This window comes from Pseudomonas sp. BYT-1 (assembly GCF_023611805.1).
GTDB classification, from domain to species: Bacteria; Pseudomonadota; Gammaproteobacteria; order Pseudomonadales; family Pseudomonadaceae; genus Aquipseudomonas; species Aquipseudomonas guariconensis.
This window is the reverse complement of the sequence record NZ_CP072559.1, coordinates 1,261,407-1,317,693: the sequence shown is the minus strand read 5'-3', so window position 1 is coordinate 1,317,693 and position 56,287 is coordinate 1,261,407. Positions and strand designations below refer to the sequence as shown.

Here is a 56,287-nt window from a genome sequence, read left to right as displayed (position 1 = left end):
CAGCGTGTGCCGCAACAATGGCTATCGTCAGCTGATGTCCAAGGGCGCGGTCCTGGTCTATCGGTTTTCGGTCTACAAGACCAACCAGCCGATCATGGACCAAGCCTTCGACGCCTCCAGCTGCGTGGCGGGTAACAAGAAGAAGTAACTCAGGCAACCCTGTCGTTGTTACTGGCGCGCCGCTGTTCTTCATCGGCGCGCAACTCCGCCAGCAGAGCCTGGAGATAACGCGAGTGCCGCTCTGCGACTTCCAACCTGCGCAAGCACTCGGCTTCCAGGCTCACGTGATGGGCCTGGGCAGCCCGCTCCAGCAGCAGATATAGCTGCCTGTCCACCTCGATGATCAACCGATGCATACCGCGACCTCCTGCATCGAGACGTTGCGTTTCCAGTTAACCAGAGCTGCGTTACAGCTGGCCCCCTCCCGACGAGCGGGAAAACTGCTCTGTTATCGGACATCGCACTGTCTTGAATCGGCACGATCTAACGCTTGGGTCTAGATTGATAGCAAATACCCGCGCATTTCCGGTACCCGAGGAGACTGCCCAGGCGCGGCGCTCTTGCACTGCGATAACAACAATGTGATGGACATTTGTCACTGCATCATGGCCTTGAAGGCCCACTGCAATGCTCGGGTTGCATACTCAAGCAACGGCAGCCAGCGACACACGCAGTGTCGCGGCCGGGATACCCCATCGTCCCGGTCAGAGGTTCTGCTGCAGAAGGAGACGTTGAATGCCTTACCAACCGAACGAACTCTTGTTCAATCATTTCAGGGACAACGGCATCGACCTGAGCAAGATTGATGAACAGTTGCAACTGGTCGCGCCCAACAGCCCCAACCTGCCGCTGTACCGCGACATGATGCTGACCATCCTGCGCATGGCCCACGACGACACCAACCGCTGGAACGCCAAGATCACGCTGCAGGCCCTGCGCGAACTCGACCATTCCTTCCGCACCCTGGAACGCTACAAGGGACGGCGGAAGGTCACCGTTTTCGGCTCGGCGCGTACGCCATTGGAACACCCCATGTATGCGCTTGCCCGTGAATTGGGCGCCACCCTGGCACGCTCCGACCTGATGGTCATTACCGGTGCCGGCGGAGGTATCATGGCCGCAGCCCATGAAGGCGCCGGCACCGGGCACAGCCTGGGATTCAACATCACCCTGCCTTTCGAGCAACATGCCAATGCCACAGTGGATGGCACTGACCAGTTACTGCCCTTCCATTTCTTCTTCATTCGCAAACTGTTCTTCGTCAAGGAAGCCGATGCCCTGGTGCTCTGCCCAGGTGGGTTCGGCACTCTGGATGAAGCTCTCGAGGTACTCACCTTGATCCAGACAGGCAAAAGCCCTCTGGTGCCAGTGGTACTGCTGGACTCACCAGGCGGAACCTTCTGGCGCGACGCGCTGGCGTTCATCAGCAAGCAACTGGAGGAAAACCGCTACATTCTGCCCAGCGACATGAAGCTGGTGCGCCTGGTCCACAGCGCCGACGAAGCGGTGGAGGAGATCAACCAGTTCTACAGCAACTACCACTCCAGCCGCTGGTTGAAGAACCAGTTCGTGATTCGCATGCATCATCCCTTGAGCGATGCAGCGCTCTACGACATCCAGGAAGGATTCGCCGATCTACGCCTGAGCGGCAAGTACCATCAACAACCAGACAGCGGCCTCGAGCACGAGATAGGCAACTTCAACCACCTGACCCGATTGACCTTTGCCTTCAATGGCCGTGATCAGGGCCGCCTACGCGAACTGGTGGACTTCATCAATCTGCCGGAAAACTGGGCCAAGCCCCAGCCCATGCACACCACACAGCGAGCAAGGGAAGCCTTGAAGGTCGATTGAGAAAGGGGACAGCTGGAAACTGAAGAATCAGTCGTCAGGATTGCGGCCGCTGAGCAGGCGGCCGATCAGTTCCATGGGGAATCCACGGTAGGCAAGAAATCGGGTCTGCTGGGCACGACTTCGGGGATCATGGGGACGTTGCCCGGCGAACTTGCGTTGCCAGACTTCCTGCAGCCGGGCCGCCCAGTCCACTCCGCTTTCACGCAGAGCCTGGTCGATGTCACCACGGTTCAGGCCGCGTTGCCCTAACTCTTCGCGAATACGCGCTGGGCCGTAGCCGGCATTGGAACGATAGGAAATGAAGCTTTCGAGGTAGCGTGCCTCACTGAGGAGCCCCTCTTCGGCAAGCCGATCGAGCGCAGGCTCGATCAACTCATCCGGTGCGCCGCGCTGACGCAGCTTACGTGTCAGCTCGACACGACCATGCTCGCGGCGTGCGAGCAGGTCCATGGCTGTCCGCCGAACGGCGACGGGGTTGTCGAGTACGACGGACATGGGCCAATCAATAACCGGCGTCGGCGTCAGCCATGTCGTCGGCATCGGCTTCAGCAGCGGCGGCCTTGCCAGCAGCGGCGACGGCACCTGCGTTGAGCAGTTTTTCGCGGATTTGTTTCTCGATCTCCGCCCCTACAGCTGGGTTGTCTTGCAGGAACTTGGCAGCGTTGGCCTTGCCCTGACCGATCTTGTTGCCTTGGTAGCTGTACCAGGCACCGGATTTTTCCACCAGGCCTTGGGATACACCCAGGTCGATGATCTCACCGTTGCGGTAGATACCCTTGCCATAGAGGATCTGGAACTCGGCCTGGCGGAACGGCGGCGAGACCTTGTTCTTGACGATCTTGACGCGGGTCTCGCTACCCACCACCTCGTCGCCTTCCTTGACAGCGCCGGTACGACGGATGTCCAGACGCACGGAGGCGTAGAACTTCAATGCGTTACCACCGGTGGTGGTTTCCGGGCTACCGAACATCACACCGATCTTCATACGGATCTGGTTGATGAAGATGACCAGGCAGTTGGCGTTCTTGATGTTACCGGTGATCTTGCGCAGCGCTTGGGACATCAGGCGAGCCTGCAGGCCCACGTGCATGTCACCCATTTCGCCTTCGATTTCGGCCTTCGGGACCAGCGCGGCCACGGAGTCGACAATGATTACGTCAACGGCGTTGGAACGCACCAGCATGTCGGTGATTTCCAGGGCTTGCTCGCCGGTGTCTGGCTGGGAGACCAACAGGTCATCGACATTGACGCCCAGCTTGCCGGCGTACTCGGGATCAAGGGCGTGCTCGGCATCGACGAAGGCGCAGGTGGCGCCGTTTTTCTGGGCTTCGGCGATAACCGACAGGGTCAGTGTGGTCTTACCCGAGGATTCCGGACCGTAGATTTCAACGATACGGCCTTTAGGCAAGCCGCCGATGCCAAGGGCGATGTCCAGACCCAGGGAGCCAGTGGAAATGGCCGGGATGGCCTGACGCTCGTGGTCGCCCATGCGCATGACCGCGCCCTTGCCGAATTGGCGTTCGATCTGACCCAGGGCAGCAGCCAAGGCGCGCTTCTTGTTGTCGTCCATTGAAATCCTCACGTGTTCGACGGGCGGCCCTGCGGCCGGGAATAACTGTATAAGTAGCCAGTATTATTCCACAGGGATTCGCTTTGGCAAACCCCCGTCGGGTGATTTACTCCGCACCAAGCTGTAACAAGCCGTCTAACGCGGTGATCACCGTCTGTCGGCGCACCGCTTCGCGGTCGCCGTCGAAGTGCCGGCGCTCGCTGATCACATGGTTGCCATCGGCCCATGCCAGCCACACGGTACCCACCGGTTTGGCAGGTGAACCGCCATCGGGCCCGGCCACACCACTGACCGCCACGGCAAAACGCGCCCCGCTGGCAGCTTGAGCGCCACGGACCATGGCCTCGACCACTTCCTGGCTCACCGCGCCCACCTGGCCGAACAACACTTCAGGGACACCCAGCTGGCGGGTCTTCTGGGTATTGGAATAAGTCACGTAACCGGCCTCGAACCACGCCGAGCTGCCGGGAATGCGGGTGATGGCCTCGGCGATGCCGCCACCGGTGCAGGACTCGGCAGTGCTCACCTGCGCATTGAGGCGCCGCAAGTGCTCACCAAGACGGGTAGAAAGAACGGTGATCGGGTCCATGGCTGGGCTCCTTGAAAACTGCGCTCTACCCTACCACCCTCGCTTGGCCAGGCAAGCGCTCAGCGCGCCAATGCCCGAATGTAATCCTGGCAGGCGCGCAGGGCGATCAGTCCCCGGTCTCCGGTGTCGGTGATGGCGATAATGCGTCGAGCATCCGCTGGGTCAAGTCGGGCGCGTACGGGGCCATGATCCACGCCGCTGGCGCTGGAGGGGGCAGGCACTGCGGGGCAGTTGGCGCCCTGTTCGACCAAGACTGACAACCGCAGGTCAGCAGTAGCCAGGCGGTCACGCAGGCGAGCTTGAGTCTGTTGGGCATGGGCGAGCTCCTGGAAATGTCGTGTTTCACTGCCTTGCAGGCGTTGTTCGAGTTGCTGGCGTCCCTCGCGCTCGGCGAGCAGCGCTCGCGCTGCTTCCTCTGCACGCGCCTGGGCCTCATGGGCTTGAGCCTCGGCCTGCTGCGCGAACAGCCGGCCGTAGCGCCAGGCCTGGACCTGCCAGGTCAATGCCGAAGACAACAGCACGAGCACCAGACACAGCCCCAGCCATAGGCGGCTCAACACAGCACCTCCCGCGCCCGTGCCCACAAGGCCAGACGATCTTCCAGCCCATTGAGCCCACCATTGATGTGACGGGTGATGCGATTGAACTCACCCCGGTCCGCCAGCGCATTGAGCCCGCGTGAATGCCAGAACCATGCCGCCGATTCACAGGCCCAGCGGGGTTGTTCAAGCATCTGCGGCTGCGCCAGCAGGCGTTCGTCACCAAACAGCGCCCGACTGCAGGCCTGATAGTTATTGCGACCGGTCACCTGGATCAGGCCACGGCCGCGATAGAGCTGACCATCACCATCAGCCTCGGGGGTATTGCCTAGCCGCTGGGCCAGGCTGCCCGTGTCATAACGCGAGAGGTAACGATCATTGCCCAGCTCCTTGAGGTAGCGCAGTTGGCCAGATTCATGGCCGACCTGGGCGAGAAACGCTGCGACGCGTTTGGGATTGTCGATTTCCCAGCGCGGCAGGGTGGTGTTCAGGGCTGGCAAAAACACGTCCGCGACAGGGCGGGCATTGGGGAAGATCGCGAGTAGTTGGTCTTCCGTAAGCATGGATATCTCCTTGATCACGCAGGATTCGGACACAAAAAAGCCCGGTGCGAATCCGGGCTTTATCGAGCCGATCGACATTATTGAAAAAGTGTCCGACGATGTTTCCAGGCGACTCTAAGTGCCGCGAAAAATGGCGCAAAAGATACAAGCGCCAAAAGCACGACATTTCGCCAGATCGACTCATTGTTCCACTCGATTATTTGTCGATTGAAATCATCATCGAAAACAACCAGCCCTTCTTGAGTCGCCAGTTCACGCAGTACAATATCTGGCTCGCCGACTTCCACGGTCAGAAGTACCTTAGAACCAATCCGTAAGCCTGTCTGCTGGTAGATCGCCTGGTTGACATACACTGCCTTGACGTGTTTTGCCCCGTTCAACCTGAAAGTGATCCCCAGTGTTACGATAGCCGGATCATGCTCCCAAGATGAGGCATGGCCGTTAACACGCCCCTCTAAGTTCACAAGCCTAGTTACATCAACCGGTGCATACACTCGCAGCTGCGAGTAGTAGAGCGCAGCAAAAACCCAAAGCCCGACCGCAACAATCAACAGATTGAAAATTTGCTGCCTTGGAGGCAGTGTTTTTAGCATTCGAGCGAACGAGCTTATGGAAAACATATTAAGACCCTTGACTGACCTCTTAACCGATAACTTTATACTCAGTGGTACCGATCGATACCAATGAAGTTGTTCTGAGGGCTTACGATTTCAATAGGACCAATGTCAACTCGCCAACCGAGAGACTGTGAAACTGGGAAAATCAGCGGCCTCGAAAATCCATTCTCGATATATCCTCCGCCCGACCCGGCGGAATTTTCATAAAGGTGATAGTCTTTCCCGGTAATTGTAACGACGCCCCGCTTTGGATCCCATTGAATCACGGCAATACGATTTGTATACGCGGCTCTGATCTGTGCAAGCGTTACTAGCTTCAAATCAGGCGCAACCCAATAATTTTGATATGAAGCGTTAGGCCTAGAGCGAAAATTCCTTTCCCAGATTGGCTTCACATAGGATGAGTATATTTTCTTCGCAACATCCGAGGTCACCACTCCGGCCAAGCTCGTAAGCACACCCACAGCGACAAACCCTCCCGCCCCTACTGCACCCCCTAATAACATTAAACTACCGACCACCCCCACTAAATTACCAACCAAACTAATGACATCCCCTGTATCAAAGCCTTTATCCTCACGATATTTGGCTGTGATCTTCAACAAAACGGTAGTGGCGGCAAACGTATTGGTTTGAAGATTCAAGAATGGTGTGAGCCCAGCTGTCAACTTTACAATCGACGTTACATTGGCCACAGCCGCTCCCGTCTGCGCGCTCTGGTTCACCAAGGCGAAGCCCTGCTTATCACTGTTGTATTGATCGATTAATGAAGTTCCTGCCGCCGTCGCACCGGCAGTTGTGTCGACATACCCCAGGATTATTTCAACGGTCCTAGCCATACGACACTACCCCTTAATCAGCGTCTTGAATGCAACGCTCATGCGCAACCGGTTGCAGCTAGTGGCAGGAGCCCTGGCACCATGGTGTATCTGGCCATTGAACACGACGACCCGTCGTGCCTTGGGCTGAACGGCTGTGAGGATTGTTTCCTTGTCGTCTGCATAGAACATCAATTCACCGCCCCAGCAGGTCGCCCAGTGTTCACTACAGAACAACATCACGGTGCGCCCCGGTTCGTCAGGTGTATTGTCCCGGTGTATGGGGCCGTCCTGAGCGCTGGTTTGTCCATTTGCGTATACGCCGAGTAAGATCGCTTCAGGCATATGAACGGCCTTTATGCGCGCCCAGCAGTCCGCGAGAAATGCCCATTCCGATCGCTCACGCAGTTCTTGTTCACAGTCCTCTAGTTCGCCTCTACGCGTCCCTGCAATAAAGCTGTGCCAACAAGGACGCTCCAATGGTGAGTACGGATAGGGCCAGCCATATCGCCATACAGCGCCACTCAATAACTCCAGCAGTTTCGAGTGCTCTTAGGCAGTGATTCCATTGTCTATGACACATATATCTCGGCAGGTGATTGCTCCAGACATCGCTCGACACTCCTCTGTCGTCCTCAGGGTTGAAGGACGACTTTAGGGAGCGCTGAGCGCCACAGGCACCCGGAAATCTGCACAGCTACCCTCTCCATTACTGCTTCATCAGGCCGCTACGCTTGGGGCATTCCCTTTTGCTTTTGCCTTCCCCCCATTACCGCCATTGCATTGCACGGTGGTACGCCAGCCCGACAGGGTGAACACCTGCTCGACCGATTCGACCAGATAGTCCCCGTCCAGGCCATGAAGAAACCCTTGCAGATTGATACGTCGCTCGGCGAAGAGGTCGGTACGCCCTGGCATGTCCAGGCGCACGCTGGCGGTGTCGCGATTGAAGCTGGCCAGGCGGGCCCTGGCCGCTTGTTCAGCGGCAGCGCGGTTGGGGTAGAGATGGCGATCGGTGTACACAGGTTGCAGGCCGTCCGGCGCATCGCCATTGGCGAGCTCGACCGTCTTGAGTTCACCGCTGGCAGGATCTTGGTGGCGGGCGCGTACCGCTTTGTGCGTGGTTTTATCGCCCAGGCGAAACTGCCACTGGCTGACATCGGCGCGGGCAATGCTTACCACACCGAGGGCCTTGCCGCTGGCGCTCTGCCCTCCCTGGCGCGGCAGTACCAACAGCTGGCCATTGGCAAGCTTTGCAGTGCAGTCGTGCAGCCGTGCCAGGCGGGTGATGAAATTAAAATCGGACTCGCTGTACTGATCGACCCGCGGCACGTGCAGCGTCACGGGGCACACCGCCTGCCAGCCATTGCGGGCAGCGATGTCGGCAACGATGCGCTGCAGCGTGACCTGCTCCCAACTGCCGCTGCGTATGGTCTTGCCGCTGCCACGCAGGTCGCTGGCCTTGCCTCGGATCACCAGGGTATCCGGCGGGCCGGTCAGCTCGATCTCATCGACGGTGTAGCGCCCCAGCAGGTTCAATGTCTGTCCGGCATAGCCCAGGTGCACCTCGAGCACGGCGCCCCGGGACGGCAGTGCGACAGCGCCGTCACGGGCATCGATGCGCAACTCGAACTCGTCCGACTCAAGGGCAGGCTTGTCCGTGGTGCGCAGTGAGAGCAGGCGGTCGTTGATCAGCAGGGTAACGTCGTGTCCGTCGGCGGTAATGCGAAATTGCGGTTGCATGTCAGGCTCCTTGGAAGGAACCGTTGCCCGGCCCGGTCGAAACCGGCCACGCATCAGTCCCACAGTTGCAGGGTGTCGCTCGCCACCGCGGGCAGCTCCGGCAGTCGAATCCTCACGCCTGCGCGAAACGGCTGAGGCTCATCCGCCAGTCCTTGGTTGGCATCCAGCACCGCCTCGACGGAGCCCACAAGGTGCCCATAGTAGTGCTGGCAGAGCGTGTCGAGCAGATCGCCCTCAGAGGTTGCGCAGGTCTTGGCCATAGCTCACGAACTCCAGTGAAAACCCTTGTTTGCGCGGAATGCCGCCAGCCAACAGTTGGCTCTGCTCCTCTTCGATGCTGGTCAGGCACCAAGTGCCGAGCACCTCGCCGTAGCCCGTGGTCAAGGACAGGGGCAACAGTTGACGGCCGATGCTGCGCAGCGCCTGCAACTGGCCGATACCGCCCTTGAAGCCGGGGTAGATGGCCCCGCGGATGTAGATGTGCTCCTCGCCCAGGCTGACAGCCTGTTGCGCGTTGTCGCGGCTCAGGCGCTCTTGCCCGACCCAGCGATAGCGCGTCTGGCGACGCAACTGATCGAAGGCAGCGGTATCGAGGTTGAAGTAATAGGGCGCAGCGCCTGGCTTCAACGGTTGCAGAACCAACAGGTGGGGGAACGGCTTGACCGCTTCGGCGGCGGGCGTTACCTCGGGCGCGAAGCCCAGAGTCGACAGCACGCCCTCCACCGTCGAACTCACCGCCCCGACGACACGACGGATTGCCGCGCCAGCTTTGGCCGCATGGCCGGCAAAACTGTCGATGCGCTCCCGTACCTGCCGCACCACTGCCACCGCCTGGTCATATTTGGCCACGACCTTTGCCACCTGATCCTGGGCCCGGTTGATCGCGCCCAGGGTGCGCTGGAGTTTGGCCCCAATGATCGGGCCGACCACCGGCAACGCCTCCAGGTCGGAGACGGCGCCCTGGATATGATCGATCGCCTCGGCCATCGGATCGAGCATGGCATCGGCACGCCGACGCCCTGCCTCTCCCGCCTTGACCAGGGCGTGCAGCGTGGCTTGCAGCTGCTCCAGATAGGTCATGGATAGTCCTCAAAGTGCGATATGTGGGGTATCTGCCAATTGCGCCGAGCGGGCTTGGCGCATCAGCTCTTCCAGCTGACGCCGGGCGATCATCTCCAGTTGCTGGAGGACCGAAGGATCATCCAGGCTGTTGTTGAAAGTGACCGGCATGTTGGATGTGAAGGTGAATTGCTGGTTGATGGTGGTAGGAGGAGTCGGTTGCGTCGGCGACGCAGCGGGTGATGCGGGCAACGTTGGCGGCGCAGAGGCAGTATCCAGTACTCGCGCCGCCTCGCTCACGGCAGGTTTGCCAGCCGCTTCGTCCTTGTTCGAGGCCAGCGTCCTGCCCAGCCAGCCACCGATACCCTCTCCACCCATGCTGCCCAACACACCTCCGATCAAGCCGCCGATCGCGGTCCCGATCACCGGTACTACCGAACCGATAGCCGCACCGGCGGCTGCACCGGCAAGGCCACCACCCAGACCACCGACAGCGCTGCCATAGCCTTCGAGCTTTTGCTCCTGGGTGGCGTCGCTGTTAAAGGTTTCGGCAAGTTGCAGGCCGGTGTCGAGCAACGCAACGCCTGGCACTCGCCTGAACGCCCGTCGGGCCAAGGAAGCGCCGGCACTGCCAGGCCTGGCCTTGCCTGCAAGGCCGGTGACCGCGGTGCTGCCTAGGGTGAAAGCGGGCTTCTGGGCAGCCCTTTGCACGAGCGCGGCAGAAGCAGGCTCCTGCGCTTCGGAAAACGCAGGCTCGGGCGCTGCTTCATCCACCTCCTCTTCTTCCTCTTCCTCCTCCACTTGCTCACCGCTTTCATCCGACGCCCATTCATCAACGACTTGGTGTGCATGGCCCGAGGCTGAACGGCTTATGGCACTACCGGGGGCTGTTATGGCGGACGGATCGTTGGCAGCCGGCGTGCCGGAGAACACCCCATGGACCGTCTTGCCGAGGAAGCCGCCGATGCCTTCGCCGATCAATTCGCCGATCTCACCGCCGTACTGCTGGATCCGCTTGTTCTTGGTCAGGCCTCCCAACAGCTGCGTGCCGAGGTTCCCCATCGCACCGCCAAGCGCGGATCCGACTGCTTCAGCTTGGTCTTCGCCGCTGTCCTCAAGCAGGGCCAAGCCCAAGTTACCGATCAGCTTGGCGCCAGCTTTGCCAGCGCTCTCCCGCAGACCACCAGCGGGTCTATTGCGCCGCTTACGTGGCAGACGCGAGTAAGCTTTATGGGCTTTGCGTCCGGCCATCGCGACCGCTGCGGTACCAACAAGGGCACCGCCTATGACCAATCCCCTGTTGATGCCTTCCCGGCTGCTTGTCTGCGGCCCCTGAGAAAACGCCCCTTGTTCCGCGGGTTGCTGCGATAAGGCCGCTGACGCCTGCACTGCGCTGTCGTCAGGCACCTCGTTGGCGCCCGCCGTGTCAGAAAACCAGCCATGGAATGTCTTGCCGATAAAGCCGCCGACACCCTCGCCTATCAGCTCACCGATCTCACCGCCATGCATTTGGATCTGCTTGTTCTTGGTCAGGCCACCCAGTAGTTGCGCGCCCATGTTTCCGAGCGCACCGCCGAGGGCTGCACCCACCGCCTCGGCCTGGTCCTGGCCACTGTCCTCCAACGTCGCCAACCCCAGTTTGCTGACCAGCTTGGCGCCCGCCTTGCCAGCGCTCTGCCGAACGCCACGGGTGATCTCACGGCGCCTTTTAAGTGATTGGCGCTTATACATCCTGTGCGCAGCACGCCCAAGCGCAGCAGCGGCAACGCCTGCGCCGACGGTGGCCGTGCCGATCATGCCGGCCTTGACTACCGTCAGACCACTGTTCGCCGACTCCAGAGGGATGAATCCCTGTTCCGAGCTACGCGGCTCAGGCGGATCGCTGCCCATAGGCCCCTGTACAGGACTCATCACGACGCTCTGGCGCGGCGCCTGCGAGGAGCCAATCTCGCTTGCAGACAGGCAAAGCTTGCGCAGGCGCTCGATCTCATCGGTAAGGCGCCGCACCTGGTCGACCTGCGCCTTCAAGGCCCATGTCTGATCGCTGGCCAGCCGTCTTTGGGTCTGTGCCGTCTTGTCGACCTCCAACCCCAGACGGCTGATCTCGCTGATGTACGGCTCGACTTGCATGGCCTCAAGCGGCATGCGCAAGCGTTCGAATTGAGCGCGCAACGTATTGAAGGTACTGCCCAGTGCCCGATCGCTGGTGACGCCGACGGTGAGCACCGATGTGTTCTCCATAGGTTCCTCCTGATCACTCCGCCAGCCACCAGACCATGTCGCTGTACGACATGGTCATGATTTCGCTCGCGGAAAAGTTCAGCTCCTTGGCCAGCCGCCGGGCGGCGGCCTTCTGTCGGGCAGGGTCAAAGCTCGTCGTCCTGCACCAGGCGAAAGTAGCCGCTCTGCAGGCGGCTGTAGTCCTTCAGGGCCAGGCCTTCCAGATCCTTGACACCGACTTCGGCGAGGGAGGCGAACAAGTTCAGTTCGCGCTGCTCGTCGTCATGGGCGCCGCCTGCCTGGGCGTTACGGATGTCGCGCACCGTCGGGGCGCGCAACGACAGGCTGTCGACCTGCACGCCATTGGCCTCACTGGGGCGCGAAAGCCGCACGGTCACGCGGTCGGCACTGAGGGTCAGCCATTGCGGAAGCTTTTTCGCTTGAGCCATCGTCAGGCCTCCTTACAAGCCAAGGGCCGCGCGCTGGGCGGCCAGTTGATCGACACCGTTGATCACGCGCTTCATGCCCAGGGCGTCGATCTCGTAGACCGGGCGGCCATCGACTTCGAGCTTGTAGAAGGTCACGGCGACGCTGTGCTTGATCTCGGCTTTTTCAGCGGACTTCCAATCGCCCATCTCGACCTCCTTGAGCGCACCACGCAGAGTGACGACCACTGGGGTGATCTTGCCCTTCAGGCCCTTGAAGGCCCCGCGGAAAGTACCGTTGAAGGCGCTGGCATCGGCCAGGCCGAAGAACTTCAGCGCCTCGCGACGCACGCCGGTGGTGCTGAAGGCCGCTTCGAGTTTTTCCATGCCCAGGTCCATCTCGACCGGCATGTCCATGCCGCCTGGGCGGTGCTCCTCCATTTTCAGGGTGAGCTTGGGCAAGGTCAGGCTGGGGACATCGCCCTGGAAGCTGACGCCATCGACGAACAGGTTCAGGTTGGCCAGGGTTTCGGGAATCATTGCCATGTAATGCGCTCCTTAAGCAGCGGAATCGAGAACTTCGGTCAGCCACTGGTTGGTGACTTCGACGCGGAAGTTGGGGTTTTCGGCGGGCGGGACGTCGGTGAAGCGGATGTTCCAATACACCTTGCCCTGCTCCAGCTGGCTGGCGGTGTTCAGCTCGGGGTCGGCATAGACCTCGAAGTTGATGATCGCACCTTGGTTCTTCAGGTCGCGCATGAAGGCCTGCAGGCCTTCGGTGACGTCCTTGACGTAGGTGGCGGTGATGGCACGATCGACGGCCCATTTGTGGCCGTACAGAATCGCGTCCATGACGATGTCCAGGGTCCGCACGCGGGTGACGAAGGCCCATTTCGGGTCGCTCGACAGCGTACGGTTGCCCCACAGACGGAAGCCGTCGTCGCGGATGATGGTGGCGACGTTGGCGTTGTTCAGCAGGTTGGCGCGGCAGCTGTCGTCGCCATCGAGGAACTCCACCGGGCGACCGGTGCCGGTGATGCCGACGAATTCCTTGTTCGAAGGCGAGGCCCAGAAGCCGTATTCGTTGTCGGTCCAGGCGAACAGGCCGGCGACCCAGGCCGAGCCCGGCGCGTCGACGGTGGCTTCGCTGTCGTTGTCCCAGTAACGCACGCCTGGGTCGACCATGAAGGCCCGCTTGGCGCCAAAGTTGCCGGCGTAGGCGATGGCCGCCTCGTCAGTGGTATTGGGGCCGTCGATGATGGCGATGCCGCGCAGCTTGTCGGCCAATGCCACCAGGGCCGTGCCGACTGCATCGGTGGCGCTGTGCTTGGGCGCCACCAGCAGGCGTGGCTGGGCATTGAAGCGGCTCTTGCCATCGAGCAATGCCTGAAGGCCGGTACGCTTGCCGTCGTTCTGGACAGTGCCGATGATGGCGGCGGTCTGCTCGGCAGCGTCTTCGACCTTGGCCACGCCGCAGGCGACGATCACCGCCTTGGCGCGGGTATAGACGGCGCGGCAGGCCTTGGTGATCGCCGCGTCCTTGCCGAATGCCGCGACCGCTTCGCGCTCGCTGGTGATCAGTACCAAGTCGTTGGCCTTGGCGGTGACACCCGGGCCTTCAGTGAAGGTGTCGACCAAGCCGATGATCGAAGACGACGGCAGCGCGATGCTGCGTGCGCCGGTGTCGACGTTGGTCACGGTGACGCCGTGGAAGAATCCAGTCATTTAGTTCTCCAGATATGCAAAGGCCCCGCGATGCGGGGCCAAGAGGGTTACAGCAGAAAAGAAAACGCCCCGTCGGTGCGGGGCGTCATTGGGTTTGTTCGGCGATCCAGGGTGGTGCCGTGGGGCGCTGGGTACTGTCGGGGAAGGCCTCAGCCGCTGGCCAGTCGCGGAGCGCCTGCAGGTACTGCAAGAGCTCGGTGTACTGCTCGGCGGTCAACGTGGTGTCGCGCTGCAGCTCGATCTCGGCGCGATGCCGCGACACCAGCCACTCATGTGCGGCGATTTCACCATCACGCCAGGCGCGCTCGGCCTCGGCCGGATCGTCGGCCGGTGGCGGCCCGAAAGCGCCTTCGTCGTAACGATCACCGGGAGACACGTCGGCACCACACCCCACCCATATCAGCGACGGATGGAAGCGCCCAGCCGGGTCAATCTCGGTCACTTCGCGCACGGCGCCATCAACAATCAATGCCCACATATCACGCCACCTCGATCAAAACTTCACCCGGAGCACCCTTACCGCCACCACGCGTACCCGAAGTACCCGCGCCGCCGGCACCGCCTCCGCCTGGGGCTAAGCCGTCATCCCCCTTATTCCAGTTGAGCGCCTTACTGCCACCACCGAAACCGCCACCATTCCCAAGACAGTTAGCTGTACCGCTGCCCGCTGCGGATACCGGATGTACGATATCGCCTGTCGTAGTGCCAGCAATTCCCCCGCTCGGCGTTGATCCATTCACCCCACCTGTGGAACTGATAAAGGCTCCAAATGAGGAAGCACCACCCGACGTTCCCGCAGCTGACGCCCCTGCGGGTGCACCTGGCCCGCCCACTCCAACTGTTACTGTCACAGTGTTGATACCGTACAAATCAACGTTGGAAGTGCCTCGACCGCCGCCACCGCCACCACCAGCCGCAATAGCGGTTGACTCAGTATGCCCGCCACCACCGCCACCGCCCGTGACCGTCACCAGTGCCCGGCGACGGCCCGAGCGAAACACTGCCGGCACGGTATAGGTGTACACGCCCGCCACGGCGAACTTGGTTATTACGGACGTTACGCTTGCCGGCAATTGCGCCTGGGCGACACACCACCACTTACCAGCGCCATCGGCGCGTAGGGTCAGGTAGTCGCCAGGGAAAAGCAGCTCCGTGGCAGCGATGCCATTGGCGTCTCCAGGCAGGACGATCTTGTCAGCGCCTGCCGCCACGATGCTCAGCACGTTGGTTGTGACGTCTTTGCGGCGTAACGTGACCTCGACCCCGCGCAGGGCAGCGACGGCACTCGGCAGAGTGACTGCAACAGCGCCTGCCGTGGCATCGACCACGACATGCCCGAGCTGGTCAGCCGTCAGCGCGGTGGACGCCACAATCGGATCGGCGCCGATGCGCCAGGAGCGCAACAGGACGGTATCCAGCAGCGCCATGATGCTTGCTCGATTCATTGCATGCCCTCCAGGGCGGACAGGAAGGCCGGTGCAACGGGGCGCTGCTCGGTATCAGGGAAGGCCTGGGACTGTGGCCAGTCGCGCAGGGCCTGGCGGTACACCAGCAGCTCCGCGAACTGCTCGGCGGTCAGTGTGGTGGCCAGCTGCATGTCCTGCTCGTCGCGATGGCGATTCACAAGCCACTCGGTACGCTGCACCTCGGCATCACGCCATGCGCGCTCAGCCTTGGCCATCTGCTCGAAGGTCAACCCTGGCAAGTCAACCCAAACCGGCCGACCATCCACAGAGCCAAGCTGCTTACCCTCCGGCGGCGACTGCCTCCAATACATGGCTTGCTCTGCTTCATTGAGCAACACCGCGTCTGCCGGCCACGCATCCTCGGTGTATGTACCGTCTGTTTTCCAAGCGACTGGGATGAACGATTTTGTTAATGGGTCAAAGAAAACCATGTCAGTACCCCCAGGCTAGCCAGTTGAACGCCAGTGTTCGGGCGGTGTTTGTCGAATCCCAAGTGAACCCCGTTCTAGATCCCTTGAAGCCGTTAGTAGTGACAGCCGCATTCCTTACCGTGAACGAAGCGGAATCGGAGGTGGTGTAATGATTTTGAAGGACTCCACCCAGCGCCTCGACGGGAAAAGCCACGGGGTACGTTACTGTGCCGCTCGCAGCGGACCCATTCGCGAAACCCCATTGCAGGATGAGCCCGCCCGGAACATCAGGAATGCGAATGTAGTCGTTGTCTGTGAAGACTCTTTTCGGGAACCACGCAGCAAGTAGCGCCATTACCCCAGCTGGGTTGGACATGACGGTTTTCAGAATGCCCGCGAGCTGTTCGGCAGGTGTGCCAAATCTGGCCGTACCCAACTTGATTTCAGTGGCCTGAGCCGCCAGCGGCGCGAGCGCAGCGACATCGACCTGCCCCTGATTCACGGGCGCGTTCCAGGCCTTGATGCACCACATCACCGCCAGGTTGCGGGGGCGGGTGACACCCCAGGAAATTTCTGCACTGTCCAGCAAAGAAGTTACAGTGCCCCCGGCAAGTGTGATGCTTTGGTTCGTCGGGTAATCACCCGCGATCCCGGCGTCATACCCTGCAGAACTACGGGCATCTGCTGCGGTAGTTACGCCAACACGATCACCCACCATCGCCGACGTCGATCCAATATCGAAATTATGCGCAGATCCTTTCTGCCAGGACCCAAGCACTCGCCCTGTATCGATTCCCCGCCCATGGTCCCAGCCACGCAGGAACTCGCCACGGTAGTCCGGCAACCGGAAGTAACCCTCAGGTTCTCCGCCCGTGTTGTAGGTAGTACCCAGGTACGCTGCCAGGTCAGGGTACGCAGCAGCGCTCTGCACGCTCCCGTCCAGCTCCAAGTAACCCGCTGGCACTTGGGCTTTCGGGAACGGCAGGATGGCGCCCACAGGCGTGGACGAACGCAGGGCCGTCAATTCCTCAACCAGCGCGCCAATATCGATCTGGCCTTGGTTTACGGGCGCGCTCCAGGCCTTGATGCACCACATCACTGCCAAGTTACGCGGACGCGTTTCCTCCGCCGTTCGCGCAACACGCGACGCGTCGAACCGTACAACGTCATTCGACAGACCCGTGCTGCCAAGCCCAATATTGATGACGGTGCCTTGAGTGCCAGCACCTGGATCGACGCTCAGCGCACCATTCGTTCCTGAGCTCATAAGCGACGCGCCGCCAGAAAGACGACGAAAATCCATTGCAGCGGTTACGTTCTGAAGTGCATCCAGCTGCTCGCTGCCCAACGTGCGACCAGCGTCAACCCCGCGCCCATGGTCCCAGCCACGCAGGAACTCGCCGCGACCATCAGGCAGACGGAAGTAGCCGGCAGGCTCATCACCCTTGTTGAAAGCCCCCGCCAGATAGGCAGCCAGATCGGGGAACGTGGCGATCTTCTGCACACTGCCATCAAGTTCGAGGTAGCCAGCCGGCACCACGCCCCGTGGGAACGGAAGAATGCCGCCCACAGGCAAGGCGCTGGCCGTGAGCAAAAGGGCTTGTAGCTCGGCCTTGGTGTAGGTGTCGGCGGTCTTGAACGAGCCGAAGGCCAGGATCTGCACCGAGTCGCCCATTTCACATGGCGTCGTGAGCGTCACTGTTTCGCCGTCGGACACGTAGTCAGTGACTTCACGCCCATTGCGCAGCACGATGATGCTGCCGACAGTGTGGCGAGCCGGGAACACGGTCTGAGCCACCGAGGCCTCGAACGAGAAGCGCTCGAACGCCTTGCCGGCACCGACACCGCCGCCCAGCTGGAAATAGGTCCCGTCGTAGTTCAGGTCGTACAGCGCCCCTGCGCGAATGTCACCGCCTACCAAATCCACCAGGCCGCCGCCTTCGGATTTCTTCACCGCCACCGCAGCCAGGCCGCCAATCTTGGCCGTGACCGGGCCAGTGTTGCTGGCCGTCGCCTTGAACTGGAAGCGCTGCCCCGCCGCGTAGGCCGTCAGCGTGGCCTCGGCATGCTTGAGGGTCAGGGCCAAAGCGTTGGCCGTGCCGGCCGCATCGCCCAACCAGGCCAACGGTCCCGAGTCCTTGGCCACCGCCGAGCGCAACAGGTATTGCGGGTGCGGGTTCGCCGCGTCGGTGTGGGCCTTGAGCTGGTTACGGGTATACAGCTCGGCCGCTTCCCGGGCTTTGTCCACGTACTCGCGGGTGGCTAGCACGATGCTGGGGTCGATTTTGAGGTTGATGTTCGCGACATTGCCGAACACCACATGCATGCGGATCGTCTGCGTGCGGCCCGAGCCTTGGGCGAGCAGCGGCTTGTAGCTGGGCGCAGGCTTGGCTACCGCGACGAAGTTGCCGTTCGCGTCCTCCAGGGCCAGCTCTCGAATCCACCAACCGCCGACTTCCGGTGGAAGTACCAGTTCGGCGACCAGCACGGCCGGGTCGGCTGGCGAGGGGTACAAGGCATTGAGTTGCGCCCGCAGTACCTGGCGTACCAGGGCTGTCTGTGTCGGTTTCGGCGTAGGCTCTGGTGATTCGGAGGGGTCGCCACCTGCGTCCCCGATGAGCATGTGGGTAATGTTCCACGGTACGCCCAGCGCAGCGCTGTTGGCCTGCTGGGCAATCCCGATGTTGGTCAGGAACCCACCAAATTGCGTGGTTGAGTTAGCCATTGAGATAAACATCCAGTGTGTCTGTGATGTGCTCGTTCACAAGGTGGAAGCTGCCTAGGTACACGTCGATATCAGACGCCTCCCACGGGTACACCTCCATCACCTCGCCATCGAACACGGAAACGGCCTGATAGGCCGGAATGAGGGTTTCAAGGCTGATATCCAGGGCGAGTAGGTGCCGGCTGACGGGTTTGGCGTCGTCGATCAGATGCGTCAGCTCCTGATAGGTCTGCTCGCTTATACCTTCGTCAGCGACCCCGACCTTAAGCGCGAAGGTGCCCGGCGCACCGGGCGGCTGCAGCTCGAACCATTCGTTGATTTCGATCAGATAGCCAAACGGCTCGACCACCCGACGGAGCGCACCGACAGTGCCTTTATGGGCATGTACGGAAAACGCTGCGCGGATCACCGAGCGCTTGACCGCCTCGCTCCAGTTGTCGTCCCAGCGGTCGACCGACCAGGCCCAGGCCAGTTGGTACAGCAGGTGCGGCGGGCAGGTGTCGGGGTTGTAGAGCGTGCGCAGGGCAGGCTTGAGGTCCTCGGCGCTGGTGCCATCGAGCGCGCGCTCCAACGCCGTGCTGTTGATCGGTAAAAGGCCAGTCATGTCAGCCCCCTCGCACCACGGTGAACCCTTCGCACCAGGCGGCCTGGGCTTTGCTCGGGCGAATGTCGACCCAGTTCGCCAGCTCCACGCGGCTCACCCCGTTGATATGCAACTGGGCATCGACGCCTGAACGGGAAACCTCCATCCCCAGCCTGCGCCGTGGGTTGATCCAGGCAGCCAGGCGTCGCTCGCACTCGACCAGCAGCGCCTCGTTCTCAGGCCCGGTCCCGGCCATGTGCACCACCGCATCGATGCGGTACGGCAGGATCTGCGCGGACTGCACCGTCAACCGGTCCGCCACGGGGCGTACGTCGTCATCGTTGAGGTACTGGCGCACGACCTCCAGCAGCGCCGGTGGGGCCTCGCCATTGCCATCCAGTGCCAGCACCGTCACCACCACCTCTGCCGGCGCCGGACTTTCAGCGGTCGCGTCAGCGACCAGCCCCGAAGCGTTGCGGGCATGCAGGATGTAGCTGTTGCGCGGGCCGGCGGTGGTCAGACCTTCGTAGACCAGTTGCACCCGCTCGCGCAGGGCGTCGTCGGCTTCCAACACCTGCGCCAGCGGCGGCACCGCCTGCAAGTCCTCGGCCTGGACCACCAAGCGCTGGAGATTGACGTTGGCCGCCAGTTGGTCGAGGTCGCTCCCTTGGGCGTAGGCCAGCAGCAGCGCCTTGGCCGCGTCGTTGATACGGGCGCGGTTGAGCAGCTTGCGGTAGGCCCCGACCTCCAGCAGCTTGGTTACCGGATCGCTTTCCAACTGGGCGGTCCAGCCGTCGCCCATCTGGGCGCGGAAGGCCTCCAGGTCGGCTTGGTACAGCGCCTCGTAGTCAAGGTCTTCGAGCAACTGAGGCGCAGGGAGTTTCGACAAGTCCACCTGGCTCATATGCTGACCTCCACCAGGGCGTCATCGCCCAGGTAACGGCCGCTGAGGGCGAGGTTGACCTGGCCGTCGAGCACCGACAGCACACGCACCCGCTCAAGCTTCAGGCGCGGCTCCCAACGCCCCAAGGCGCGGGCGACTTCCGCTTGCACGGCGCTCTTCCAGCCGTCGTTGACGGGCAAGTCGACGTAGCGACGCAACTGGCTACCGTACTCGGGGCGCATGCGACGGCTGCCTAGCGGGGTGGACAGGATGTCCTCGATGGACTGACGAAGGTGGGCGATGCCGGCCAAAGGTTGGCCGGTGCGGCGGTCCATGCCGATCATGGTGCGCCTCCTGTTGCAAGGTGCGAGGTCCGTTGGTGGAATCGCATTTAAGAGTCTCTCCTGGTTAAGGCCTGCACCTGTTCGCGGCTAAACCCGCGATACAGACGCCACGGAGCAGGAAACCTGCTTGTCAGCGCCGGCATTTCCGATGCAGGGGGCCTCGATCAATGCTTGTGGTTAGCGGTGTTGCCAGCAGTGTCGATGATCCTGCCGCCGCCGTTGATGTCGCCGCTGACGGTCAGCGGCCCGTTGATGGCGACCTGGCCGGTCAGGGTGATAGCCGTGGCGTCGAGCTCGATGGCACCCTCGCTGACGCGTAGGGTGCTGGCGCCTACCTTGATGCTGGCGTTGCCGGCAGGCAGGTGGATGTCGTAGCGCTTGGCCTGCCAGTCATAGGCGAGCGAGCCGCCGTCCTCGAACCGCCACACCTCCACATGGTCGCGGTTGTCCGGCGCGCTGCCGGCATTGCCGTAAAGACCCGGCACGAAAGTGCCCTGGGCCGGCTCACCGCTGGGGCTGATCAACACGCCCTGCTCGCCCAGGCTCGGTGCCCGCCAGTGGCGTGCCTTACCGGCGGCCAGGCAATGCCAGCGCAACCAGGCACTGGTCCAGGCTCCATCGGATACCCGCACCCGAGCTGCGGCCAGGTCTACCGCAACAACGCGGCAAGGGATGACCAGGCTGGCCAGCATCCGATCATGCATCGCGCTGGCGTACCTCATGGGATGTCCTCTGCAGCGATATAACGGTGCTCGTTGCCCGACCCGGTGTCCGGGTCGATGCCCAACATCAGCATGCCGGGCGGCTGATCAGGCCAGTGCCACTGGGGCTCGCCCAACAGCACCGGCTGCTCCCAACGGACAATCCAGTGGCCACCCTCGAACTGCGCCAGCGCATTGCGGCTGGCCTCGACAAAATCCAGGCCCCAATACTGCTGGCGCAGCAGGTCCATCAGTTGTGCGGCCAGCAGGCTTCCCTGCAGGCGTGCATCGGGGTCGCCGAGGTCGGGGGTGATATCCGCCTCGAAGGTGGTGACCAGCACCGAGCGCCCATCCCGTGGCGCGGCGTCCGCGGTCATGCGCACGATGCCATGGCGCAGCGACGGCAGGACGGTGCTGCTCTCGACATCAGAAGCGATATCGACTGACGCAAGTTCAGGAATCGCCTCACGAATCGTTGCGGTCAGGGCCGCATGCAAAGTGGCCAGTTCGCTCATTGCAATGCCTCCTATCGCTCATCGGCCTGGGGCACATCACGCAACCCCAGGCGTTTGGCCGCCCAGCGCTCGTAGAGCCCGATAGCTACGTCGGCGCCTGCCATGGCAGTCATGCAGCCAAAGGCGCTGGCGCTCCAGATCGACATGCCGCTGGCGTACAGCAGCATCACCGTCGAGACCCCGCAGACCATGCAAGCCCCGGATCGCAACGCCAGCCGGCGCACCAGCGCCCATCCTCGCGCGCCAGCCTTGTCGGCACGCCACATCTCACCGCTCAGGCCGCCCAGCAATGCCAGGACGATCACCAGCCAGAGCGGTATCTCCAGCAACGTCTGTTGCTCGTTCGTCACTGTCCTGCCTCCTGTATGAATGCCCGCCGGTGCTACCGGCGGGACGGTTGTGTATGAACTCGGCATTCCAAAAAGCCCGGGCTGCCAGGCTTTTCAGTAATGCGTTGTCGAACCGCCGGCCACATCTGGTGACGCCTGGCGGTTCCGCTTCGAATTGGTGTCTCCGACCGCGGCCACCTGCCCGCCGGATAACTGTTCGTGGTGCTTTACGCTGCACACCCGGGCCAGTTGCCAACCCTCTGAACAGTCGAGGCCTGTTCATCGCTGCCTGTGTAACAACCGGTGTCGACCGGCTTGAGACACAGATTATGCACTGATGCATATTCAGTCAATGCATAAATTCATATTTCTAACGAATAAAATTTGCTGAAATGCATGAAGGCTATGCACGACGTGGCTTGTAGGGATTTTCTGCGGACGAAAAAAAACCCGCCGAAGCGGGTTTTCTTGAAAAGGAGATGCCTCAGCGAGCGTACATGCCCCACCAGAACACATGGCCCAACAGGCTGATCTGCTCTTCCTGCATCTGCTGGAAGCTGTAGTCCTCGTCAGGGTGTTCATCGCGATTGAAGCTGCGCAAACGAATACCGGTGGGCAGACGGTAGACCTGTTTCACACGTAACTGGCCATTGTGGTTGATGGCGTAGAGGTCACCATCGATGATGTCGCCGATCGCGCATTTGCCGGTGTTGACTCCGACCGTCGCGCCATCACGCAGTACCGGCAACATACTGTTGCCGCGCACGGTCACACACTTGGCCTGGTCGAACTGGACGCCATTGTGGCGCAGGCTGCGCTTGCCGAAGCGCAGGCGGGCCTTCTCGCTTTCCTCGATGACGAATCTTCCTGATCCTGCTGCCAATTCAACCTCTCGAAGAAAAGGAACGGACACCTCGTCATCCTCGACGGGGGTTTCGTCGTCCCACAGGCTGATGTCGCTCAGGTCCGCATGGCCATGGGCCGGCTGCGCCGCCTCGCGGGACTCGCCCAGCTCGACGCGCCCGCGCAGTTGGTCGGTACTGACGCCGAAGTACTCGGCGATCTTCGACACATGCTTGTCGGACGGGTCGACGATCTTCTCGCTGAGGATGCGCGACAACGTGGATTGGGGAACGCCCGTGCGCCGGTGCAGCTCCGTCGGTGACAGGCCGTGGCGGTCGAGCAGTGCTTTGAGTACGGTGGCTACGTTGCGTTTTTGCATACCGTGCATAATGGATGTGCCGCAGCGCAAATGCAATCCGTGCGCGTGCTTTCTCTTATACCCATCGCCCGACCGTGGGGATTTCCTTGTACTCTCATGAGCCCTACACCGCGGGAAGACTCCCCGCGATAGCGAGGTCAAGACAACAATGATCGGCTTTACCTTTCGCCAGCTCGAGTACTTCGTCGCCACCGCCGAACAGGGCAGCGTCAGCGCCGCGGCGCGAGCCAAGCACATCTCCCAGCCCTCGGTGTCGCTGGCGATCTCGCAGCTCGAGGCCATCCTGGGCGAAAAACTGTTCCTGCGTCAGGCCAGCCGGGGCCTGGAGCTGAGCCCGGCGGGGCGGCAACTACTGGAGCAGGCACGCGAGATCCTGGCCATGGCGGCCGGCATACGCAGTGCGGGGGATGAGCCACAAGTGCTGCGCGGCAATCTCAGCCTGATCTGCTTCCAAGACCTGGGCCCGTGGTACGCGCCGCGCCTGCTCAGTGGCTTTCGCCAGCGCCACCCGGAAGTCGCCATGACTTTGTTCGAAACCGACCTTGCCGGGGTCAACCGGCGCTTGAACGAGGGCAAGGCAGAATTGGCGCTGACTTATGACGTGGGCCTGGACCCACAGATCGAGCGCCGAGTTCTGGCACAGGTGGCGCCGTATGCCCTGTTGCCGGCGGACCATCCTTTGGCCCGCCAAGAGCAGGTATCGTTGGCCGACCTGGCCGAGGAGTGCCTGATCCTCGAAGACATCGCGCGAACCCGCGAGTACTTCCTCTCGCTGTTCTGGGCCCACGACCTGCAGCCACGCGCCCAGCAACTGACCCAGACCTTCGAGATGCAGCGCGGGCTGGTCGCCCATGGCTATGGCGTGGCGCTCTCATGCACACGGCCTGCGGGCGACCAGAGCTACGATGGCCGGCCACTGGCGTGCCGGCCTCTGCGTGAAGCCGTCAGTCCGCAGTCGGTGGTACTGGCGCAATCGAGCGCCATGCGCCCCTCCCCTGCGGCCCAGGCATTCCTGCGCTGGGCCAGCGAGCTGTTTTCCGTCTGACTCAGGCGTTGACCGGCGCCTGGCGTGGCTGGCGCGCCACCCACAGCCAGTAGCCGACCGACAGCAGGGCCAACCAGCCCAGGCCGACATACATCGCGGTGCGCGTATCCGGGAACCAGCCCAGCACGCCGAAGATGAACAACATGAACACGATCGCCAGGGCCGGCCCGACGGGCCACAGCGGCACCGGGAAGTCCAGCGCGGCGATTTCCTCGCGGCTCATGCCACGACGCATCGCCACCTGAGACAGCAGGATCATCAACCACACCCAGACGATCGAGAAGGTCACCACGGCGGCAAGGATCAGGAACAAGTTCTCCGGCGCCAGGTAGTTCAGCACCACGCCCAGCAAGAGTGCGACGCCCATCACCAGCACGGTCATCCAGGGCACGCCGAAGCGCGACAAGCGGGAGAAGCCGACCGGTGCCTGGCCGTTCTGGGCCATGCCGTACATCATGCGTCCGGCGCTGAAGATGTCGCTATTGATCGCAGATACCGCCGCTGAAATCACCACGATGTTGAGCAGGGTTGCCGCTGAATCTATGCCCAGACCACTGAAGATCTGCACGAACGGGCTGCCCTGGCTGCCGATGTTGGTCCAGGGGTAAATCGCCATCAGCACCACCAGCGTGAGCACATAAAACAGCAGGATACGCAGCGGCACCGAGTTGATCGCCTTGGGTAGCACGCGCTTGGGGTCCTTGGCTTCGCCGGCGGTGATACCGATCATTTCGACGCCGCCGAAGGCGAACATCACGACCGTGAAGGAGGCGATCATGCCGCCGATCCCATTGGGGAAGAACCCGCCATGACTCCACAGGTTGGACAGCCCCGTGACCGTCTCGGCGCCGTTACCCAGCTGGATGCCGAACAGCAATACCGCGCCACCGGCCGCGATCATCGCGATGATTGCGGTGACCTTGAGCAACGAGAGCCAGAATTCCATCTCGCCGAACACCTTCACGCTGCACAGGTTCAGCGCGCCGATGAAGCAGACGATCCCCAGTACCCAGATCCAGCGCGGTGTGTCGGGGAACCACAAGCCCATGTACACCCCGAATGCCGTGACATCCGCCAGGCACACCACCAGCATGGAGAATGCATAGCTCCAGCCGGTCAGAAAGCCCAGGTAGCGCCCCAGGTATTGGCTGGTGTACTGCCCGAAGGAGCCGGACACCGGGTTGCGCACCGCCATTTCACCGAGGGCACGCATCATCATGTAGATCGCCGCGCCGCCGATCAGGTAGGCCAGCAGTACCGACGGCCCGGCCAGCTTGATCGCCGACGCCGAGCCGTAGAACAGCCCGGTGCCGATCGCCGATCCCAATGCCATGAAGCGGATATGCCGGGTACTCAGGCCTCGTCGCAAGTTGTTGTGATCGTTCATCCCAGGGACTCCTCATTGTTCTTGTTCTTGGCCGGCAGTCGCGCTGCCGTTGAAGGGTTCTCGCAAGGCCCGGAAAACGCAGGGCGCAGGGCTATTAACCGGCCAATCGCAGGGCAAGACAACAAGGTGGGGCATACAGAATAGCTATAGTGGCGCATAGGAATTCTGTGATTTACCCGGCCCTCGGCGGCACCCGATGCTGGTGCCACGACAACAACAACGAGAGGGCTGCCCCATGAATCCCCACATCGAAGATTTCCAGCGAGACGGCGCGGTGATCCTGCGCGGCGTGTTCAAGGACTGGATCGAACGCCTGCGCGAAGGCTTCGAGCAGAACCTGGCCGAACCCAGTGCCTTCGCCATCGAGAACGTCGGCTCCGGCGAGAGCGGCCGATTCTTCGAAGACTATTGCAACTGGCAGCGCATCCCGGCATTCACTGACTTCGTGCTGAACTCCCCGGCCGCAGGGCTCGCCGGCGAGTTGATGGGCTCGCAGCAGGTACAGGTGTTCCACGACCACATCCTGGTGAAGGAGCCCGGCACCGCCAAGCCCACCCCTTGGCACCAGGACCTGCCCTACTACTGTGTCCATGGCCTGCAGACCGCCAGTTACTGGATCCCGCTGGACCCGGTTACCCGTCACAATACCTTGAGCGTGGTGCTCGGCTCGCACCGCTGGCCCAAGCCCGTACGCCCCAAACGCTGGGCCAGCAATCAGGACTTCTATGGTGCCACCGACGCCGATGGCCAGAACCTGTTCATGGACATGCCGGACGTCGAGAACGGCGAGTACCAGATCCTTTCCCCTGAAATGGAACCTGGCGATGCCATCGTTTTCGATTTCCGCACCGTGCATGGCGCCGCCGGCAACACAGGCACGAACCGGCGCCGCGCCTTTTCCACGCGCTTTTTGGGAGATGACGTACGCTACGTGCAGCGTCCGGGGCGCACTTCGCCACCTTTCCCTGGCATCAATTTGAGCGACGGCGAACGCATGCGCGAGGACTGGTTCCCGGTGGTCTGGCAGCGCCGCTGACCCCTACCTGACACGCTCAAGCCCCGCGCCTCGCTACGCGGGGCTTGAGCGCTTTCAACAAGGCCGAAGTGGCCAAAGCGGCCTGTGCCCGGCTGACAAGAACCTGTAGACTTGGGCGTTTCGCATTTTGTCTGAGACAGCTTCAAGGCCTTGAATGTCTGACCTTTCCGCGCACACACCAATGATGCAGCAGTACTGGAAGCTGAAAAACCAGCACCCAGACCAGCTGATGTTCTACCGCATGGGCGATTTCTACGAGATCTTCTACGAAGATGCCAAGAAGGCCGCCAAACTGCTGGATATCACCCTGACCGCCCGTGGCCAGTCCGCCGGCCAGTCGATCCCCATGTGCGGGATTCCCTTCCACTCGCTGGAAGGCTATCTGGCCAAGCTGGTCAAGCTGGGCGAGTCGGTGGTGATCTGCGAGCAGATCGGCGACCCGGCCACCAGCAAGGGCCCGGTGGAACGCCAAGTGGTGCGGATCATCACCCCCGGCACGGTCAGCGACGAAGCGCTGCTCGACGAGCGCCGCGACAACTTGATCGCCGCGCTGCTCGGGGACGAGCGTCTGTTCGGCCTGGCCGTGCTGGATATCACCAGCGGCAACTTCACCGTGCAGGAGATCAAAGGCTGGGAAAACCTCCTGGCCGAACTCGAACGCATCAACCCGGTGGAACTGTTGATCCCCGACGACTGGCCGCAAGGCCTGCCGGCCGAGAAACGCCCGGGCTGCCGCCGCCGCGCGCCCTGGGACTTCGACCGCGACTCGGCGCGCAAGAGCCTGTGCCAGCAATTCGCGACCCAGGACCTCAAAGGCTTTGGCTGCGACAAGCTGACCCTGGCCATCGGCGCCGCCGGCTGCCTGCTGACCTACGCGAAGGAAACCCAACGCACCACCCTGCCTCACCTGCGCAGCCTGCGTCATGAGCGCATGGATGACACCGTGATCCTGGATGGCGCCAGCCGTCGCAACCTGGAGCTGGACATCAACCTGGCCGGGGGGCGCGAAAATACCCTGCAATCGGTGATCGACCGTTGCCAGACCGCCATGGCCAGTCGCCTGCTGACCCGTTGGCTGAACCGCCCGCTGCGCGACCTCAAGGTGCTCAAGGCTCGCCAGGATTCGATCCGCTGCCTGCTCGACGGCTACCGCTTCGAGAAGCTGCAACCGCAGCTCAAGGAAATCGGCGATATCGAACGGATCCTCGCCCGCATCGGCCTGCGTAACGCCCGCCCACGAGATCTCGCGCGCCTGCGCGATGCCCTCGGCGCCCTGCCCGAGCTGCAGAACGCCATGGCCGAGCTCGAAGCGCCGCACCTGGCACGCCTGGCCGCCATCGCCGGCACCTACCCGGAGCTCGCCAGCCTGTTGGAACGGGCAATCCTGGACAACCCGCCAGCGGTGATCCGCGACGGCGGCGTGCTCAAGACCGGCTACGACACCGAGCTGGACGAGCTGCTGGCCATGAGCGAGAACGCCGGCCAGTTCCTCATCGATCTGGAAGCCCGTGAGAAGGCCCGCACCGGCCTGGCCAACCTCAAGGTCGGTTACAACCGCGTGCACGGCTACTTCATCGAGCTGCCCACCAAGCAAGCCGAGCAGGCGCCAGCCGACTACATCCGCCGCCAGACCCTCAAAGGCGCAGAGCGCTTCATCACACCCGAGCTCAAGGCCTTCGAGGACAAGGCGCTGTCGGCCAAGAGCCGCGCCCTGGCCCGGGAAAAGATGCTCTATGACGCCTTGCTCGAGACTTTGATCGGCCACCTGGCACCGCTGCAGGACAGCGCCGCCGCCCTGGCCGAGCTGGACGTGCTGAGCAACCTGGCCGAACGCGCCCTGAACCTGGACCTGAACTGCCCAAGCTTTGTCGACGAGCCGTGCCTGCGCATCGAGCAGGGTCGCCATCCGGTCGTCGAACAGGTACTCACCACACCATTCGTGGCCAACGACCTGGCGCTGGACAACAGCACACGCATGCTGATCATCACCGGCCCGAACATGGGTGGTAAATCCACCTACATGCGCCAGACCGCGTTGATCGTGCTGATGGCGCACATCGGCAGCTTCGTGCCGGCGGCGCGCTGCGAGCTGTCGCTGGTCGACCGCATCTTCACCCGCATCGGCTCCAGCGACGACCTGGCCGGCGGCCGCTCGACCTTCATGGTCGAGATGAGCGAAACCGCGAACATCCTGCACAACGCCACCGACCGCAGCCTGGTGCTGATGGACGAAGTGGGCCGTGGCACCAGTACCTTCGACGGGCTTTCCCTGGCCTGGGCTGCGGCCGAGCGCCTGGCCCAATTGCGTGCCTATACCCTGTTCGCCACGCATTACTTCGAGCTGACCGTGCTGCCGGAGAGTGAGCCGCTGGTGGCCAACGTGCACCTGAACGCCACCGAGCACAACGAGCGGATCGTCTTCCTGCACCACGTCCTCCCGGGCCCTGCCAGTCAGAGCTACGGCCTGGCCGTGGCGCAGTTGGCTGGCGTGCCTTCCCCGGTGATCCAGCGTGCCCGTGAACATCTGGGCCGCCTGGAAACCACCAGCCTGCCCCATGAGCAGCCGATCAAGGCTGCCAAGGGCGAGCCGCAAGTGCCGCATCAGAGCGACCTATTCGCCAGCCTGCCACATCCGGCCATCGAGAAGCTGGGCAAGCTGGACCTGGACAACATGACGCCGCGCCAAGCTATCGAAACGCTATATCAACTGAAAAACCTGTTATAACGGCGCCCACTACAAACTGGTAGAATCCGCCGCGGTTTGCTGGTGCTGCAGGTTATTAGCCTGGCCTGCAGCCAATGCCTGTAAACCGCGCGGCCCTGATGAGGAAGGGCCGCCGCCGTCGCCTGAGGAGAGAATTAGAAATGACCTTCGTCGTCACCGACAACTGCATCAAATGCAAGTACACCGACTGCGTGGAAGTCTGTCCGGTGGACTGCTTCTACGAAGGCCCGAACTTCCTGGTCATCCACCCGGACGAGTGCATCGACTGCGCCCTGTGCGAACCGGAATGCCCAGCTCAAGCCATTTTCTCGGAAGACGAAGTGCCTGCCGGCATGGAGAACTTCATCGAGCTCAACGCCGAACTGGCGGAGATCTGGCCGAACATCACTGAGCGTAAGGATCCCCTCCCTGACGCTGAAGAGTGGGATGGCAAGCCTGGCAAGATTGCAGATCTGGAACGCTGATAGCGTCCGGATACGAAAAGGCCCCAAACGGGGCCTTTTTCATTTCTGGAAATACGCCATACAAACTGCCAAAGCCGGCGATGGACTGCAAAGCAGCCCAAGGGACAGGACCACTTCGTTCGAGGCCAAGCGGATAGCCCCTGCACGCCACATTAAGCGCAGCCTCTGCCATTGAATTCAAGGCAAAAAAAAGGGGCGGTTTGACCCGCCCACATTTTTTCCGTAGTCCCTGCTTGTCCTAAACATCATCCTGATGAATCGCATCTTGCGATGTCCATGACCTTCATCCGTGAAGGCTGTGCCGGTCCGTCGACACAGTTCGAATACTAGCCACTCCAGCACGGCGAGCAAGGGCTAAACCTCTCAAAACGCTACAGCTGACACATCTTTTAATGCCTAAAAAGGCATTACTTTTCAGATACTTACATAAATAGATAGCTTAGAAACGACAATGATTTACTGATCCTTACGGGGAAGTCTTACACCACGAGTAAGCGATCTCTTACACGCAAAGCAACGTAGGTAGCGAAATAAACAATCCTCTCAGATACAAAAACGCCCCGAGATTATCGGGGCGTCTTGTGTTGCGGTTGCGCTTACTGGAACAGCGACTCACTCGAGAGGCCGTTCTTTTCAAGGATTTCACGTAGACGCTTGAGCCCCTCGACCTGGATCTGCCGCACGCGCTCTCGGGTCAGACCGATTTCCAGGCCTACATCCTCAAGGGTGCTGCTTTCGTGGCCCCGCAAGCCGAACCGACGCACCACCACCTCACGCTGCTTGTCGGTCAACTCACCCAGCCATTGGTCGATGCTCTGGGAGAGGTCGTCGTCCTGCAGCAGCTCGCACGGGTCGGTCGGGCGATCGTCCGTCAGCGTGTCGAGCAGGGTCTTGTCGGAGTCCGGGCCGAGAGAAACGTCCACCGAAGAGACACGCTCGTTGAGCCCAAGCATGCGCTTGACCTCGGCCACGGGTTTTTCCAAAAGCCCGGCGATTTCTTCCGGGGAAGGCTCGTGGTCGAGCTTCTGGGTCAGCTCCCGCGCGGCACGCAGGTAGACGTTGAGCTCCTTGACCACGTGGATCGGCAGGCGGATGGTGCGGGTCTGGTTCATGATCGCCCGTTCGATGGTCTGGCGAATCCACCAGGTCGCATAGGTCGAGAAACGGAAACCGCGCTCCGGATCGAACTTTTCTACCGCGCGGATCAGACCGAGGTTGCCCTCTTCGATCAGGTCGAGTAGCGACAGGCCACGATTGACGTAGCGGCGCGCAATCTTGACCACCAGGCGCAGGTTGCTCTCGATCATGCGCTTACGGCCAGCCGGATCGCCTTTTTGCGACAGGCGTGCGTAATGCACTTCCTCTTCGGGGGAGAGCAGCGGAGAAAAGCCGATTTCGTTGAGATACAGCTGGGTGGCGTCGAGCGCCCGGCTGTAATCGATGTACTTGTGCTGTTTGAGCGATGAGCCTTGTTTGGCCTTGGTCCGAACCGAAGGTACAGCAGGTTCGTCTGACACCACATCCGTTTCCAAAACGATGCCCGTCTCCATCAACAGGAGGTCATCGTCGATGTCAAACTCCGGCACTTCTTTGCTGAGAGCCATTGTTATAGTCCTTTGCTGAGTTCGAACTCAGACTCGAGCGGCACCTGTTTCCCTGGCAGCGCTGGAGCCTGTCCCCTCTACGTCAGCAGGAACAGGCTGGGTGCAAAGATCAACGACGTGGCAAGAACTGGAGCGGATCGACGGGTTTGCCCTGGCGGCGAATCTCGAAATGCAGCTTCACCCGATCAGTGCCCGTGGACCCCATTTCAGCGATCGTCTGCCCTGCCTTGACCTGCTGCCCCTCCCGAACCAAAAGCCTGCGGTTATGACCGTAGGCACTGACGTAGGTATCGTTGTGCTTGATGATGATCAGCTCGCCGTAGCCCCTCAAGCCACTTCCGGCATACACCACTGAACCACCAGACGCAGCAAAAACAGGCTGTCCCAAATCACCGGCGATATCAATGCCTTTATTCAAACTACCGTTTGAAGCGAATTTTCCAATCAGCACACCATTGGCAGGCCAGCTCCAGCCCCCTACCGAACGCTCGGCGGCAGGTACCTGGGTAATCACTGGGGCAGTCGTCGTCGCAGGTGGGGTGACCGGTTTACCGCCATTGCTGGCAGGCGGCGTGGAGGTGCTTGCCACCGGGCGGCGGGTGACCGTGGTCTTGCTCGAGGAGGACGGGCTGGACACTACCGTGGTGCTGCCACCGCTGCCGCTGCTGAAGCGGATCGGCTGGCCGGGGCGAATGGTATAGGGCGCCGCGATGCCGTTGCGCGCGGCCAGCTCTTTGTAGTCCCAACCGTAGCGGAAGGCGATGGAGTACAAGGTATCGCCGGGCTTGACCACATATTGGCCTGAGGTCACGGTCGGGCGCTTGGGCACGGTGTTGTTGCGATCCACCACGCGAGCGCCACTCGAACCGGTGCTGGAGCAGCCCGCCAGCGATGTCGCCATGGCCAGCGCAATCACCAGAAGCTTGAAAACCGACCGATCCTTGCGTTGCCGCATGATTGTGTGACCCACCCGCGCTCCCCTCATGGTGCCGAAAAACGATATGACGATACGAAATGCAATATTGTTGCAATTATAAACGAGACAGACCGGCTTGGGTGGCTGGCTCAGGTGCCGCGGCAAGCGCGACGAAACCCCGCACGATAGACAGGTTCGTGGCTGAAGAATTCGTCGACGACGCAAATATTCAGCGCGCCCTCACGCCACCGGACCGTTGAGCAGCGGTACGAAACGCACGGCGCCCAGCACACGACGGGAGAACCCATGTTCCTCGCGTACGATCAACATCAACTGTTGGGACTCGCCGGCAGCGCCCACTGGAATCACCATGCGTCCACCCGGCGCCAGCTGGTCCAGCAAGGCTTGGGGAACCTCCGGCGCCACGGCTGTCACGATGATGCCGTTGTAAGGCGCCAGCGCCGGCCATCCTTCACAGCCGTCGCCCCAACGAAACACCACGTTGCGCAGGTTGAGCTCGACCAGGCGCTCCTTGGCCCGGTCCTGCAGGACCTTGATCCGCTCCACCGAGAACACCCGCTCCACCAGTTGCGCGAGAATGGCGGTCTGGTAACCCGACCCCGTGCCGATCTCCAGGACCTTGTCCAACGGCCCGGCCTCCAGCAGCAGCTCACTCATGTGCGCCACCATGAACGGCTGGGAAATGGTCTGGTTATGCCCGATCGGCAGCGCGGTGTCCTCGTAGGCCCGGTGCGCCAAGGCCTCGTCGACAAACAGATGACGCGGGGTGCGACGGATGACCTCGAGCACTTGGGTGTTCGAGACGCCTTCCTCGTACAGACGCTGGATCAACCGCTCCCGGGTACGCTGGGAGGTCATGCCGATGCCTCGGCGCAGCAGATCGTCCTGTTCACGCATCAGAGCAGATCCTCCACCCAGCCATCGAGACGCTCGAAGGCTTCGTTGAAGGTGCGGTCCAGTTGCAGCGGGGTGATCGACACGTACCCCTGCATCACCGCGTGAAAGTCGGTCCCCGGCCCGCCGTCCTCGGCGTCACCGGCCACGGCGATCCAGTAGCCTTCCTTGCCACGCGGGTTGACCACCTTGGTCGGCGCCGCTGCCCGCGCCCGATGGCCGAGCCGGGTGAGCTGGATGCCACGAATGTGTTCCAGAGGCAGGTTTGGGATGTTCACGTTGAGCACGGTGCGAGGCGGCAGCTCCAGGCGCGACTGGGCTTCAACCAGGCGGCGGGCGATGTAGGCCGCGGTCGGCAGGTTGTCCGGCAGGCGCGACAACAGCGAGAACGCCAGCGATGTGCCGCCCAGGAAGCGCCCCTCCAGTGCCGCGGCGACCGTGCCGGAATAGAGCACGTCATCCCCGAGGTTGGCTCCCAGGTTGATACCGGACACGACCATATCGGGCGTCTCGGGCAACAACCCGTTGAGCCCTAAATGCACGCAGTCGGTGGGCGTGCCGTTCAGGCTGATGAAGCCGTTGGCCAAGGTCTGCGGATGCAGCGGCCGGTCCAGTGTCAGTGAACTGCTCGCACCGCTTTTGTCTTGATCCGGGGCAATCACCACGCACTCGGCGTAGTCCGCCAGCGCAGCATGCAGCGCGGCAAGGCCGGGTGCGGTAACACCGTCGTCATTCGAAATCAGAATACGCATGGGCTGTCCGTCTGCCCTGCCGGCACCAGATCGACGAGCTCGCGCACCACCACGGTGGCGAAGCATCCGGCCGGAAGGACGAATTCCAGTTGCAGGATATCAGGCTCGGGATAATGCCACGTCAGCCCGCCAATAGGGAGCCGCAGGATACGTCGTTCGTGATTCATGCCTGCTCGTGCCAACCACTGGCACAGCGCCAGATGCCGATCGCCGATGGCTGTTTCCAGCATAGACGTATCGCCGCGGGTCGGTGAGACGCCTTCGCCCCAGAGCGGCCCGGTGGGATGCAAGTCAAGAATCGCCAGTCGTGGATCGGTACATTCCTGCTCACCCGCCGGGAAGAAACTGCGGCTTTCTGTGAAGGCCAGCAGATCACCGACCTGCGCTGTGTTCCAACTGCCATTGGCGACACGCGCGGCCAGTACCTGGTTGAACACGTAGCTGCGCGCGGCGGACAATAGCCGCGAGCGGACATTGCGCTGCTCCGGCAACGCGTTTCGCTCGGCCCACTGGCGGGCGTCATGCACGTTGCCGCCCTCGTGGCCGAACCGTTGGCTGCCGAAGTAGTTGGGTACCCCGTGCTGCTTGAGTTGTTCCAGGCGCGCATCGAGGGCTTGGTGATCGGCCGCAAGGGCCGTGAGGCGCAAGGTGAAGCCGTTAGCCGAATGGGCCCCGCGCTGGAGCTTGCGCTGGTGACGCACCTGCTTGAGTACGCGCAGGCTTGCATCTTCGGCACGGGACAGGTCAGGGTCGGCCTTGCCCGGCAGGTGCAGACTGAACCACTGACGGGTCAGGGCCTGCCGGTCCTTGAGGCCGGCATAGCTGATCGAGCGAACCGGCACGCCGGCGGCACGCGCCAGGCGACGGGCCGCTTCCTCGGTGTTCAGGTCACGTTTTTCGACCCACAGCCAGAGGTGCTCGCCCTGGCCAGAGAGGGGAATGTCCAGCACTTCGTCGACCTGAAAGTCCTCAGCCACTGCCTTGAGCACCGCCTGGCCCAAGGAGCCCCCCCAGGCCCGTGGGCCCAGCAGTTCCAGTTCGGTCATGCTGGCAGCAACAGGGCCACCGCATGCACGGCGATGCCCTCCTCACGGCCGGTGAAACCCAGCTTCTCGGTGGTGGTGGCCTTGACGTTGACTTGGTCGAGTTCGACCTGCAGGTCTTCGGCGATCAACTGGCGCATGGTCGGGATATGCGGTGCCATCTTGGGTGCCTGGGCGACGATGGTGGTGTCGACGTTGCCGACCTTCCAGCCCTTGGCCTGAACGATGCCGACCACATGGCGCAGCAGCGCCCGGCTGTCGGCCCCTTTGAACTGAGGGTCGGTATCGGGGAAATGTTTGCCGATGTCGCCCAACGCCGCAGCGCCAAGCAGGGCATCGCTGAGCGCATGCAGCAGCACATCGCCGTCGGAATGGGCCAGCAGGCCGTATTTGTGGGGTATACGCACCCCGCCCAGGGTAATGAAATCACCGTCGCCGAAACGGTGGACATCGTAGCCGTGGCCAATACGCATAAGAAAAAGCCCTGAATGAGTCAGGGCTGGATTCTACCTGCTTTGCTGGATATTGGGGCTGCTTTGCAGCCCCTTTACCGCAGCGACCCCGCTGGTGCGAAGCGGCCGCAAAGAAGCCCCTGGATCAGACCCTGCCCAACGCCACCGCGTGATGGCGCAGGTGTTCATCGATGAAGCTGGCGATGAAGTAGTAGCTGTGGTCATAGCCAGGCTGCAAACGCAGCGTCAGCTCATGCCCTCCCTTGCGCGCCGCCTGCTCCAGCGCCTGGGGCTTGAGCTGCTTCTCGAGAAAGTCATCCCGGTCACCCTGGTCGATCAGCAGCGGCGGGCATTGCCCGGCGGCTGTCTCGGCCAGCAGTACGCTGGCATCCCACTCGCGCCAGCGCGCCCGGTCGTCCCCCAGGTAACGGGAGAAAGCCTTTTCCCCCCACGGGCAATCCATCGGATTGCTGATCGGCGAAAAGGCCGACACCGAGCGATAGCGCCCAGGGTTGCGCAGGGCGCAAACCAAGGCACCGTGCCCACCCATGGAGTGGCCGCTGATACTGCGCAGGTCGGAGGCCGGAAAATGCGCCTCGACCAAGGCGGGCAGCTCCTGCACCACGTAGTCGTGCATGCGGTAGTGCTGAGCCCAGGGCTGCTGGGTGGCGTTGAGGTAGAAACCTGCGCCCAGACCAAAGTCCCAGGCACCATCCGGGTCACCCGGCACCTGCTCGCCGCGCGGGCTGGTGTCGGGGGCAACGATGATCAGGCCAAGCTCTGCGGCCAGGCGCTGGGCGCCGGCCTTTTGCATGAAGTTCTCGTCCGTGCACGTCAGGCCACTGAGCCAGTACAACACCGGCAGTTTCTCGCCCTGCTCGGCCTGCGGCGGCAGATAGACGGCGAACACCATGTCGCAACCCAGGACCTTGGAGGCGTGCCGGTAGCGCTTGTGCCAGCCGCCGAAGCTTTTCTGGCAGGAGATGTTTTCCAGGCTCATGGGCAAACCTCAGAAATGGATCACGCTGCGGATGCTCTTGCCTTCATGCATCAGGTCGAAGGCTTTGTTGATGTCCTCCAGGCCCATGGTGTGGGTGATGAAGGTATCCAGCGGGATCTCGCCTTTCTGCGACATTTCCACGTAGCTTGGCAGCTCGCTGCGACCACGCACACCGCCGAATGCCGAACCACGCCAGACTCGGCCGGTCACCAGCTGGAACGGACGGGTGGAGATTTCCTGCCCGGCGCCGGCGACACCGATGATCACCGACTCACCCCAACCTTTGTGGCAGCACTCCAGCGCCGCACGCATAAGCTGGACGTTGCCTACGCATTCGAAGGAGTAGTCCACACCACCGTCGGTGAGATCGACGATGACTTCCTGGATCGGACGGTCATAGTCCTTCGGGTTCACGCAGTCGGTGGCGCCAAGCTGGCGAGCGATCTCGAACTTGGCCGGGTTGATGTCCACGGCGATGATGCGCGAAGCCTTGGCCTTCACCGCACCGATGATCGCCGACAGACCGATGCCGCCCAGACCGAAGATGGCGACGGTGTCGCCAGCCTTGACCTTAGCGGTGTTGAGCACGGCACCGATACCGGTGGTGACACCGCATCCGAGCAGGCAGACCTTCTCCAGCGGCGCATCCTTGGCGATCTTGGCCACGGAGATTTCCGGCAACACGGTGTACTCGGAGAACGTCGAGGTGCCCATGTAGTGGAACAGTTGCTGGCCTTTATAGGAAAAACGGGTGGTGCCGTCCGGCATCAGGCCCTTGCCCTGAGTGGCGCGGATGGCCTGGCACAGGTTGGTCTTGCCCGAGCGGCAGAATTTGCACTGGCCGCATTCGGGGGTGTACAGCGGGATCACGTGGTCGCCGACAGCGACCGAGGTGACGCCCTCGCCCACGGCTTCGACGATCGCACCGCCCTCGTGGCCCAGGATCGAGGGGAAGATACCTTCCGGGTCGGCGCCCGACAGGGTGTAGGCATCGGTATGGCAGACACCGCTGGCCACCACACGCAGGAGCACTTCACCCGCTTTGGGCATGGCCACGTCGACTTCGACGATTTCCAGGGGTTTCTTGGCCTCGAAGGCAACAGCGGCGCGGGACTTGATCATCAACGGAACTCCAGACAAGGGATGATTGCTTCGGCTCAGTGTAATTCAAGCACTTTTGATGAATAATCCGGCGCAAGTAAAAACATTATTGCCATGCAGGGATAATCAATGAGCAGTCGCTGGGAAGGCATCGACGAATTCGTCGCGGTGGCCGAGTCAGGCCAGTTCACCGCCGCCGCCGAACGTCTGGGTGTTTCGTCCTCGCACATCAGTCGACAAATCGCTCGTCTGGAAGAGCGCTTGCAGACACGGCTTCTGTACCGCAGTACCCGCCGGGTGACCCTGAGCGAGGCAGGGCAGACCTTCCTGCAACATTGCCAGCGCTTGCAGGACGGACGCGAAGAAGCCCTGCGCGCCATGGGCGACCTTGCCAGCGAGCCCAAAGGGCTGTTGCGCATGACCTGCGCGGTGGCTTATGGAGAACGCTTCATCGTCCCCTTGGTGACGCGCTTCATGGCCCTGTATCCGCAACTGCGCGTTGAGGTGGAACTGAGCAACCGCACCTTGGACTTGGTGCATGAGGGAATGGACCTGGCGATACGCCTCGGGCGTCTGCAGGACTCACGCCTGGTGGCTACGCGCTTGGCTCCCCGGCGCATGTACCTGTGCGCCTCCCCCGCCTACCTTGAGCGCTATGGTCGCCCCCACAGCCTGTCGGAACTGACTCGGCACAACTGCCTGATCGGCAGTTCCGACCTCTGGGTGTTGCAGCAGGATGGGCGGGAGTTGAGTCAGCGGGTGCAGGGCAACTGGCGCTGCAATAGCGGGCAGGCCGTGCTGGATGCAGCATTGTTGGGCATGGGGTTGTGCCAGTTGCCGGACTATTACGTACTTGAGCACCTCAACAGCGGTGCGCTGGTATCGCTGCTCGAAGCGCACCAGCCACCGAACACGGCTGTGTGGGCGCTGTACCCGCAGCAAAGGCACTTGTCACCGAAAGTGCGGCGGCTGGTGGACTTTCTGAAGGAAGGGCTGGCGGGGCTGCCAGAGTATCGGCAAAACTGAGGATTCCGATGACCTCTTCACGGGGGCACTTGCGAAGAGGTGGACGCAGGCGTTCGGTTTCAGCGACGGGCGGCCCAGCGCTGGCGCAACCATTCCAGGTCTTCCGGACGGGTGACCTTTATGTTGTCGCTGCGCCCTTCAATCAAGCGCGGCGCCTGACCGGACCATTCGATGGCCGAGGCCTCGTCCGTGACCACCACATCGGAGACCAGGCACTCGGCCAGGGCCCGGTGCAAGGCCCCCAGGCGGAACATCTGCGGCGTGTAGGCCTGCCAGATGGTGCTGCGATCCACCGTGGCACTGACCCGTCCATTGGCATCGGCACGCTTGAGCGTGTCGCGAGCAGGCACCGCAAGTAAACCTCCGACAGGATCGTCGGCCAACTCCGACAGCAACCGATCCAGATCACTGCGTGCCAAGTTCGGTCGCGCCGCGTCATGCACCAGCACCCAGTCGCTGTCCGCCGCCCCTTGGGCATGCAAAAGCAATAATGCATTGAGCACCGAGTCGGCCCGCTCACGCCCCCCGGCCGCACGCTGTATGCGTGGGTCGTTGGCACAGCGTAGGCCAGGCCAGTAGGGATCATCGGCGGCAATGCTGACCACCACGCCCTTGAGCGAGGGGTGGTCGAGAAAACAGTCGAGGCTATGCTCGAGAAGGGTCTGCCCGCCCAATTGCAGATACTGCTTGGGACGATCGGCAGCCATGCGGGCACCGACGCCCGCGGCGGGAATCACGGCCCAGAAAGCCGGTAGCGTCTGCGTCATTTCTGCGGCAACTGGTAGAGGGTTTCACCCTCCTTGACCATCCCCAATTCGTGACGAGCCCGCTCTTCGACGGTCTCCATACCTTTTTTCAACTCCAGAACTTCAGCATCCAGCACGCGATTACGCTCGAGCAGCCGCTCGTTCTCGGCATGCTGTTCGGCGATCTGCTGCTTGAGCTCGGCCACTTGCGCCAGGCTGCCGTTACCCACCCAAAGGCGGTACTGCAGGCCGCCGAGCAGCAGGAGCAGGACGAGAAACAACCAATAGGGACTGCGCATCAAGATATCCAGAGGTAAAAGGCCGCCGCAGCGAGCTTCCAATAGCACGAAGCCTGGCCGAGGCCAGGCTTCGTCGACAGAAACCCGTAAGAGGCGTCTGACAGCTCAGTACGAACGTTCAGACGGCCTCGGCTGCTGCCTTTTTACCATCTCTTGCTCAGCCGCGAAACTCGGCACGACCGCGGTACACGGCCTTGGCGCCCAGTTGCTCTTCGATACGCAGCAGCTGGTTGTATTTCGAGACGCGGTCGGAACGGCACAGCGAACCGGTCTTGATCTGGCCAGCAGCGGTACCGACGGCCAGATCGGCGATGGTGGAGTCCTCGGTTTCACCCGAACGGTGGGAGATGACCGCGGTGTAGCCGGCAGCCTTGGCCATCTGGATGGCTTCCAGGGTTTCGGTCAGCGAGCCGATCTGGTTGAACTTGATCAGGATCGAGTTACCGATGCCCTTCTCGATGCCTTCCTTGAGGATCTTGGTGTTGGTCACGAACAGGTCGTCGCCGACCAGCTGTACCTTGGCACCGATCTTGTCGGTGAGGATCTTCCAGCCAGCCCAGTCGGACTCGTCCAGGCCATCTTCGATCGAGATGATCGGGAAGCGCTCGGTCAAGCCCTTGAGGTAATCGGCAAAGCCTTCGGCATCGAACGACTTGCCTTCGCCAGACAGGTTGTACTTGCCGTCTTCGTAGAACTCGGAAGCCGCGCAGTCCAAGGCCAGGGTCACGTCGGTGCCCAGCTTGTAGCCGGCCTTCTCGACGGCCTCGGCGATGGCGCCCAGGGCGTCTTCGTTGGAGGTCAGGTTTGGCGCGAAGCCACCTTCGTCACCCACAGCGGTGTTCAGGCCACGAGCCTTGAGCACGGCTTTGAGGTGGTGGAAGATTTCGGTACCCATGCGCAGGGCATCGGAGAAGGTCTTGGCGCCAACCGGCTGAACCATGAACTCCTGGATGTCGACGTTGTTGTCGGCGTGCTCGCCGCCGTTGATGATGTTCATCATCGGAACCGGCATGGAGTACTGGCCTGGGGTGCCATTGAGGTTGGCGATGTGTGCGTACAGCGGCAGGTCCTGATCCTGGGCAGCAGCCTTGGCGGCAGCCAGGGAGACGGCCAGGATGGCGTTGGCGCCCAGCTTGGCCTTGTTCTCGGTACCGTCCAGTTCGATCATGGCGCGGTCCAGGGCCTTCTGGTCGGCCGGGTCCTTGCCCAGCAGCAGGTCGCGGATCGGGCCGTTGATGTTGGCAACAGCCTTCAGCACGCCCTTGCCCAGGTAACGGCTCTTGTCGCCATCACGCAGCTCCAGCGCTTCACGCGAGCCGGTGGAAGCACCGGACGGCGCGCAGGCGCTGCCGATGATGCCGTTGTCGAGCAGTACATCGGCTTCCACGGTGGGGTTGCCACGCGAATCGAGAACTTCACGACCTTTGATGTCGACGATTTTTGCCATTGTTGTAAGCACTCCAGAATTGACGAAAACAACGCAGCTAAGGAAATCTGGGCGTTCGCCAGGCAGTTCGGAAACGGGCAGGCCTGGCGAAGGCGACCCCTGACCGTTCGGTCAGGGGTGAGGGCGGTACTTTACCGGAGAAATGAGCTTTACGCGGTCTCTACCGTCGGAAAACTTTTCACCAGGTCGTCCAGTTGCTTGAGCTGGGCCAGGAACGGCTCCAGCTTGTCCAGGCGCAGGGCGCAAGGACCATCGCACTTGGCGTTGTCCGGGTCCGGGTGGGCTTCCAGGAACAGCCCGGCCAAGCCTTGGCTCATGCCGGCCTTGGCCAGGTCGGTGACCTGGGCGCGACGACCACCGGCGGAATCGGAGCGACCGCCCGGCATCTGCAGGGCATGGGTCACATCGAAGAACACCGGATACTCGAACTGCTTCATGATGCCGAAGCCGAGCATGTCCACGACGAGGTTGTTGTAGCCGAAGCTCGAACCACGCTCGCAGAGGATCAACTGGTCGTTACCGGCTTCTTCGCACTTGGTCAGGATGTGCTTCATTTCCTGAGGCGCGAGGAACTGAGCCTTCTTGATGTTGATCACGGCGCCGGTCTTGGCCATCGCCACGACCAGGTCGGTCTGGCGCGACAGGAAGGCTGGCAGCTGGATGATGTCGCACACCTTGGCGACGGGCTCGGCTTGGTAGGGCTCGTGCACGTCGGTGATCACCGGCACCTTGAAGGTCTGCTTGATCTCTTCGAAGATCTTCAGCCCTTCTTCCATGCCCGGACCACGATAGGAGTTGATCGACGAACGGTTGGCCTTGTCGAAGCTGGCCTTGAACACGTAAGGGATACCGAGCTTCTCGGTGACCCGCACGTAGGCTTCGCAGACCTTCAGGGCCAGGTCACGGGACTCCAGGACGTTCATGCCGCCGAACAGGACGAACGGCTTGTCGTTGGCGATCTCGATGCTACCGACGCGAATGATCTTCTGGGTCATGGATCAGGCCTTGTTCTTCTGGGCCAGGGCCGCCTTGACGAAACCACTGAACAGCGGGTGGCCGTCACGTGGGGTCGAGGTGAACTCGGGGTGGAACTGGCAAGCGACGAACCATGGGTGGTCCTTGGACTCGACCACTTCAACCAGCGCACCGTCCTCGGAACGACCGGATACCACCAAGCCTGCCTCGACCAGCTGTGGCAGCAGGTTGTTGTTCACTTCGTAGCGGTGGCGGTGACGCTCGGTGATCACATCCTTGCCATAGCAGTCATGGACCTTGGAGCCGGCCGCCAGCTGGCAGTCCTGAGCACCCAGGCGCATGGTGCCGCCCAGGTCGGAAGCTTCGGAACGGGTCTCGACCGCGCCGGTGGCATCGGCCCATTCGGTGATCAGGCCGACGACCGGGTGGCCGCTGTTGCGGTCGAACTCGGTGGAGTTGGCGTCTTTCCAGCCCATCACGTTACGTGCGAACTCGATGACCGCGACCTGCATGCCCAGGCAGATGCCCAGGTACGGCACCTTGTTTTCGCGCGCGTACTGGACAGCGGTGATCTTGCCTTCGACGCCGCGCAGACCGAAACCGCCCGGGACGAGAATGGCATCGGCGCCTTCGAGCAGGCTGGTGCCCTGGTTCTCGATGTCTTCGGAGTCGATGTAGCGCAGGTTGACCTTGGTGCGGTTCTTGATGCCCGCGTGGCTCATGGCCTCGATCAGCGACTTGTACGCATCCAGCAGTTCCATGTACTTGCCGACCATGGCGATGGTGACTTCATGCTCAGGGTTCAGCTTGGCATCGACGACCTGGTCCCACTCGGACAAATCGGCGCTGCTGCACTGCAGGCCGAAGCGCTCGACGACGAAGTCGTCCAGGCCCTGGGCATGCAATACACCTGGGATCTTGTAGATGGTATCGACGTCTTGCAGAGAGATCACCGCACGCTCTTCGACGTTGGTGAACAGGGCGATCTTGCGGCGCGACGACGCGTCGACCGGGTGGTCGGAACGGCAGATCAGCACGTCCGGCTGCAGGCCGATGGAGCGCAGTTCCTTGACCGAATGCTGGGTCGGTTTGGTCTTGGTCTCGCCGGCAGTGGCGATGTAAGGAACCAGGGTCAGGTGCATCAGCATGGCGCGCTTGGAACCCACTTCGACGCGCAGCTGGCGGATCGCCTCGAGGAACGGCTGCGACTCGATGTCACCGACGGTGCCACCGATCTCGACCAGGGCAACGTCGGCATCGCCGGCGCCCTTGATGATGCGACGCTTGATCTCGTCGGTGATGTGCGGGATGACCTGGATGGTCGCGCCCAGGTAGTCGCCACGGCGCTCCTTGCGCAGCACATGCTCGTAGATACGGCCGGTGGTGAAGTTGTTGTTCTGGGTCATGGTGGTGCGGATGAACCGCTCGTAGTGGCCCAGGTCGAGGTCGGTCTCGGCGCCATCGTGGGTGACGAACACTTCACCATGCTGGAACGGGCTCATGGTGCCGGGGTCGACGTTGATGTACGGATCCAGCTTGAGCATGGTGACCTTGAGCCCCCGCGCCTCCAGGATGGCCGCCAAGGAAGCCGAGGCAATGCCTTTCCCCAATGAAGAAACAACACCGCCCGTGACGAATATGTAGCGCGTCATGAAAAACCCTAGAAGTCTGCGTTAAAGCGGTCAGCGCCGCCGGAGAAAGCGAAGGAAGGCCGAAGCCCCCGATCACCTGCGTCAATCACAGTGCATCTCGAACAACTGCCGCGTCTGTACAAACCAGGGATATCCCCGGCATGGAGCTCGCTCGTCATTTTAAGAATCAGCCCAGCAAAAAACTGCTTGGTAATCGGCAACTGCTGTGTTTTCGAGGAACCCACAGAAGCTGTATCAAGAAGGGAGGGTAGTCTACCGGAATGTACCCTTCAGCTCAAACCTTGCACGCTCGTCGGCGGCCGCCAATGCAACTGGATACCGCCCTGCCCTGCCAGCGGCAGGTTGGCCACTGCCAGCAGGCGCTCGCCCTGCCACAGCAGTGGTAAACGCGAGCGCACGAAATGCGGGACTTGCAGCTCGTTCAGCAAGCGCTTGAGGTCACGACGGCCCCGTCCTGGCACCTCGAGCATCTCGCCGCCCTGACGGTAGCGCACCTGCACCTCACCTGGCGGACAATCACCCTGCACGGACACGCAACCATTACCGGGTAACGTCAGAGGCACGCTTGGGTCCGCCCAGGCCAGAACGCCCTGGACCGGCACCAGCCATTGACCCTTCAACCACCAGATGCGCCCATGACTGCGCTGCAACTCACCATCGCCCAGCCGCCACACCGGCTGGGCATCGACGACTGCGTCACGCAGGCTGTCCCAGCCGGCCCAATGACGGGCGTCGGGTAACCGAGTCCGACGGCTCAACCAATATTGCAGGGCATTTCGCTGGCGCGCTGGCGATAATGCCTCAAGCGCGGCCAGATCGAGAGAGTCCAGGCCGAGCCAGGCAAACGGTGCCCCTTGTGCGGCTCCCGCCAGATCATCTGCCGCCAGCTCGTCCAGCAAGCCCAGGGCCTCGCCCAAATGCCCAGCACTGCGGGCAAGATTGCTCGCGGCCTGAGGCCAACGATGATTCAGCACAGGGAATACCTCGCCGCGCAGGTAGTTTCGGGCATAGGTGGTATTGGCGTTGGAGGGATCCTCGATCCAGCAAAGCCCCTGTGCATTGGCCTGCGCGAGCAACTGCGCCCGCCCGACCGCCAGCAGGGGCCGGGCCAGCCACCCCTGCCCCAGGGGGCGTGCTGCCGGCATGGCCGCCAGCCCGCGCAGTCCGGCACCGCGCAACAGACGAAAGAGCAAGGTCTCGGCCTGGTCCTCGCGGTGCTGACCTGTGAACAGCACCTCCCCAGCCCCGAGCACTTGCGCGAATGCGGCATAGCGGGCATCCCGGGCCGCCTGTTCCAGGCTGGCACCGGGCGTGACCTGAACATGGATGACCTGGAGCTCGAGACCCAGCCCATCACAGATCGACTGGCAATGTTGCGGCCAATCATCAGCAGCGGCTTGCAGGCCATGATGGATGTGCACGGCGCGCAGTGGCGGGGCGCGATGACGACGGGTGTAATCGGCCAGCAGCTGCAGCAGGACGGTGGAGTCGAGGCCGCCGGAGAAAGCGACGTACCAGGCGGGGGCATTGAGCCAGGGGGAAAGTTGAGCGGTGAGGTTGATCATCAGGACCTCACATGACGGAGGATCATCGCAGATGCTTCGCGCCCCTTTCGCGAGTGAACCCGCTCCCACAATAGCACTGCGATCTAGGGCAATGCCGTCGTGGAAGGAGCGGGTTTATCCGAAGATAGGCGCGACGCCCCCGAATGGGTCAGACGCCGTAGCTCATCAGGCGATCGTAACGACGGGCCAGCAGCGCATCGTGATCGAACTTGCCCAGCATCTCGAGCTGCTCGACCAGGTCGGCACGGATGCTTTCGGACATCTTCGCAGGGTCACGGTGGGCGCCGCCCAGAGGCTCGCTGATGACCTTGTCGACGATGTTCAGGCTCTTCAGGCGCTCGGCGGTGATGCCCATTGCCTCGGCAGCATCGGCAGCCTTGTCGGCAGTCTTCCACAGGATCGAGGCGCAGCCTTCCGGCGAGATCACCGAGTAGGTGGAATACTGCAGCATGTTCAATTGGTCGCACACGCCGATGGCCAGCGCACCACCGGAACCGCCCTCACCGATGACGGTGGCGATGATCGGGGTCTTCAGGCGTGCCATTACCCGCAGGTTCCAGGCGATGGCCTCGCTCTGGTTGCGCTCCTCGGCGTCGATACCAGGGTAGGCACCCGGGGTATCGATGAAGGTCAGGATAGGCATCTTGAAGCGCTCGGCCATTTCCATCAGGCGGCAGGCCTTGCGGTAGCCTTCCGGACGCGGCATGCCAAAGTTGCGGCGCACCTTTTCACGCACTTCACGGCCCTTCTGGTGACCGATGACCATGACCGGCTTGCCGTCCAGGCGCGCGGTACCGCCGACGATCGCAGCATCGTCAGCGAAGTGACGGTCGCCGTGCAGCTCTTCGAACTCGGTGAAGATGTGGTCGATGTAGTCCAGGGTATAGGGACGACGAGGGTGACGGGCCAGACGGGCGATTTGCCAGCTGGTCAGGTTGCCGAAGATGCTTTCGGTCAGGGTATTGCTCTTGTCTTGCAGACGGGCAATTTCATCGCTGATGTTCAGCGAATTGTCGTTGCCCACCAGGCGCAGCCCTTCGATCTTGGCTTGCAGGTCGGCAATCGGCTGTTCGAAATCGAGGAAATTCGGGTTCATAGGCATCCGTCTTGGGTCTACGGCCAGGCGGCCGGCCGGTTGATCCGTTTGGCGCCCTACCTTAAGGGATCAGGCGCATTCAGGTCGAGATTAAAATTCGTCGGTTCAGCGGTATTGCAGGAAGACGTTCTCACGTCCGAACTGGTCACGCAGCGCTTGAATCAGGCCGTCGGCGGGATCGATCGACCACTCGTCGCCAAACTGCAGCATCGCCCGCGCCTCGCTCCCGGTGTACTCCAGGGTGATCGGGCAGCCACCGCGATGACGGGTGATCAGCTCGCCCAGCCAGGCCAGTCGGTCGCCCTTGAGGGCCTCGTGGGCCACCTTCAGGCGCAGACTCTCGGCCAGCTTGGTGCGGGCATCCTCCATGGTCATCACCTGCTTGACCCGCAGGCGCAGGCCGCCGGAAAAGTCGTCGTGACTGACCTCTCCTTCCACCACCACCATCGCATCCGTCTGCAACAGGGCCTGAGCCGCCATGAACGCATCGGCAAACAAAGAAGCCTCGATACGCCCGGAACGGTCGTCGAGGGTGACGAAGCCCATCTTGTCGCCTTTCTTGTTCTTCATCACCCGCAGCGCAATGATCATGCCTGCCACGGTCTGGGTGTCGCGGGACGGCTTGAGATCAATGATGCGCTGGCGCGCGAAGCGGCGAATCTCGGTCTCGTACTCGTCGATCGGGTGGCCGGTCAGGTACAGGCCCAAGGTGTCCTTCTCGCCCCGCAGACGCTCCTTCAGGGTCAGCTCGCGCACCTTGCGGTGGTTGGCGTAGACGTCGGAGTCCTGTTCGACGAACAGGCCGCCGAACAGATCCACGTGACCGCTGTCGGCAGTACGAGCGATCTGCTCGGCAGCCTTGATCGCCTCCTCCAAGGCCGAAAGCAGCACCGCACGGTTGCGGTCGATGTTGGCCTGATAAGCCTTGATTTCGTCGTGGAAGTACGGGCCCAGGCGGTCAAGCGCGCCACTGCGGATCAGCGCATCGAGCGTTCGCTTGTTGATACGCTTGAGATCGACGCGCTCGCAGAAGTCGAACAGGTCCTTGAATGGCCCGCCCTCGGCACGCGCTTCGACGATGGCCTCGACCGGGCCCTCACCGACGCCCTTGATCGCCCCGAGCCCATAAACGATGCGGCCATCGTCGTTGACCGTGAACTTGAAGTCGGAGTTGTTCACATCCGGCGCGTCCAGGCGCAGCTTCATGCTGCGCACTTCTTCGATCAGCACCACCACCTTGTCGGTGTTGTGCATATCCGCCGACAGGACCGCAGCCATGAAAGGCGCCGGGTAGTGGGTCTTGAGCCAGGCTGTCTGATAGGACACCAGGCCATAGGCGGCCGAATGGGACTTGTTGAAACCGTAACCTGCGAATTTCTCCACCAGGTCGAAGATGTTGCCCGCCAGGTCTGCATCGATACCGTTGTTGGCGCAACCTTCGATGAAGCCGCCGCGCTGCTTGGCCATTTCCTCGGGCTTTTTCTTACCCATGGCGCGACGCAGCATGTCGGCGCCGCCCAAGGTATAGCCGGCCATGACCTGGGCGATCTGCATCACCTGTTCCTGGTACAGGATGATGCCGTAGGTCGGCGCCAGTACCGGCTTGAGGCCTTCGTACTGGTAGTCCGGGTGCGGGTAGGCCAGCTCGGCGCGGCCGTGCTTACGGTTGATGAAGTCATCCACCATGCCCGATTGCAGCGGGCCGGGGCGGAACAGCGCCACGAGTGCGATGAGGTCTTCCAGGCAGTCGGGCTTGAGCTTCTTGATCAGCTCCTTCATACCGCGCGATTCGAGCTGGAACACGGCCGTGGTCTCGGCCTTTTGCAAAAGCTCGTAGGTCTTCTTGTCGTCCAGCGGGATGAAGTCGATGTTGACGTCGGGCAGGCTCTTCTTGGCCTGCTCGCGGTTGATCGTCTCCATCGCCCACTTGATGATGGTCAGGGTACGCAGGCCGAGGAAGTCGAACTTCACCAGGCCCGCAGCCTCGACGTCATCCTTGTCGAACTGGGTCACCAGGCCGCCACCCTCTTCATCACAGGCGATCGGTGAGAAGTCAGTGAGCTTGGTCGGCGCGATCACCACGCCCCCGGCGTGCTTGCCGGTGCCTCGGGTAACGCCTTCGAGCTTCAGGGCCATGTCCCAGATTTCGCGGGCATCCTCGTCGCTCTTGAGGAAGTCGCGCAGGATTTCTTCCTGCTCGTAGGCCTTCTCCAGAGTCATGCCCACTTCGAACGGGATCATTTTCGACAGGCGGTCGGCCAGACCATAGGACTTGCCCTGGACCCGGGCCACGTCCCGCACCACCGCCTTGGCCGCCATGGTGCCGAAGGTAATGATCTGGCTGACTGCATTACGCCCGTAGGCCTCGGCCACGTAGTCGATCACCCGGTCGCGGCCATCCATGCAGAAGTCGACGTCGAAGTCGGGCATGGAAATACGTTCTGGGTTGAGGAAGCGCTCGAACAGCAGGTCATAGGCCAGCGGGTCGAGGTCGGTGATCTTCAACACATAAGCCACCAGCGAGCCCGCACCCGACCCTCGGCCAGGCCCCACCGGCACCCCGTTGTTCTTGGCCCACTTGATGAAGTCCATAACGATCAGGAAGTAACCGGGGAAGCCCATCTGGATGATGATATCCAGCTCGAACTTCAGGCGGTCCAGATAGACCTGGCGCTTCTCTTCGTAATTGGGCGTGGTCTCCTTGGGCCAGAGCACCGCCAGGCGCTCTTCCAGGCCTTCGTGGGAGACGTGACGCAGGTAGTCGTCGATGCCCATGCCGTTGGGCGTCGGGAAATCGGGGAGGAAGTACTTGCCCAACTGCACGGTGATGTTGCAGCGCTTGGCGATTTCCACGGTGTTGGCGATGGCGTCCGGCAGGTCGCTGAATAGCTCGGCCATTTCCTCGGCGGACTTGAGGTACTGCTGGTCGCTGTAGGCACGGGGCCGGCGCGGATCGTCGAGGGTCCAGCCCTCGCCGATGCAGACGCGGGTCTCGTGGGCGTCGAAGTCGGACTGCTTGATGAAACGCACATCGTTGGTCGCCACCAAGGGCGCACCGAAGCGGTCGGCCAGCGCCACGGCGGCATGCACGTACTCTTCGTCACCGCTGCGATTGGTCCGCTGCACCTCGACGTAGAAACGGTCGGGGAACATGCCCATCCAATCGCCAAGCAGCGCCTGAGCCTCGTCCTGGCGCCCCGCCATGAGCGCCATGCCGATGTCGCCTTCCTTGCCAGCGGACAGCGCGATCAGCCCTTCGCTGGCGGGGGCGATCCACTCGCGCTGGATGATCACCAAGCCGTTGCGCTGGCCTTCGGTCCAGCCGCGGGAAATCAATTCCGTGAGGTTGCGATAGCCCTTGGGGTTCATGGCCAGGAAGCAGATCCGCGAGAGCGGCGCTTCCGGGTCGCTGCCAGCCAGCCACAGGTCGGCACCACAGATCGGCTTGATGCCGGCGCCCATGGCGGTTTTGTAGAACTTCACCAGGGAGCACATGTTGCTCTGGTCGGTAATCGCCACCGCCGGCATGTTCATTCCGGCCAGTGCCTTGGCCAGCGGCTTGATCCGCACCAGGCCGTCGACCAGCGAAAATTCGGAGTGCACGCGAAGGTGAACGAAGGAAACCGACATGGAAAATCCTATAGCAGTGCCAGACAACAAGAGCGGGATTGTAGCGTAAAAGCCATGAAAGTTTGGGGCCGCAAAGCGGCCCCAATCGATCAGATCAAAGAGTCGGTGATGCCCTCACGGGCCTCCCACGCCGCGCGCACCGGGGCGAAGGAACGCCGATGTATCGGCGTCGGCCCCAGACGCGCCAACGCCTCAAGGTGCACAGGCGTCGGATACCCTTTGTGCCCGCCGATCCCGTAGCCCGGATAGATCAGCTCGAACGCGCTCATCTCACGATCACGGGTGACCTTGGCCAGGATCGAGGCAGCCGCGATGGCCGGCACCTGGGCGTCCCCTTGAATCACAGGCGCCGCCGGCACCGCCAGCTTGGGGCAGCGGTTGCCATCGATCAGGGCGAGCTTGGGCGTGATGCTCAGCCCCTCGACCGCACGCTGCATGGCCAGCATCGTGGCCTGGAGAATGTTCAGTCGGTCGATTTCCTCGACCTCCGCCCGGGCAATGCAAAAGCTCAAGGCTTTTTCGCAGATCTCGTCGAACAGCGCTTCACGCTTGGCCTCGGTGAGCTTCTTCGAATCGTTGAGGCCAAGAATCGGCCGCTGCGGATCGAGAATCACTGCCGCGGTGACCACCGCCCCGCAGAGCGGGCCGCGACCAACTTCATCGACACCGGCGACCAACTCCTCGACCAGGTTGAAATCCAGCCCCATTTGCATCCTATCGGTCTCCCAGCAAGGCCAGCACCGCCTCGGCCGCCTGGTTGGAGGCGTCACGACGCAGGGTGCGGTGGATCTGGTCGAAACTTTCGGTCTGCTGCGCGCCGTTGCTGATCAGCGGTGCCACGGTCTGGGCCAAGGCTTCACTGGTGGCGGCGTCCTGCAGCAGCTCCGGCACCAGCAGGCGCTGGGCCAGCAAGTTGGGCAGCGACACGTAGGGGCTCTTCACCATGCGCTTGAGAATCCAGTAGGTCAGCGGTGCCAGGCGATAGGCGACCACCATAGGCCGCTTGTACAGCAGCGCCTCCAGGGTCGCGGTACCTGAAGCGATGAGCACCGCGTCGCAGGCTGCCAGGGCCTGGTGCGAGCGGCCATCGAGCAGGGTCACCGGCAGGTCGCGGCCCTGCAGCATCTGCTCGAGCTGGGCGCGTCGCGCCGGGTTGGCGCAGGGCGAGACGAAACGCACGCCCGGCACCAGCTCACGCAGACGCTGGGCCGTATCGAGGAACAACTCGCCCAGCCGGCCGACTTCACCACCACGACTGCCCGGCATCAAGGCCACCAATGGCCCCTCGCCCGCGCCTATGGCCTCACGGGCGGCCTGACGGTCGGCTTCGAGCGGGATCGTGTCCGCCAGCGGATGGCCGACGAAGCGCACCGGCACGCCCTTCTCTTCGTAGAATTTCGCCTCGAAGGGGAACAAGGTGAGCATCAGGTCGCAGCCTTCGCGGATCTTGAGCACACGCTTCTGCCGCCAGGCCCAGACAGAAGGGCTGACGTAATGCACGGTCTTGATCCCGGCCTGACGCAGCTTCAGTTCGATATTGAGAGTGAAATCCGGCGCATCGATGCCGATGAACACGTCGGGCTTTTCGGCGATGAGGGTGCTGATCAGTTCCTTGCGGCGCTTGAGCAGCTCGCGCAAGCGCCCGAGCACCTCGACCAACCCCATGACCGCCAGGCGCTCCATGGGGAAGTAGGACACCAGACCCTCGGCCTCCATCAAGGGACCGCCGACGCCAATGAAACGAACATCGGGATGGCGCGCCTTTAGCGCGCGCATCAGACCGGAGCCGAGAATATCGCCGCTGGCCTCACCCGCGACCAGCGCCACGCAAAGCTGGGCCATGTCAGCGGGTGATGCCGCGGGCGGAACTGAGAATCGACTGACGGAACAGTTCGACCTCGGGGTATTGGGAAGCAAGCTCGCCCAGCTCGTTGAGCGCATCTTCCACGGTCAGGCCGTGGCGATAGACGATCTTGTAGGCGCGGCGCAGGGCGTGGATGACTTCGTCACTGAAGCCCCGACGGCGCATGCCCTCGAAGTTCATGCTGCGTGCCTCGGCAGGGCTGCCGAACACCGTGACGAAAGCTGGCACGTCCTTGCCGATGGCCGTCCCCATGCCAGAGAAGGCATGGGCACCGATATGGCAGTACTGATGGACCAGGGTATAGCCGGACAGGATCGCCCAGTCACCCACGTGCACATGGCCGGCCAACGCAGTGTTGTTGACCAGGATGCAGTGGTTGCCGATGACGCTGTCATGCCCGATATGGGCATAGGCCATGATCAGGTTGTGGTCGCCCAGCGTGGTTTCCGAGCGGTCCTGAATGGTGCCTCGGTGAATGGTCACGCCTTCGCGGATCACATTGTGGTCCCCGATCACCAGACGCGTGGGTTCGCCCTTGTACTTGAGGTCAGGGGTATCTTCGCCGATGGAAGAGAACTGGAAGATACGGTTGTGCTTGCCGATGCGGGTCGGACCTTTGAGCACCACATGAGGTCCGATGACGGTGCCCTCGCCAATCTCCACGCCTGGGCCTACGATCGACCAGGGGCCCACCTCGACACCGTCGGCAATCTTGGCCGACGGATCGATGATCGCCCGAGGATCAATCGAACTCATAGGGAGCGTTCCGCGCAAGTGATCTCTGCCGAGCAGACCGGCTTGCCGTCGACCAGGGCGCGGCACTCGAACTTCCAGATCATGCTCTTACGGCTGAGGAACTTGGCTTCCAGCACCAGCTGGTCGCCTGGCAGCACCGGCTGGCGGAAGCGCAGCTTGTCGGAGCCGACGAAATAGTAAAGAGTGCCGTCCGCCGGCTTGGCATCGAGCATCTTGAATCCGAGAATCCCGGCCGCCTGGGCCATCGCCTCGATGATCAGCACGCCCGGCATGATTGGATGCGCCGGGAAGTGGCCATTGAAGAACGGCTCGTTGATGCTGACATTCTTGTAGGCACGAATGCTCTGGGCCTCGAAATCCAGATCCGTGACCCGGTCCACCAGCAGGAACGGGTAACGGTGAGGCAGGTATTCGCGAATCTCGTTGATGTCCATCATTTCGGGGGGAAGCCTGTAATAAGAATAGGGAGCGCAGGTGCTGACCACACGCTCCTTTTGCAATCCAAAGAGGAGCCAGCTAGCGTCTGTTCACTCTTGCTCAGGGAATGGTATCAGCCTTCTGATGTCGGCTGGCCACCTGAGGTCACGGTATCGACACGTTTTTCCAACTGCTGGAGACGCTTGGACATTTCATCCAACTGGCGGATACGCGCGGCGCTCTTGCGCCATTCGGCCAGAGGCTGCATGGCCGTGCCGGAAGAATAGCCGCCCGGCTCGGTGATCGAACGGGTGACCATGGTCATACCGGAAACGAATACGTTGTCGCAGACATCGATGTGACCCACCATGCCGACGCCACCGGCGATCATGCAATGCTTGCCGATGCGCGTGCTGCCGGAGATCCCGACACAGGCCGCCATTGCCGTGTGGTCACCGACCTGCACGTTGTGGGCGATCTGGATCTGGTTGTCGAGCTTGACGCCATTGCCGATACGAGTGTCCGACAGTGCACCGCGGTCAACGGCGGTGTTCACACCGATCTCAACGTCGTCACCCAGCGTCACACCGCCGATCTGGGCGATCTTCTGCCAGACGCCCTTCTCGTTGGCAAAGCCAAAGCCTTCCCCACCGATCACGGCACCGGACTGGATCACCACCCGCTTGCCGATGGTCACGTCGTGGTACAGCGTGACCCGCGGAGCGAGCCAACCACCCTCACCGATCACGCAACGTGCGCCAATAAAACAATGGGCGCCGACCGTCACGTTCGCGCCGATCCGCGCGCCGCTTTCGATCACGGCGAACGGGCCAATGCTGGCGCTGGCATCGACCTGTGCATCCTCATGTACCACGGCGCTGGGATGAATTCCCGCCACAGCCTTGGGCTTTGGATCGAACAGGTGCGAAATGCGGGCATACGCAAGGTATGGGTCCGCCACGATCAGTGCGTTGCCGGCGAAGCCTTCGGCGTCCTCGGCCTTGAGCAACACCGCGCCTGCCTGGGAATCGTCCAGGTACTTGCGGTACTGCTTGTTGGCAAGGAAGCTCAACTGCCCGGCGGTGGCCTCCTGCAAGGTGGCCAATCCGGTGATTTGCAGCGCCTCTGGGCCTTTGAGCTGCGCCCCGAGGGCCTCGGCCAATTGGCCGAGCGTCATGGTCACGGTCATATCAACGGGCTTGGTTCATGCGCTCGATGACCTGGCGGGTGATGTCGTACTGCGGCTTGACATCGATTACCGCGCCGCGCTCGAGCACCAGGTCATAGCCACCTTTCTTGATCACTTCCTCGACAGCACCATCCAGCTTGGGCTTGAGCTGCTTGAGCATGTCACGGTCAGCAACGGCCTTGGCTTCGTTCAGCTCCTTGGACTGGAACTGGAAGTCGCGGGCCTTTTGCTTGAACTCGAGCTCCAGGCGCTCACGCTCCTGCTGCTGCATCTTGTCGCCACCCTTGATCAGGCGGTCCTGGATGCCTTTGGCACTGCTTTCCAGGTTCTTGAGCTTGGTCAGTTGTGGACCGAACTTCTTTTCGGCATCGACGGCGTACTTCTTGGCCGCGTCGGATTCGAGCAGCGCCATCTGATAGTTCAGCACGGCGACCTTCATTTCGGCGAAAGCCGGGGTGGCGACCAGCGCCGCGGCCATCACGGCCAGTTGGGTCAACTTACGCACGATGCACTCCTGGATAAACCGTTGTCGTTAAGCAAGGGCCGACCTTAGAAGGTCTGGCCCAGAGAGAATTGGAACACCTGGGTATCGGCGTCGTCCGGCTTCTTCACCGGCATCGCCAGGCTGAAGCTCAGCGGACCCAGCGCAGTGATCCAGGTGACGCCCAGACCGACAGAGCTTGCCATGCCCGAGAAACCGACCTTTTCGCAATCAGGCTTGTTGCCGCAATTGGTGTCGAACACGTTACCCACGTCCCAGAACACGGAAGTACGCAGGGAGCGCTGGTCTTTGACGAACGGCAGCGGGAACAGCAACTCGGCACCGCCCTGGACAAGGACGTTACCACCGAATGGCAGCGGATCCTGGTCCGGGTCCTTGATGGTGCCCGGCTTGGTGCCCTGGCTCGGCGTACTGCGGGGACCCAGACTGCTGTCCTTGAAGCCACGCACCGAGTTGAAGCCACCCGCGAAGTAGTTCTCGTAGAACGGCAGGCCGTCGGTGGAGCCGAAACCATCACCATAGCCCAATTCGGTGTGCAAGCGCAGGGTGTAGTCGTTGGTGATTGGCTTGAACAGCTGGCCGCGGTAGTCGATCTTGAAGAACGACAGGTCGCTGCCTGGAGTGGTTACCTCGGCGCTCAGGCTCTGGGAGTGACCACGGGTCGCCAGCACGCCCTTGTTGAGGGTCGATTCCGACCAGCCCGCCGAAGCCTTGAAGTTCAGGAAGCTGTCATCGCCTTCCTTATCCAGGAAGTCGAAGATCTCGTCGACGGTGTACTTGCCGGTCTTGATCTTGTCCTGCTGTACGTTCAGGCCGAAGGTCAGGCGCGAGGTTTCGCTGATCGGGTAACCGACGCTGACGCCAGCGCCCAGGCTGTCCACCGCATAGCTGGCCACGTCGACATCGAGGTCGTCATAGTCGGTGCTGCGGTAGAAGGCGTTGTAACCCAGGCTGACGCCGTCGGCGGTCCAGTAGGGGTCTACGAAGCCGAAGTTGTAGCGGGTCTGGTATTCCGAACGGGTCAGACCAACGGAAACCTTGTTACCGGTACCCAGGAAGTTGCTCTGGCTGATCGAACCACCCAGGATCAGGCCTGCGCTCTGGGCGAAACCGACGCTGGCGGTGATCGAGCCGGAGGCCTGCTCTTCAACGCTGTAGTTGACGTCGACCTGGTCGTCGGTGCCCGGCACCGGCGGGGTCTCGACGTTAACTTCCTTGAAGAAGCCCAGGCGCTCCAGACGGGTCTTGGACTGGTCGATCAGGTAGGTCGAGGCCCAGCCGCCTTCCATCTGGCGCATTTCGCGACGCAGCACTTCGTCTTCGGTCTTGGTGTTGCCGCGGTAGTTGATACGGTTGACGTAGGCACGCTTGCCCGGATCGACCACGAACATGATGTCGACGGTATGGTCTTCGTCGTGCGGCTGCGGCACGCCGTTGACGTTGGCGAAGGTGTAGCCTTCGTTACCCAGACGACGGGTGATCAGGTCGGAGGTGGTGGTCATCACCTTGCGCGAGAACACCTGGCCTGGCTGCACCAGCAACAGCGACTTGACCTGGTCTTCCGGCACCTTGAGGTCACCGGAGAGCTTCACGTCGCGTACGGTGTACTTCTCGCCTTCGTTGATGTTGACGGTGATGTAGACGTGCTTCTTGTCCGGGGTGATGGACACCTGGGTGGAAGCGATGTCCATGTTGATGTAGCCGCGGTCCAGGTAGTAGGAGCGCAGACGCTCCAGGTCACCGGAGAGCTTCTCGCGGGCATACTTGTCGTCGTTCTTGAAGA

58 protein-coding genes (2 of these 58 only partly in view) are annotated in these 56,287 nt (G+C 62.1%); 7 read left to right on the top strand and 51 right to left on the bottom strand.

The window, feature by feature from the left end:
- Window positions 1–148 carry the end of a quorum-sensing-regulated virulence factor family protein gene (locus tag J5X93_RS05980; protein ID WP_043208752.1) on the top strand. The gene continues 275 nt to the left of window position 1, outside the view, so the window shows 148 of its 423 coding nt (coding positions 276–423); its start codon lies off the left edge, out of view; its stop codon occupies window positions 146–148.
- 1 nt (window position 149) lies between these two features.
- Here J5X93_RS05980 and J5X93_RS05975 read toward each other — a convergent pair whose 3' ends face one another.
- Window positions 150–356 (bottom strand): hypothetical protein, encoded by a 207-nt coding sequence (locus J5X93_RS05975; RefSeq protein ID WP_043208754.1) that lies wholly within the window; start codon window positions 354–356, stop codon window positions 150–152.
- A 379-nt stretch (window positions 357–735) separates the two neighbouring features.
- Here J5X93_RS05975 and J5X93_RS05970 point away from each other — a divergent pair, with 379 nt between their 5' ends.
- Window positions 736–1,854 carry an LOG family protein gene (locus J5X93_RS05970; RefSeq protein ID WP_043208756.1) on the top strand — a complete coding sequence of 373 codons (1,119 nt, stop codon included), beginning with the start codon at window positions 736–738 and terminating at the stop codon, window positions 1,852–1,854.
- 27 nt (window positions 1,855–1,881) lie between these two features.
- Here the strand turns inward: J5X93_RS05970 and recX are convergent, their stop codons facing one another.
- The 26 genes from recX to J5X93_RS05840 all read right to left on the bottom strand — a co-directional run bounded on the left by recX (window position 1,882) and on the right by J5X93_RS05840 (window position 22,909).
- Window positions 1,882–2,349, bottom strand: coding sequence for a recombination regulator RecX (gene recX, locus J5X93_RS05965; protein WP_182941618.1), 468 nt, complete (start codon window positions 2,347–2,349; stop codon window positions 1,882–1,884).
- 7 nt (window positions 2,350–2,356) lie between these two features.
- Window positions 2,357–3,424 carry a recombinase RecA gene (gene recA / locus J5X93_RS05960; RefSeq protein WP_043208760.1) on the bottom strand — a complete coding sequence of 356 codons (1,068 nt, stop codon included), beginning with the start codon at window positions 3,422–3,424 and terminating at the stop codon, window positions 2,357–2,359.
- 106 nt (window positions 3,425–3,530) lie between these two features.
- Window positions 3,531–4,013, bottom strand: coding sequence for a CinA family protein (locus tag J5X93_RS05955; protein ID WP_043208761.1), 483 nt, complete (start codon window positions 4,011–4,013; stop codon window positions 3,531–3,533).
- Window positions 4,014–4,072: 59 nt separating this feature from the next.
- The gene (locus J5X93_RS05950; RefSeq protein WP_043208905.1) at window positions 4,073–4,570 is read right to left on the bottom strand and encodes a lysis system i-spanin subunit Rz; all 498 of its coding nucleotides are present in this window, start codon (window positions 4,568–4,570) and stop codon (window positions 4,073–4,075) included.
- Entirely contained in the window at window positions 4,567–5,115 is a 549-nt protein-coding gene (locus J5X93_RS05945; RefSeq protein WP_043208763.1) for a glycoside hydrolase family 19 protein, read from the bottom strand. The genes J5X93_RS05950 and J5X93_RS05945 overlap by 4 nt, the downstream gene beginning before the upstream one ends.
- A gap of 77 nt (window positions 5,116–5,192) precedes the next feature.
- Window positions 5,193–5,708, bottom strand: a complete 516-nt coding sequence (locus J5X93_RS05940) for a hypothetical protein (RefSeq protein WP_182941620.1) — start codon at window positions 5,706–5,708, stop codon at window positions 5,193–5,195.
- Window positions 5,709–5,776: 68 nt separating this feature from the next.
- A complete protein-coding gene (locus tag J5X93_RS05935) occupies window positions 5,777–6,571 on the bottom strand; it encodes a hypothetical protein (RefSeq protein ID WP_182941622.1) in 795 nt (264 codons plus the stop codon).
- A 6-nt stretch (window positions 6,572–6,577) separates the two neighbouring features.
- Window positions 6,578–6,895, bottom strand: a complete 318-nt coding sequence (locus J5X93_RS05930) for a 2OG-Fe(II) oxygenase (RefSeq protein ID WP_070572322.1) — start codon at window positions 6,893–6,895, stop codon at window positions 6,578–6,580.
- Between the two features lie 375 nt (window positions 6,896–7,270).
- Window positions 7,271–8,293, bottom strand: coding sequence for a phage late control D family protein (locus J5X93_RS05925; protein ID WP_182941624.1), 1,023 nt, complete (start codon window positions 8,291–8,293; stop codon window positions 7,271–7,273).
- Between the two features lie 53 nt (window positions 8,294–8,346).
- A complete protein-coding gene (locus tag J5X93_RS05920; protein ID WP_043208769.1) occupies window positions 8,347–8,553 on the bottom strand; it encodes a tail protein X in 207 nt (68 codons plus the stop codon).
- Entirely contained in the window at window positions 8,528–9,373 is an 846-nt protein-coding gene (locus J5X93_RS05915; RefSeq protein ID WP_182941626.1) for a phage tail protein, read from the bottom strand. The genes J5X93_RS05920 and J5X93_RS05915 overlap by 26 nt, the downstream gene beginning before the upstream one ends.
- A 9-nt stretch (window positions 9,374–9,382) precedes the next feature.
- Entirely contained in the window at window positions 9,383–11,578 is a 2,196-nt protein-coding gene (locus tag J5X93_RS05910; RefSeq protein ID WP_250034550.1) for a hypothetical protein, read from the bottom strand.
- A 140-nt stretch (window positions 11,579–11,718) separates the two neighbouring features.
- A complete protein-coding gene (locus J5X93_RS05905) occupies window positions 11,719–12,021 on the bottom strand; it encodes a phage tail assembly protein (protein ID WP_182941628.1) in 303 nt (100 codons plus the stop codon).
- Between the two features lie 12 nt (window positions 12,022–12,033).
- Entirely contained in the window at window positions 12,034–12,543 is a 510-nt protein-coding gene (locus tag J5X93_RS05900; protein ID WP_102082232.1) for a phage major tail tube protein, read from the bottom strand.
- Between the two features lie 12 nt (window positions 12,544–12,555).
- Window positions 12,556–13,722 carry a phage tail sheath subtilisin-like domain-containing protein gene (locus J5X93_RS05895; RefSeq protein WP_043208780.1) on the bottom strand — a complete coding sequence of 389 codons (1,167 nt, stop codon included), beginning with the start codon at window positions 13,720–13,722 and terminating at the stop codon, window positions 12,556–12,558.
- Window positions 13,723–13,807: 85 nt separating this feature from the next.
- A complete protein-coding gene (locus tag J5X93_RS05890) occupies window positions 13,808–14,200 on the bottom strand; it encodes a phage tail assembly chaperone (RefSeq protein ID WP_182941629.1) in 393 nt (130 codons plus the stop codon).
- A gap of 1 nt (window position 14,201) precedes the next feature.
- Window positions 14,202–15,167 carry a glycine-rich domain-containing protein gene (locus tag J5X93_RS05885; protein ID WP_182941630.1) on the bottom strand — a complete coding sequence of 322 codons (966 nt, stop codon included), beginning with the start codon at window positions 15,165–15,167 and terminating at the stop codon, window positions 14,202–14,204.
- Window positions 15,164–15,499 (bottom strand): phage tail assembly chaperone, encoded by a 336-nt coding sequence (locus J5X93_RS05880; RefSeq protein WP_250034549.1) that lies wholly within the window; start codon window positions 15,497–15,499, stop codon window positions 15,164–15,166. The genes J5X93_RS05885 and J5X93_RS05880 overlap by 4 nt, the downstream gene beginning before the upstream one ends.
- A gap of 121 nt (window positions 15,500–15,620) precedes the next feature.
- Window positions 15,621–18,323: a phage tail-collar fiber domain-containing protein gene (locus J5X93_RS05875; RefSeq protein ID WP_182941631.1), complete on the bottom strand. Its 2,703-nt coding sequence runs from the start codon at window positions 18,321–18,323 to the stop codon at window positions 15,621–15,623.
- Window positions 18,316–18,927: a phage tail protein I gene (locus J5X93_RS05870; RefSeq protein WP_182941633.1), complete on the bottom strand. Its 612-nt coding sequence runs from the start codon at window positions 18,925–18,927 to the stop codon at window positions 18,316–18,318. The genes J5X93_RS05875 and J5X93_RS05870 overlap by 8 nt, the downstream gene beginning before the upstream one ends.
- Window position 18,928: 1 nt before the next feature.
- Window positions 18,929–19,810: a baseplate J/gp47 family protein gene (locus tag J5X93_RS05865; protein WP_102082227.1), complete on the bottom strand. Its 882-nt coding sequence runs from the start codon at window positions 19,808–19,810 to the stop codon at window positions 18,929–18,931.
- The gene (locus tag J5X93_RS05860; protein ID WP_070572340.1) at window positions 19,807–20,133 is read right to left on the bottom strand and encodes a GPW/gp25 family protein; all 327 of its coding nucleotides are present in this window, start codon (window positions 20,131–20,133) and stop codon (window positions 19,807–19,809) included. The genes J5X93_RS05865 and J5X93_RS05860 overlap by 4 nt, the downstream gene beginning before the upstream one ends.
- A gap of 164 nt (window positions 20,134–20,297) precedes the next feature.
- Window positions 20,298–20,855, bottom strand: coding sequence for a phage baseplate assembly protein V (locus J5X93_RS05855; RefSeq protein ID WP_182941635.1), 558 nt, complete (start codon window positions 20,853–20,855; stop codon window positions 20,298–20,300).
- Window positions 20,852–21,349, bottom strand: a complete 498-nt coding sequence (locus tag J5X93_RS05850; RefSeq protein WP_043208792.1) for a hypothetical protein — start codon at window positions 21,347–21,349, stop codon at window positions 20,852–20,854. Before J5X93_RS05850 ends, J5X93_RS05855 begins: the two co-directional genes overlap by 4 nt.
- An 11-nt stretch (window positions 21,350–21,360) precedes the next feature.
- On the bottom strand, window positions 21,361–21,699 hold the full coding sequence (locus J5X93_RS05845; RefSeq protein WP_043208794.1) for a phage holin family protein: 339 nt from the start codon (window positions 21,697–21,699) through the stop codon (window positions 21,361–21,363).
- Between the two features lie 463 nt (window positions 21,700–22,162).
- Window positions 22,163–22,909 carry a LexA family transcriptional regulator gene (locus tag J5X93_RS05840; RefSeq protein WP_043208797.1) on the bottom strand — a complete coding sequence of 249 codons (747 nt, stop codon included), beginning with the start codon at window positions 22,907–22,909 and terminating at the stop codon, window positions 22,163–22,165.
- A 139-nt stretch (window positions 22,910–23,048) separates the two neighbouring features.
- Here J5X93_RS05840 and J5X93_RS05835 point away from each other — a divergent pair, with 139 nt between their 5' ends.
- A complete protein-coding gene (locus tag J5X93_RS05835; protein WP_043208800.1) occupies window positions 23,049–23,945 on the top strand; it encodes a LysR substrate-binding domain-containing protein in 897 nt (298 codons plus the stop codon).
- 1 nt (window position 23,946) lies between these two features.
- Here the strand turns inward: J5X93_RS05835 and J5X93_RS05830 are convergent, their stop codons facing one another.
- Window positions 23,947–25,332 (bottom strand): L-histidine transporter HutT, encoded by a 1,386-nt coding sequence (locus J5X93_RS05830; RefSeq protein WP_182817640.1) that lies wholly within the window; start codon window positions 25,330–25,332, stop codon window positions 23,947–23,949.
- Between the two features lie 235 nt (window positions 25,333–25,567).
- On the opposite strand from J5X93_RS05830, the gene J5X93_RS05825 reads away from it, so the two are divergent.
- The 3 genes from J5X93_RS05825 (at window position 25,568) to fdxA (ending at window position 29,557) form a co-directional block, all read left to right on the top strand.
- A complete protein-coding gene (locus tag J5X93_RS05825; protein WP_182941637.1) occupies window positions 25,568–26,368 on the top strand; it encodes a phytanoyl-CoA dioxygenase family protein in 801 nt (266 codons plus the stop codon).
- A 154-nt stretch (window positions 26,369–26,522) separates the two neighbouring features.
- On the top strand, window positions 26,523–29,093 hold the full coding sequence (mutS, locus tag J5X93_RS05820) for a DNA mismatch repair protein MutS (protein ID WP_043208806.1): 2,571 nt from the start codon (window positions 26,523–26,525) through the stop codon (window positions 29,091–29,093).
- 140 nt (window positions 29,094–29,233) lie between these two features.
- On the top strand, window positions 29,234–29,557 hold the full coding sequence (fdxA, locus tag J5X93_RS05815) for a ferredoxin FdxA (RefSeq protein ID WP_043208808.1): 324 nt from the start codon (window positions 29,234–29,236) through the stop codon (window positions 29,555–29,557).
- A 596-nt stretch (window positions 29,558–30,153) separates the two neighbouring features.
- Here fdxA and rpoS read toward each other — a convergent pair.
- From rpoS to J5X93_RS05775, 8 genes are all read right to left on the bottom strand, one after another.
- On the bottom strand, window positions 30,154–31,161 hold the full coding sequence (rpoS, locus tag J5X93_RS05810) for an RNA polymerase sigma factor RpoS (RefSeq protein WP_043208809.1): 1,008 nt from the start codon (window positions 31,159–31,161) through the stop codon (window positions 30,154–30,156).
- A gap of 109 nt (window positions 31,162–31,270) precedes the next feature.
- Window positions 31,271–32,131, bottom strand: coding sequence for a peptidoglycan DD-metalloendopeptidase family protein (locus J5X93_RS05805; RefSeq protein WP_043208810.1), 861 nt, complete (start codon window positions 32,129–32,131; stop codon window positions 31,271–31,273).
- Between the two features lie 186 nt (window positions 32,132–32,317).
- Window positions 32,318–32,956 carry a protein-L-isoaspartate(D-aspartate) O-methyltransferase gene (locus J5X93_RS05800; RefSeq protein WP_167358117.1) on the bottom strand — a complete coding sequence of 213 codons (639 nt, stop codon included), beginning with the start codon at window positions 32,954–32,956 and terminating at the stop codon, window positions 32,318–32,320.
- Window positions 32,957–32,994: 38 nt separating this feature from the next.
- Window positions 32,995–33,744, bottom strand: a complete 750-nt coding sequence (surE, locus tag J5X93_RS05795; protein WP_043208815.1) for a 5'/3'-nucleotidase SurE — start codon at window positions 33,742–33,744, stop codon at window positions 32,995–32,997.
- Window positions 33,732–34,790 (bottom strand): tRNA pseudouridine(13) synthase TruD, encoded by a 1,059-nt coding sequence (truD, locus tag J5X93_RS05790; RefSeq protein ID WP_043208817.1) that lies wholly within the window; start codon window positions 34,788–34,790, stop codon window positions 33,732–33,734. The genes surE and truD overlap by 13 nt, the downstream gene beginning before the upstream one ends.
- Entirely contained in the window at window positions 34,787–35,260 is a 474-nt protein-coding gene (gene ispF, locus J5X93_RS05785) for a 2-C-methyl-D-erythritol 2,4-cyclodiphosphate synthase (protein ID WP_043208819.1), read from the bottom strand. The genes truD and ispF overlap by 4 nt, the downstream gene beginning before the upstream one ends.
- A 124-nt stretch (window positions 35,261–35,384) precedes the next feature.
- On the bottom strand, window positions 35,385–36,239 hold the full coding sequence (gene fghA / locus J5X93_RS05780; RefSeq protein WP_070572357.1) for an S-formylglutathione hydrolase: 855 nt from the start codon (window positions 36,237–36,239) through the stop codon (window positions 35,385–35,387).
- A 9-nt stretch (window positions 36,240–36,248) separates the two neighbouring features.
- A complete protein-coding gene (locus J5X93_RS05775; RefSeq protein WP_043208823.1) occupies window positions 36,249–37,361 on the bottom strand; it encodes an S-(hydroxymethyl)glutathione dehydrogenase/class III alcohol dehydrogenase in 1,113 nt (370 codons plus the stop codon).
- Between the two features lie 108 nt (window positions 37,362–37,469).
- Here J5X93_RS05775 and J5X93_RS05770 point away from each other — a divergent pair, with 108 nt between their 5' ends.
- The gene (locus J5X93_RS05770) at window positions 37,470–38,366 is read left to right on the top strand and encodes a LysR substrate-binding domain-containing protein (protein WP_043208825.1); all 897 of its coding nucleotides are present in this window, start codon (window positions 37,470–37,472) and stop codon (window positions 38,364–38,366) included.
- 59 nt (window positions 38,367–38,425) lie between these two features.
- On the opposite strand, the gene ispD is transcribed toward J5X93_RS05770, so the two are convergent.
- The 15 genes from ispD to bamA form a co-directional block, all read right to left on the bottom strand.
- The gene (ispD, locus tag J5X93_RS05765) at window positions 38,426–39,133 is read right to left on the bottom strand and encodes a 2-C-methyl-D-erythritol 4-phosphate cytidylyltransferase (RefSeq protein WP_043208827.1); all 708 of its coding nucleotides are present in this window, start codon (window positions 39,131–39,133) and stop codon (window positions 38,426–38,428) included.
- Complete coding sequence (ftsB, locus tag J5X93_RS05760; RefSeq protein WP_043208829.1) at window positions 39,130–39,411, bottom strand: cell division protein FtsB; 282 nt, start codon at window positions 39,409–39,411, stop codon at window positions 39,130–39,132. The genes ispD and ftsB overlap by 4 nt, the downstream gene beginning before the upstream one ends.
- A gap of 157 nt (window positions 39,412–39,568) precedes the next feature.
- On the bottom strand, window positions 39,569–40,858 hold the full coding sequence (gene eno, locus J5X93_RS05755; RefSeq protein ID WP_043208831.1) for a phosphopyruvate hydratase: 1,290 nt from the start codon (window positions 40,856–40,858) through the stop codon (window positions 39,569–39,571).
- A 149-nt stretch (window positions 40,859–41,007) separates the two neighbouring features.
- Window positions 41,008–41,853 (bottom strand): 3-deoxy-8-phosphooctulonate synthase, encoded by an 846-nt coding sequence (kdsA, locus tag J5X93_RS05750; RefSeq protein WP_043208834.1) that lies wholly within the window; start codon window positions 41,851–41,853, stop codon window positions 41,008–41,010.
- Between the two features lie 3 nt (window positions 41,854–41,856).
- Window positions 41,857–43,485: a CTP synthase gene (gene pyrG, locus J5X93_RS05745; RefSeq protein ID WP_043208837.1), complete on the bottom strand. Its 1,629-nt coding sequence runs from the start codon at window positions 43,483–43,485 to the stop codon at window positions 41,857–41,859.
- 269 nt (window positions 43,486–43,754) lie between these two features.
- Entirely contained in the window at window positions 43,755–45,050 is a 1,296-nt protein-coding gene (tilS, locus tag J5X93_RS05740; RefSeq protein WP_182941639.1) for a tRNA lysidine(34) synthetase TilS, read from the bottom strand.
- 148 nt (window positions 45,051–45,198) lie between these two features.
- On the bottom strand, window positions 45,199–46,146 hold the full coding sequence (locus J5X93_RS05735; RefSeq protein ID WP_043208841.1) for an acetyl-CoA carboxylase carboxyltransferase subunit alpha: 948 nt from the start codon (window positions 46,144–46,146) through the stop codon (window positions 45,199–45,201).
- 105 nt (window positions 46,147–46,251) lie between these two features.
- A complete protein-coding gene (gene dnaE, locus J5X93_RS05730) occupies window positions 46,252–49,776 on the bottom strand; it encodes a DNA polymerase III subunit alpha (RefSeq protein ID WP_182941641.1) in 3,525 nt (1,174 codons plus the stop codon).
- A gap of 89 nt (window positions 49,777–49,865) precedes the next feature.
- Window positions 49,866–50,489 (bottom strand): ribonuclease HII, encoded by a 624-nt coding sequence (rnhB, locus tag J5X93_RS05725; protein WP_043208846.1) that lies wholly within the window; start codon window positions 50,487–50,489, stop codon window positions 49,866–49,868.
- A 1-nt stretch (window position 50,490) separates the two neighbouring features.
- Entirely contained in the window at window positions 50,491–51,618 is a 1,128-nt protein-coding gene (gene lpxB, locus J5X93_RS05720; protein WP_043208848.1) for a lipid-A-disaccharide synthase, read from the bottom strand.
- Window position 51,619: 1 nt separating this feature from the next.
- Window positions 51,620–52,396 carry an acyl-ACP--UDP-N-acetylglucosamine O-acyltransferase gene (lpxA, locus tag J5X93_RS05715; RefSeq protein ID WP_043208850.1) on the bottom strand — a complete coding sequence of 259 codons (777 nt, stop codon included), beginning with the start codon at window positions 52,394–52,396 and terminating at the stop codon, window positions 51,620–51,622.
- On the bottom strand, window positions 52,393–52,833 hold the full coding sequence (fabZ, locus tag J5X93_RS05710; RefSeq protein ID WP_003252314.1) for a 3-hydroxyacyl-ACP dehydratase FabZ: 441 nt from the start codon (window positions 52,831–52,833) through the stop codon (window positions 52,393–52,395). The genes lpxA and fabZ overlap by 4 nt, the downstream gene beginning before the upstream one ends.
- A gap of 113 nt (window positions 52,834–52,946) precedes the next feature.
- Window positions 52,947–54,002, bottom strand: coding sequence for a UDP-3-O-(3-hydroxymyristoyl)glucosamine N-acyltransferase (gene lpxD, locus J5X93_RS05705; protein ID WP_070572366.1), 1,056 nt, complete (start codon window positions 54,000–54,002; stop codon window positions 52,947–52,949).
- A 1-nt stretch (window position 54,003) separates the two neighbouring features.
- Window positions 54,004–54,507, bottom strand: coding sequence for an OmpH/Skp family outer membrane protein (locus J5X93_RS05700; RefSeq protein ID WP_043208855.1), 504 nt, complete (start codon window positions 54,505–54,507; stop codon window positions 54,004–54,006).
- 44 nt (window positions 54,508–54,551) lie between these two features.
- Window positions 54,552–56,287, bottom strand: partial view of an outer membrane protein assembly factor BamA gene (bamA, locus tag J5X93_RS05695; protein WP_043208857.1) — the 3' portion only. The gene runs 616 nt beyond the window's last position; only the last 1,736 of its 2,352 coding nucleotides appear in the window; its start codon lies beyond the right edge, outside the window — the gene reads right to left on this strand; it ends in the stop codon at window positions 54,552–54,554.

Coding starts and splice junctions, on each gene's coding strand:
- J5X93_RS05975 (WP_043208754.1), bottom strand. CDS start 356: ATGCATCGGTTGATCATCGAGGTGGACAGGCAGCTATATCTGCTGCTG.
- J5X93_RS05970 (WP_043208756.1), top strand. CDS start 736: ATGCCTTACCAACCGAACGAACTCTTGTTCAATCATTTCAGGGACAAC.
- recX (WP_182941618.1), bottom strand. CDS start 2,349: ATGTCCGTCGTACTCGACAACCCCGTCGCCGTTCGGCGGACAGCCATG.
- recA (WP_043208760.1), bottom strand. CDS start 3,424: ATGGACGACAACAAGAAGCGCGCCTTGGCTGCTGCCCTGGGTCAGATC.
- J5X93_RS05955 (WP_043208761.1), bottom strand. CDS start 4,013: ATGGACCCGATCACCGTTCTTTCTACCCGTCTTGGTGAGCACTTGCGG.
- J5X93_RS05945 (WP_043208763.1), bottom strand. CDS start 5,115: ATGCTTACGGAAGACCAACTACTCGCGATCTTCCCCAATGCCCGCCCT.
- J5X93_RS05940 (WP_182941620.1), bottom strand. CDS start 5,708: ATGCTAAAAACACTGCCTCCAAGGCAGCAAATTTTCAATCTGTTGATT.
- J5X93_RS05935 (WP_182941622.1), bottom strand. CDS start 6,571: ATGGCTAGGACCGTTGAAATAATCCTGGGGTATGTCGACACAACTGCC.
- J5X93_RS05930 (WP_070572322.1), bottom strand. CDS start 6,895: ATGCCTGAAGCGATCTTACTCGGCGTATACGCAAATGGACAAACCAGC.
- J5X93_RS05925 (WP_182941624.1), bottom strand. CDS start 8,293: ATGCAACCGCAATTTCGCATTACCGCCGACGGACACGACGTTACCCTG.
- J5X93_RS05920 (WP_043208769.1), bottom strand. CDS start 8,553: ATGGCCAAGACCTGCGCAACCTCTGAGGGCGATCTGCTCGACACGCTC.
- J5X93_RS05915 (WP_182941626.1), bottom strand. CDS start 9,373: ATGACCTATCTGGAGCAGCTGCAAGCCACGCTGCACGCCCTGGTCAAG.
- J5X93_RS05905 (WP_182941628.1), bottom strand. CDS start 12,021: ATGGCTCAAGCGAAAAAGCTTCCGCAATGGCTGACCCTCAGTGCCGAC.
- J5X93_RS05900 (WP_102082232.1), bottom strand. CDS start 12,543: ATGGCAATGATTCCCGAAACCCTGGCCAACCTGAACCTGTTCGTCGAT.
- J5X93_RS05895 (WP_043208780.1), bottom strand. CDS start 13,722: ATGACTGGATTCTTCCACGGCGTCACCGTGACCAACGTCGACACCGGC.
- J5X93_RS05890 (WP_182941629.1), bottom strand. CDS start 14,200: ATGTGGGCATTGATTGTTGATGGCGCCGTGCGCGAAGTGACCGAGATT.
- J5X93_RS05885 (WP_182941630.1), bottom strand. CDS start 15,167: ATGAATCGAGCAAGCATCATGGCGCTGCTGGATACCGTCCTGTTGCGC.
- J5X93_RS05880 (WP_250034549.1), bottom strand. CDS start 15,499: ATGTATTGGAGGCAGTCGCCGCCGGAGGGTAAGCAGCTTGGCTCTGTG.
- J5X93_RS05875 (WP_182941631.1), bottom strand. CDS start 18,323: ATGGCTAACTCAACCACGCAATTTGGTGGGTTCCTGACCAACATCGGG.
- J5X93_RS05870 (WP_182941633.1), bottom strand. CDS start 18,927: ATGACTGGCCTTTTACCGATCAACAGCACGGCGTTGGAGCGCGCGCTC.
- J5X93_RS05865 (WP_102082227.1), bottom strand. CDS start 19,810: ATGAGCCAGGTGGACTTGTCGAAACTCCCTGCGCCTCAGTTGCTCGAA.
- J5X93_RS05860 (WP_070572340.1), bottom strand. CDS start 20,133: ATGATCGGCATGGACCGCCGCACCGGCCAACCTTTGGCCGGCATCGCC.
- J5X93_RS05855 (WP_182941635.1), bottom strand. CDS start 20,855: ATGAGGTACGCCAGCGCGATGCATGATCGGATGCTGGCCAGCCTGGTC.
- J5X93_RS05850 (WP_043208792.1), bottom strand. CDS start 21,349: ATGAGCGAACTGGCCACTTTGCATGCGGCCCTGACCGCAACGATTCGT.
- J5X93_RS05840 (WP_043208797.1), bottom strand. CDS start 22,909: ATGCACGGTATGCAAAAACGCAACGTAGCCACCGTACTCAAAGCACTG.
- J5X93_RS05835 (WP_043208800.1), top strand. CDS start 23,049: ATGATCGGCTTTACCTTTCGCCAGCTCGAGTACTTCGTCGCCACCGCC.
- J5X93_RS05830 (WP_182817640.1), bottom strand. CDS start 25,332: ATGAACGATCACAACAACTTGCGACGAGGCCTGAGTACCCGGCATATC.
- J5X93_RS05825 (WP_182941637.1), top strand. CDS start 25,568: ATGAATCCCCACATCGAAGATTTCCAGCGAGACGGCGCGGTGATCCTG.
- mutS (WP_043208806.1), top strand. CDS start 26,523: ATGTCTGACCTTTCCGCGCACACACCAATGATGCAGCAGTACTGGAAG.
- fdxA (WP_043208808.1), top strand. CDS start 29,234: ATGACCTTCGTCGTCACCGACAACTGCATCAAATGCAAGTACACCGAC.
- rpoS (WP_043208809.1), bottom strand. CDS start 31,161: ATGGCTCTCAGCAAAGAAGTGCCGGAGTTTGACATCGACGATGACCTC.
- J5X93_RS05800 (WP_167358117.1), bottom strand. CDS start 32,956: ATGACCTCCCAGCGTACCCGGGAGCGGTTGATCCAGCGTCTGTACGAG.
- surE (WP_043208815.1), bottom strand. CDS start 33,744: ATGCGTATTCTGATTTCGAATGACGACGGTGTTACCGCACCCGGCCTT.
- truD (WP_043208817.1), bottom strand. CDS start 34,790: ATGACCGAACTGGAACTGCTGGGCCCACGGGCCTGGGGGGGCTCCTTG.
- ispF (WP_043208819.1), bottom strand. CDS start 35,260: ATGCGTATTGGCCACGGCTACGATGTCCACCGTTTCGGCGACGGTGAT.
- fghA (WP_070572357.1), bottom strand. CDS start 36,239: ATGAGCCTGGAAAACATCTCCTGCCAGAAAAGCTTCGGCGGCTGGCAC.
- J5X93_RS05775 (WP_043208823.1), bottom strand. CDS start 37,361: ATGATCAAGTCCCGCGCCGCTGTTGCCTTCGAGGCCAAGAAACCCCTG.
- J5X93_RS05770 (WP_043208825.1), top strand. CDS start 37,470: ATGAGCAGTCGCTGGGAAGGCATCGACGAATTCGTCGCGGTGGCCGAG.
- ispD (WP_043208827.1), bottom strand. CDS start 39,133: ATGACGCAGACGCTACCGGCTTTCTGGGCCGTGATTCCCGCCGCGGGC.
- ftsB (WP_043208829.1), bottom strand. CDS start 39,411: ATGCGCAGTCCCTATTGGTTGTTTCTCGTCCTGCTCCTGCTGCTCGGC.
- eno (WP_043208831.1), bottom strand. CDS start 40,858: ATGGCAAAAATCGTCGACATCAAAGGTCGTGAAGTTCTCGATTCGCGT.
- kdsA (WP_043208834.1), bottom strand. CDS start 41,853: ATGACCCAGAAGATCATTCGCGTCGGTAGCATCGAGATCGCCAACGAC.
- pyrG (WP_043208837.1), bottom strand. CDS start 43,485: ATGACGCGCTACATATTCGTCACGGGCGGTGTTGTTTCTTCATTGGGG.
- tilS (WP_182941639.1), bottom strand. CDS start 45,050: ATGATCAACCTCACCGCTCAACTTTCCCCCTGGCTCAATGCCCCCGCC.
- J5X93_RS05735 (WP_043208841.1), bottom strand. CDS start 46,146: ATGAACCCGAATTTCCTCGATTTCGAACAGCCGATTGCCGACCTGCAA.
- dnaE (WP_182941641.1), bottom strand. CDS start 49,776: ATGTCGGTTTCCTTCGTTCACCTTCGCGTGCACTCCGAATTTTCGCTG.
- rnhB (WP_043208846.1), bottom strand. CDS start 50,489: ATGCAAATGGGGCTGGATTTCAACCTGGTCGAGGAGTTGGTCGCCGGT.
- lpxB (WP_043208848.1), bottom strand. CDS start 51,618: ATGGCCCAGCTTTGCGTGGCGCTGGTCGCGGGTGAGGCCAGCGGCGAT.
- lpxA (WP_043208850.1), bottom strand. CDS start 52,396: ATGAGTTCGATTGATCCTCGGGCGATCATCGATCCGTCGGCCAAGATT.
- fabZ (WP_003252314.1), bottom strand. CDS start 52,833: ATGATGGACATCAACGAGATTCGCGAATACCTGCCTCACCGTTACCCG.
- lpxD (WP_070572366.1), bottom strand. CDS start 54,002: ATGACCGTGACCATGACGCTCGGCCAATTGGCCGAGGCCCTCGGGGCG.